We start from the raw sequence: 57,671 nt of genomic DNA, 5'->3' as shown, positions 1-57,671 counted from the left end.
GTACCACGCTTTTCAACACACAGCGTGATCACGTTACCTAGGTACTCTGAAGGTACCAGGATATTACAACGAGCGATCGGTTCACGAATTTCTTCAATATCATTGATCGCTGGTAGTTTGGCAGGGCTATCAACGTACAGCAGTTCACCATCGGTCTTTTCAACTTCGTAAACTACCGTTGGTGCCGTGGTGATAAGATCTAAGTCGTATTCACGCTCTAGACGCTCTTGGATAATTTCCATGTGCAGCATGCCAAGGAAACCACAACGGAAACCAAAGCCAAGTGCCGCTGAGTTTTCTGGCTCGTAGAATAGCGATGCGTCGTTTAGACTTAATTTGCCCAGCGCATCACGGAAGTTCTCGTAATCGTCAGAAGATACCGGGAACAGACCTGCGTAAACCTGAGGTTTTACTTTCTTAAAACCTGGTAGCGGTTTTTCACAGCCGTTCTTAGCCATAGTCAGCGTATCACCAACTGGTGCACCAAGGATGTCTTTAATACCACAAACCACCCAACCTACTTCACCAGTACGAAGGATATCGGTATCTACTTGTTTTGGCGTAAAAATACCAAGACGGTCTACCCCCCAAACTTGGCCCGTACTCATCACTTTGATCTTATCGTTCTTCTTCAGTTCGCCGTTTTTAATACGTACTAGAGAAACAACGCCAAGATAGTTATCAAACCATGAGTCAATGATCAGCGCTTGTAATGGCGCATCTGGGTCACCTTCCGGTGCTGGAATCGCTGATACGATGTTCTCTAGAACGTCATCAACACCGATGCCTGTCTTCGCAGAACAGCGGGTTGCTTCCATTGCATCGATACCAACGATTTCTTCAATTTCTTCCGCTACACGCTCAGGATCGGCTGCTGGTAGGTCAATCTTGTTCAAGATTGGCACAACCTCTAGATCCATCTCAATCGCGGTGTAACAGTTAGCCAGTGTTTGAGCTTCAACACCTTGACCCGCATCTACAACCAATAGCGCACCTTCACAAGCCACTAGAGAACGTGATACTTCATATGCAAAGTCAACGTGCCCCGGAGTATCGATGAAGTTCAGCTGATACGTTTCACCGTCTTTAGCGGTGTAGTTTAGCGTCACACTCTGAGATTTAATGGTGATACCACGCTCACGTTCAAGATCCATAGAATCCAGAACCTGTGCGGCCATTTCACGATCGGTTAACCCGCCACAAACTTGGATTAGACGGTCTGATAGGGTCGACTTACCATGGTCGATGTGGGCGATAATCGAAAAGTTACGAATGTGCTTCATAGATTTAGGGTGACTAACTCTTTACAAATAGGGACAGTAAGAAACGCCATCTACTGACGGCATTTCAATCAAGTTGGCAGATTCTACCGAATTTCGTTAACGGGCGCACGTAATTTAAAGTACATACCCAAATAACCTTAAGTGGAGGGGGACAGCGCTTACTGGATTGGCTCTCCAAGTACCCTAACAAGGGTAACTTGGCGCTTGGATTCATCCTCTAACGGACGAGAAACACGTTTTGCGATCCACATTCCACCAGCTGCAAATAGTACTGATGCCAATATGATGATACCTTCTCCGCCCGCGGTCAGCGGCGCTAATAGGAAGTGACCAAACATCGCACCGATAATCAAACCAAACAACGGCAGTAAATAAACCGCCATTGCTGATTTTATCAGGCTCGACTCAGGAAAGCCTATCTCGACGACTTGACCTATCTTCACTGATTTATCCGTGCGCAGGTGCCAAGATAAACTCTTGTTACCAATGGCTTTAGTCACAACGCCCGTTCCACAGCTTTTCTGTGAAGAGCAACTACTGCAACTGGTCTGCTGTTCGCAGCTTAAATCAATTTCGTATTGTTTACCGCGACGATGTACGTCTGTCACAGTAGCCAACGCGGTCATCATTGTTGTTTACTCTTTGTTACATTAAATGTGACAGATTGAGCGATACGCTGTGCTGTGGTCGGCGGAATGTCTCCAACTACGGAGATTTCATGTTGACCGCTCACAAAACTATGCAGCGTTCTTCGGCCTTGGCGAACCAACTGACCTTTTAACGAATGCTCATCTTTGTTTGCTACGTAAACAGAGAAGCTAAATAGACCGTCAGAGTACAGCTGACTCTCCACCATTTGATTGGTAACAGCCATGCGGTAGCGGTTCAGCTCGTTCGGTTCGAAACCTTCAGGGATCCAACCTACCTGCCAATTGCTGGTTCCAATATCGCCTTTTGGCATGGTGAGAACAGCTGGTAATTGAACATCTTGTAGGCCACTCATTAACTCTGCGATTTTTGGATTCACCGTGTAAGAAATAGTGCGATATTGTTCAAGCATCTCACCATCACGGTCCACAAGGTCGGCACGTAAAGGCAATTTACTCTTTTCATCGATCCATAGTACGTATGAATAGCGCAGACCGTCTTTAGGGACGACACGCAGCACTTGTGTTGCTACACCTGCTTCACGAGCTCTACCCACTTTTACATAGTCGTAATACAAGTTTAGCTCATCGATATTGGTATTGAGCATAGGCATGGTCGGAGCGACCATTTTACCTGACTCGATGGTGAATGGTTCTAAACCCGTTTCGATATAGCTTACTTCTGTGCCGCGACGAATCACTTCGCGTACAGGGCCACTTAAATAGACAAGATGAGCATATTGATCGTCACCATGCGTCGCATGACGATACAGCAACGGCTCAATGCTGTTCTTTTTGATAAGGATATAAGAGAGTTCGTAACTTAAATTCTTACTCGCCTCGCTCATTTGATGCAATAAAGCCTCCGCTGGCTTATCACCAGCAAAGGCTTGAGAAGACATCATACTGAACAGAGCGCAAGCGCTGATCAGAAATTTTTTCATTCAATATCCGGATTCAGATTTGCATCTTGTTGAGATGCATCACTGTTAATTCGTAACTGCAATTCATAGTCTCGCAGCATAGCATGAACACGCTTACGTTGCTCTTGCATATTTGCTTCACCTACAGAACGCTCAACAGACTCACGAGTTAAACTCACAGGCTCTGCGCTGCCAGCAAACGGAACTGTCTGCAACACAGGCAATTGGTCTGTTTGCGGCGACATTGAATCGCTACCACCGTACTGCTGTACACCTAAAATAACGACAAGCGATACACATGCAGCAACAGCAACTTGACCAAACTGTGTCAACCAACCTGGCAACTGACGTTTTGCTTTTTGCGGTTCTGGTTGTGACTCTTTTGGCGTATCAGCAATTGAGATAACATTTGCACTGTGCGCATCAAACGCACGGTGTGCAGGTTCATCTTCTAACGCTAACGCCACGCTTTCAGCAATATTCCACTCAGGTTTTGCTGGCGCTTCGCCTCGCATCACATCACCAATCAGGTGATAGTTCTGCCAAGCATCACGGCTCTCTTGGTCTTGCTCTAACTCTTGAATTAAAGCCTTATCGACCAATTCTCCATCCATGAGAGCTGAAAGTTTTTCTTTGTCAGCCATTATTTTCACCATAGTTATTACTTGTACTAGCGTTGCAAAAGAGGTCTGATTTTCTTTTCCACCGCCTCACGAGCACGGAAGATACGCGATCGTACCGTTCCTACCGGGCAATCCATCACTTCTGCAATTTCTTCATAACTCAAGCCATCGAGCTCTCGTAATGTCATTGCGGTTTTTAAATCTTCAGGTAAAGCTTCGATTGCACTGAACACCACCCGTTGCAATTCTTTGGACAACGTTAAGTTCTCAGGGTTCGATATTTCTTTAAGTGCACTACCTGTTTCGTAAAATTCAGCATCTTCAGCATCGACATCTGTCGCTGGAGGTCTACGCCCTTGAGCAACAATGTGATTTTTCGCAGTATTCACTGCAATGCGATACAGCCACGTATAAAACGCACTTTCCCCACGAAAGCTGGGAATAGCTCGGTAAGCTTTAATAAACGCTTCTTGTGCTACATCTGGTACATCGCCAGGATTACTAACGTATCTGGAAATAAGATTACATACCTTGTTCTGATACTTCGTTACCAGCAGGTTGAATGCTTGCTTATCGCCATTCTGAACTCGCTCAATCAATACTTGATCGGTCAGCTGCTCGTTCATTCGAGCGGATACTCCTATTTGTTATGCCCCTACTCTTCTCAGATATGGGTACTAATTATGCAAAACGTAGTATTGACACCACTGCTTACTTGAGCACTATTGTGACCCTAACGTGAATGAGAAAGTTCCATGGTTTCTCAAGTTTTTTGTCATTGTTTTTTCACAGTGTGATGTCTATACCCAAATGACCACCGTTGCCTGACTTTAGTCTAAGTTTGACAAGCGAGCATCTTGAGGGGAAATGGGTATAATGAATGATCTCTGTCCCAGATTGTGCTGGGTCGAGCATGGAAAAGCAATGGCATTGACAAACTATTACTTTTCATTTGCATGGCTAATGGCTATCTGAACACCGCGTTACAAATATAACTTAGGAAGCATGCTCATGCTCTGCATGAAAAAGAAGAGTGGCTCAGTCACCGCAGTAACACGGATGTCGATAGGTCTCCCAACTTAGCCCTTAGCGACGGGTGTCGCGATAATGGAATGCACATGGTGTGCAAATAATACACAAGGTGACTTTGTTACCTTAGCTTGGGATTATAAAAGTTATATGAACACAAATCGTGAACATGAGTGTGATGTGTTAGTGGTAGGGAGTGGCGCGGCTGGTTTGTCGTTGGCTTTGCGCGTAGCTAACCACTGTAAAGTGATGGTGCTGAGTAAAGGGCCACGCAGCGAAGGGGCGACCTATTATGCCCAGGGTGGTATTGCTGCTGTATTTGATGAGTCAGACACCATTGATTCACACGTTGAAGATACACAAATCGCCGGCGATGGTATTTGTGATGAAGATACCGTGAGGTTCATTGCTGAACATTCAAAAGAGTGCGTACAGTGGTTGATCGACGGTGGTGTCCCATTTGATCGTGAAGAGGATGACTCTGACGATGAGCCTCGTTACCACTTAACTCGTGAAGGTGGCCATAGTCGTCGTCGTATTCTTCACGCGGCAGATGCAACAGGTATGGCGATGCAAACCTCTCTGCAAGATAACGCTCACAACCATCCAAATATTCATGTTCTCGAACGTCACAATGCGCTGGACTTAATCACCGAAGACAAAATTGGCGGTGATAAAAACAAAGTTATCGGTGCTTATATTTGGAACCGCAACGAAGAGCATGTCGAAACCGTGCGGGCCAAATTTGTGGTTCTCGCTACAGGTGGCGCTTCAAAAGTTTATCAATACACCTCTAACCCAGATGTTTCGTCTGGTGATGGTATTGCCATTGCTTGGCGTGCAGGGTGTCGTGTGGCAAATATGGAGTTTAACCAGTTCCACCCGACGTGTTTATATCACCCAGAAGCACGTAACTTCTTGTTGACCGAAGCGTTACGTGGCGAAGGTGCTTACCTGCGTCGTCCCGATGGTTCTCGCTTTATGCCAGATTTCGATGAGCGTAAAGAGCTTGCTCCGCGTGACGTCGTGGCTCGCGCTATCGACTTCGAAATGAAGCGTTTGGGTGCCGACTGTATGTACCTCGACATCAGTCACAAACCTGCGGACTTTATTACGAAACACTTCCCAACCATTTACTCACGCTTGATGGACTTGGGCATTGATATGACCAAAGAGCCAATCCCAATCGTACCTGCTGCGCACTACACTTGTGGCGGTGTCATGGTGGATAGAAATGGCTGCACCGATCTTAAAAACTTGTATGCGATTGGCGAAGTCAGCTATACAGGGCTGCATGGTGCTAACCGCATGGCATCAAATTCACTTCTCGAATGCGTGGTTTATGCTTGGTCTGCGGCGAAAGATATTCTAAAACATCACACTAACGTGGAGCTTCCTTCACAGGTGCCATGTTGGGATGAAAGTAAAGTGACCAACAGTGATGAAGAAGTGATCATTCAGCACAACTGGCACGAGCTTCGTCTGTTTATGTGGGACTACATGGGCATTGTACGAACTGACAAGCGTTTAGAACGCGCCTTGCGCCGTATCCAACTGTTGCAACAAGAAACGCATGAGTACTACAGCAATTTCCGTGTCTCGAACAACTTATTAGAACTGCGTAACCTTTTACAAGTAGCAGAGCTGATGGTTCGTTGTGCGATGCAGCGTAAAGAGAGTCGAGGTTTGCACTACACGCTTGATTATCCGAACCAACTGGAAAACAGCGGACCAACGATTTTGGTTCCAGCTAAACAGCTTTAATTCGACAAAATAAACTATTACATCAACAGGGAGCATTGGCTCCCTGTTTCATTTCCCACTGGCGTAATACCAAAGATAATTGACGGTAATGCTGATCGTCACAGCTATCACGCCAAATCGTGACGCTACGGCCAGACTGCAATCGACATGTTATCTTGAATGGCAATGTCGATGTATCGACTCGTTGTAACTGATCCTTTTCAGACTCAAGAGCCGCCGAACATTCACTATACTCAAGGGCCTCAAACCTAACCGAGCCATCGCAATGCACATACCAATAACCCTGACTTGTCGGTTTAACAAAGCCTTGGGTCAGTAGTGCCTTAACAATCATTAATAACAAATAAATCGATAATACGAGAGGGATGCTAGAGAGGGTAACGGCCCAAGTCATCAGTAAGAAAAGTATTACATTGAGAACTCGGGCAGTCAGAGAGGGAGAAGCGGTAAAATTAACGAACTTTGCTGAGGTTATGGGCGACAATTTTATCAACCATTGCAGCATGACCTAAGTTTTCGCTGCGGCCATGCCCCATTATCCAAGTAAACAGATCAGGATCATCGCATTCAAGTAAAGAAACAAAGTCACGCTGCTCTTGTTCACTCAGAGTATCAAAGCACTCTTCAAAAAACGGCATAATTACTACGTCAAGCTCAAGCATGCCTCGACGACAAGCCCATTTAATACGCGCTTTTTCTTCCGGAGTGTACATTCACTATTCCTTCATAGATGTCTTGTTGTTAGTGCGGAGTGTAACAAGGGATGTGCTACGTCACTAGTGTGCGGGTCACAATACGATAGTGAAAGCAGACAAATGTTGATTCGTAAATCGCTCCCCTAGTATCTCAAGGTTATTTGGGTATAACATAGCGGAAAAATATCTTCAAAAGGCATTGTAATTATGGAATGGCAAACTCGTTTTTCAGCACTACCTCTCTCAACTCAAGACGCACTTCCAGAGTTATCTATCTCGCTGCTGGACAATTTCGGCATGATCACCATGGTCGGTGACGATAAAAAATCATACTTACAAGGTCAGGTTACCTGCGATGTCGTTTCTTTAGAACAAGACCAATCAACATTAGGCGCACATTGTGATGCGAAAGGTAAAGTGTGGAGTGTGTTCCGCCTTTTCCATCACCACGATGGCTACGGCATGATCCAACCAAAATCGGCGATTGACGTAGAACTTAGCGAAATAAAAAAATACGCCATTTTCTCTAAAGTAACGATTGAAGCTTCTGATGAAGTTATCTTAGGTGTTGCAGGCGTCAAAGCCGACGAGCTTATTTCTTCAATGAGCAAAACGACTGGCAGCGTTCGCCCTGTTGAAGGCGGCACCGCGGTACAAGTTTCACAAAGCCGCTGGCTACTGATATTAAGTGCGTCAGCTGCGCAACAAGTCGTTGAAAATACAGATGCTGCCCTTACGACAAATGAGCTTTGGAATCGTTTCGACATTGAAGCTGGTTTACCATTTGTCTCTGCATCCGCGCAGAATGCTCACATTCCACAAGCACTCAACGTGCAAGCTTTAGGAGGCATTAGCTTCACAAAGGGCTGCTACACAGGACAAGAAACGGTAGCACGAGCTAAGTATCGCGGTACAAATAAACGTGCGATGTACATCGTAAAAGGGGCAACTTCTGCTCCATTTAGTGACGAGCCAATTGAGCTCGAGCGCAGCGTGGGTGAAAACTGGCGTTCAGTGGGTGCTTTATTAAACCACTACCAGTTCAGCGACAATCAAGCGATTGGCCTGATTGTACTGCCCAATAATCTCGATGAAGACACTCGTCTTCGTTTGGTTGCTCAACCAGAATGTGAATGGACAATCGAATCACTGCCTTACAGCCTTGATGATGAGTAATACAATCAATACTCCTTTGATGCAATTTCTCACAGACCAACACATTCCGTTTCGTCTGTTACCGCATCAAAGACCAGCAACCACTATTGAGGATGCCGCGCAACAACGCGGCATTAGCCCTTCTCAAATGGTAAAAGCGATCTTGCTACGAGACATGGGTAATCAATATGCTCTCGCCTGTGCGCCTGGTGATCGTAGTGTCGATCCCAAAAAAGTGCGCTCGTTACTGCAATGCCGCCGGATGACTTGCGTTGATCAAGCCGACGTTGAGGCCATCACGGGTTACAAAATTGGTACTGTCACTCCACTATTACTCAAACGACACATGCCGATCGTGTTCGATCCTAGCTTACTAGAAGAACAGGAAGTCACGATCAGCAGTGGCGATCGTATGGCTGGACTGGCGCTTTCTATCCAAGATCTTATCCAATTGTGTCAGCCGACCGTAGCTGAGATCTGTCGTTAGTCGTCTAAAAATAATGTAATAGCACGTAGTTTTTCTATCACCACGTGATCTCGCTCATATCTATAAAAATAGACGAGAGAATTTTTAATCACATATAAAACATAAATAGTCACAAAGATAAAACTCGTATATGCTGAATTTGTTGGTTAAGTTTCAAACAAGCACTTAACCAACATAAAGTGAATCAGCTGACTGAATGACAGTATTCATGCCGTCAGCTGTCCCACTTTTGTGTAATGCATCTGTGACTATTCGCCCGCTGAAGCGGGCTTTTTTTTGTGCGGAACTTTTTTCTCTTCCTCTTTCTCTAACCGTTAGGACGTAAAGTTTGTTCTGTTGGATACCACCTCAATAGAAACAATTAGCAAACAATCATTTTCGTTCTATTCTTAATTCTGTAACAAAACTATTGCTTAATGCGTCACGTAAAAAGGAGTGTATTGTTGTAAGGGTTCCTTGAACGGTGATTTTTTGGGGTAATCCTCACGCTATTTAAGAGATGACACTGTCAAATTGTCTAAGACAACACAAATCTCTGACGCAACACCCTACATCTGTATTTAATACTATGGCTGTCACAATAATTTTCGCGTCCAAAACGTAGAATACCTAGGCTAGGTTAGATAAAAGGAAAGTAAATATGAGACTGTTTAAGCGCTATACACCAAGTATGATTGCTAAACATATAAGTCGTCTTTTTAAAGGAAGAATTTATATTTACGGGGTCGGTAGATTCGAGTTTGATAACGGCAAGTTAATACTGCCGGAGAAAGCAGAGCAACGCCATTTCCGAGCGGTCAAAGAGATCAACCAAGAAATAATGAAACTCCGATGCGCATATGCTTAGCAAAACGTTGATAAAACAAAGGCTGGATTAACCAGCCTTTTGTGTATTTGAAGTTCGCTTTACACCTACTGACGTGCCAGATCAGGCAGATGACCTTTTAGACCAAGCGCACGCTTCATGATCTCATCTTTCGCTCCCGGCAATTGACCCGCTAAACTCAAACCAATGCCACGAACCAGCTTCTTAGCAGGATTCTCTCCAGAGAACAGGTCTCGGAACCCTTGCATTGCAGCGATCATCTTTGCTGCTTCCGCTTTGCGCCAACGCTCATAACCTCTTAGGTTGCGTTTGCTGCCAATATCTTGGCCTTGCTTCCATAGCGCTAACACCTCTTGAGCGAGGCTGGCTGCATCTAATAGACCTAAATTTACCCCCTGGCCCGCTAGAGGATGAATGGTATGGGCCGCATCACCAACCAATGCGACTCGCTCCACAACAAAATCTCGCGCATAACGCATTTTCAGAGGAAACGCGGCACGCTCTCCCACGACTTCACATAGACCAAGTCGTGTATCAAATTCGCTCGTCAATGCTTTGTTGAAATCATGCTCACTCATTGCCAATAGCTGCTCTGCACGATTTGGCTCAGTGGACCAAACAATAGAGCACATATCTGGTTGCGACATTGGCAAAAACGCCAATGGCCCTTGAGGAGTAAAAATCTGTCGTGCAATGCTATTATGCGGAGCAGCGGTTTTAACATTCGCGACCAGAGCATGATGCCCATAATCCCAATGCGTTAACGGAATATCCATTTGATGACGAAGCCACGAGTTTGCCCCATCGGCTCCGACCACTAACTTAGCCGTCATGGCTTGACCATTGTCGAGCGTCAACCAACTTTCTTGTTCGCCCACCGCTAAGGTCGCGCAACGTGCAGGCATAAACATAGTGACGTTATCGAGCTTTTGGACTTGTTCGAGCAGTGCGAGTTGAATCACTCGATTCTCAACAATATGCCCTAAATCAGGTTGTGCCATGCTTTGTGCATTGAACTCAATACTAGCAAAGCTATCTTGCTCCCACACTTCCATACCGTAGTATGGTGAAGCTCGGCGTTGCTCTATCCCCTGCCAAGCGCCAAGCTTACGCAAGATCGTCTCACTAGAACGGCTCAACGCAGACACACGCACATCAGGTAACTCTTTCAACGACTCATCTGGCACCTTGCCTTCTATTACGGCGACACGCAGATCGCTGTCCTTGAACGCGGCAGCAAGTGCCAACCCAACCATCCCTCCGCCGATGATGGCGATATCTACACTTTGCATCATTGCTTTTTATTACCTAATTCAGTGCGGCCGTTCATCGTTTTACCAAACCAAGCGTATGGCGCAGTAGCGGCTGCTTAAAAATAGAAAGGTTATCCATCGCTGCTAAGGCCGTATTTCGCCCAATTCGCATCGCGGGTAAATCATTTGAAAAAATATGCACTAAGGCACTGGTTAGCCAGATCGTTTCGCTTCGATCTGCCTCTCTACGCTGACTAAAGCGCATCAAGCCTTGATAAAGACCAACATCATCGCTTTGCTGCACGATTTCTTCTGCTAGCGAGACAACGTCGCGAATACCAAGATTAAAACCTTGTCCAGCTATCGGATGCAGCGTTTGCGCCGCATTCCCAACAATCGCAAAACGATGAGAGATATTTTGCTTTCGATGGCGAAGAAGCAATGGGTAACTCGCACGTCGTCCCACTTTTTTCATCGCGCCCAAACGCCAGCCAAAATCTTGTTGTAAACGTTGGAGAAATGCTTGGTCAGATAACTCAAGAACTGCTTGGGCTTCCTCAGGGTGCAGACACCAAACTAAAGACATTCTATTGTCACTCATTGGCAATAAAGCAACAGGGCCATTTTCAGTAAAACGTTCAAAGGCTCGACCTTGATGAGGTTCTTGAGTAACAATATTGGCAATGACAGCCACTTGTTCAAAATCTTGCTCAGAAAGCTCTAAACCAATTTTCTGACAACAAGTCGAAACAGCACCATCGGCTGCCACCAGCAGTTTTGCTTCAAGCTTCCCACCGCTTTTCAACGTAATATGGGTACAGTCTTGCTCGCGCTCGATATCGGTAACAGAGTCAGGGCAAAACAGCGTAATGGATGCGCTGCTATCTAATAATTCTTGATATACGCGACCAACATCGGCTAATTCGACAACATACCCTAGTGCTTCAACGCCAATCTCTTGCTTGGTAATTTCCGTCATCCCAACATGAGAGCGATCAGAAACGTGAATATGTTCAATGGGTGTGACAAACGGTTCTACTGAAGTCCAGAGCTGTAGTTGACGCAACAGATTGACAGTACCGTAAGACAATGCGATTGAGCGAGAGTCAAAACCAGGGTGCATATCTGACTGCGCTTTAAAAGGCTCAACGACGGCAATGCGGAGCTTTCCCTGGGACAAATGGTCAATCGCCAATGCTAACGTTGCCCCTGCCATGGCACCACCAGCAATGACTACATCATATTGCTTCATGCTAACCTCTGGACCATCTACGATTAATGAATAGTAGGCTTTTTATCGCTACTTTCAGGGCGAACACCAAACTCAGCATGAATCGTTAGTACGCAAGCTTTGATGTGTTCAATCACTTGTTCTAGCAATTGCGCTTGTTCACCGAGGTCATCATCTTCATCAATGCCTAATTTGGCAATCTCTTCTAGGTCAGCCAATGCTTCTTTAGCGTCATCTGACGCTTTATTTAGCGCAACACCTGCTAGACCTAACCCAGAAATAAAATGGTTTACGAAATCGGACACGCTGTCAGCCAACGCGAATAAGCCTTCTTCTCCCGGCTCATCTGGTAATAATAAAGACAGCTCCATCGACGTGCCCGTGAGTTCATTGACAGTAACGGTGAATACGCTTTGAGCAAACGCTAGCGCGGTAGAAGGCCACCCCATCCCATCATTGGTGTAGTCAAACAGAATAGGCTGCCAAGTTTGATCATTAATCGCCAATCCACCACTTAACATGCCGACAAATAAGCCATGTAATTCCGCAGGTGTTACTGCTAGGCTTGCAGATTGCAGTTCAGCAGCAATAGATTGGTATTCAGGAAGGGTGATTTCACTCATAACTTGGCTCATTCTTGCATAATAATGTATTGGTATATCCTACCATCAAGGTTAGTGGTCTGAAACGGCTATCAAATTCAATTTTGAACAGCATTTGCTCAATTTGCCCAATTCCTGTGTGATCTCGTCATCATTTCTCTTTCTGTGATGGGAAATGCTTGAATCTTAATAGCGGTTTTCCTATAGTTTGCTCCTCGGTAGTTGTATGAAGCAACACCTTAGATAGCGCGAATATAGAGTTTATTCATCATGAGCAATCAAGCGATCGACGTTGAAATATTAGGCAAAGTTACACGAGTGAATTGTCCGACAGGACAAGAAGAGTCTCTTGTTGCAGCGGCAAAAGATCTGGATCGCCGATTGAAAGAAATGAGCGAACGTACTAAGGTAACCAATGAAATCCAACTGCTGACCTTCGCTGCATTGAATATTTGTTATGAGTTGCACACCAAGTCATACGAATCAAACGGTCAACAGCAAGAAATTACTGAGCGAATGGAAAAGCTCACTGCGTCTCTTGAGAACGCACTAAGCAAAGTTACGCAAGGACAGCAGTAAATACAAAATTTACCCTGGGGTGTGCGTCAGCAGGATTTAAGTCCCTGAGCCGATAAGCAATACCTAAGGGTTAGTATTTGGTAACTATTGAGCAAGCTCGGCATGCACCGAGAAGCCTACGGTTGTCATTGCTGATCCGCCTTGAACCAGCTGGTTCAAGGGCCACAATCCTCAACGGCACCCTGGGGTATTCTCTCTATGTCAGACCTCTCTCGACAAGACTTCCGCAAACTGATTCGTGAAAAGCGCAACGCATTGTGTAGCGACACGCAATTCCAAGCGGGGATCGACCTTGTCACTCAGTTCTCTCAACTTCCTGAAATCCAGCAAGCACAGCATATTGCTATTTATCTTTCTGCTGACGGTGAACTTGATACCAAGCCGCTCATTGAGTGGTTGTGGCAACAGGGAAAATCGGTTTATCTACCTGTCATCCATCCGTTTGCCAAAGGTCAGTTACTGTTTCTTCTGTACGTAAGTGATGATCAATTGGTCTACAACAAATACGGCATCTTAGAGCCCAAACTGGACATCCGCCATCTCAAACCCGTTCGTCAACTTGATATCATTTGTACACCTTTGGTTGGATTCGACAGCATCGGCCACCGCTTAGGCATGGGCGGAGGGTATTATGACCGTACCCTGTCTCATTGGTTTATAACCGGAGAAGGTGCCAAGCCTGTTGGTATCGCTCACGACTGCCAACATGTAGAACGCTTACCAATTGAAAGCTGGGACATTCCATTACCTAAGATCGTGACCCCAAGCCGAATATGGCAATGGGAAAGTGGCAAGTAAGCCGCTATAATCACGCCCGCAAACGTTAACGAACATCTATTCAGGAGATTGGCATGACTCAAGATGAAATGAAAAAAGCGGCTGGTTGGGCAGCACTAAAATATGTTGAGAAAGGCAGCATTGTCGGTGTTGGTACTGGCTCTACCGTGAATCACTTCATCGATGCACTAGGCACTATCAAAGACGATATTAAAGGTGCAGTGTCTAGCTCTGTCGCTTCAACTGAGCGCCTTAAAGAGCTTGGTATTGAAGTATACGAGTGTAACGACGTAATGAAGCTGGATGTGTATGTTGATGGCGCAGACGAAATTAACCCAGCACGTGAAATGATCAAAGGCGGCGGCGCGGCTCTGACTCGTGAGAAAATTGTCGCAGCAATCTCTGATAAGTTTGTATGTATTGTTGACGGCACCAAAGCAGTTGACGTACTAGGTCAGTTCCCACTACCTGTAGAAGTGATCCCAATGGCACGCTCTTACGTTGCGCGCGAATTAGTAAAACTGGGTGGTGACCCGGCTTACCGTGAAGGCGTTGTGACTGACAACGGCAACGTAATTTTGGATGTACACAACATGCAGATTACTAACCCGAAAGAAATGGAAGACAAGATCAACGGTATCGCGGGTGTGGTGACTGTGGGTCTTTTTGCTCACCGTGGTGCTGACGTCGTAATCACAGGTACACCAGAAGGTGCAAAAATTGAAGAATAAATAACAGCTCAAATCGACCTATCTGGTTCACTTTTCTGTTATTTCATTACATACGGTGCTGCAAGGCACCGTTTTTTATTCCTTTCTCTAAGAAAATTATCTCTTATTCCGTAATTTTCTTACCCAAAGCAATTTTTTTTTGTTACTTTATTGAACAGAAGACGCACAAGGAAACGTTTGTCCTCCTACAAAACTATCAATTATCCCCTTTTTAATAGTTTTGCCCAATGTGCGCCACATTAGCCCACCTTTCCATTTTAAGGACGAGAAAAATGGCCAAAGTTTCACTGGAAAAAGAAAAGATTAAGATCCTCTTGTTAGAGGGACTCCACCCTTCTTCAGTTGAAGTTCTTCAAGCAGCTGGTTATACCAACATTGAGTACCATAAAGGTTCCCTTCCGGAAGAAGAATTGATTGAAGCGGTTAAAGACGTGCACTTCATCGGTATTCGCTCCCGTACGAACCTATCCGAAGAGGTAATCAATGCGGCGAATAAACTGGTTGCAATTGGCTGTTTTTGTATCGGTACTAACCAAGTAAACCTAGACGCAGCAGCAAAACGCGGCATTCCTGTGTTTAATGCACCGTTCTCTAACACACGCAGTGTGGCTGAGCTAGTGCTTGGTCAAATCCTACTACTTTTGCGTGGCATTCCTGAAAAGAATGCGCTTGCACATCGCGGTATTTGGAAGAAAAGTGCTGACAACTCTTACGAAGCACGTGGCAAACGTCTTGGCATTATCGGATACGGCCACATTGGTACGCAGCTAGGTATTATTGCCGAAAACTTAGGTATGCGCGTTTACTACTACGACATCGAGAACAAATTGTCCCTTGGTAATGCGACGCAAGTACATACCATGAGTGAACTACTAAACAAGTGTGACGTAATTTCTCTGCACGTTCCTGAAACGCCAGAAACAAAAAATATGATGGGTGAAGCTGAGTTTGCTCGCATGAAGCCAGGCTCAATCTTTATTAATGCAGCACGCGGCACTGTCGTGGATATTCCAGCACTTTGCCATAGTTTAGAAGCGGGTCACATTGCGGGCGCTGCGATTGATGTATTCCCGACAGAACCGAAAACGAATGCCGACCCGTTCGAATCTCCTTTGCAGAAGTTCGATAATGTCATTCTCACTCCACACGTTGGTGGTTCAACGCAAGAAGCACAAGAGAACATCGGTGTTGAAGTCGCAGGAAAACTGGCGAAGTACTCTGACAACGGCTCTACGCTTTCAAGCGTAAACTTCCCAGAGGTGTCACTGCCAGAGCACGGTGGTGAGTGCTCTCGCTTGCTTCACATCCATAAAAACCGTCCTGGTATTCTTACTCAGATCAACACCATCTTCGCGGAAGACGGCATTAACATTGCCGCACAGTACCTACAAACAGCCGCTGAAATCGGCTACGTAGTGATCGATGTTGAAACCGAGCGCTCAGAAGAAGCGCTAGCGAAACTGAAAAGTATTGAAGGCACTATCCGTGCTCGTATCCTTCACTAATTTGTGAAGCAGAAATAACAAAGGCAGGGAGTACCCTGCCTTTTCTTTTTGCACCCAGTATTACTTCAGCTTGTAAATCACGTCAACTTGATCGCGAATAATCATGGTAGAATCCTGGTAGCTGTTTGCCCCTTCTTTACTGTCCATCGCCATCGAGCGCATTAGAACTGGCTGAACGTGCATCTGTCTGTAATTGATCTGCCAGACATCACCCAACTTTTTCTCAAAGCCAGTAGCCAGTGACGCTGCTTTTTCTCGCGCATCTTGGATAGCCGCCATGCGTGCCTTTTGCTGATACTCAGCCTGGTTGCTTACCTTAAGTTGAATATTATCAACCTGATTAATCCCTGCTTCTAACGCCATATCTAGGTACTGGTTTAGGTTTTTTAGATCCGTAACCGTCACATCAATGCTACGAGAAGCGCGATAACCAACGAGCTCTGCTTTACCAGATTTAGGGTAGTGGTATTGAGGCGCAAGGTATAAATTCGAGCTGGTAACATTGTCTTTTGATAAGCCAGCATCGGACAGATTTTTCAGAAATTGCTCAACGGTTTTGTCTACTGACTGCTTGGCCTGTTCAGCAGTCATTGTCGTGTCTACCACTTTTACAGAAAACGTCGCCATATCTGGTGTAGCAATAACTTCACCATAACCTGTCGTCGTTACGTGAGCAAATTCAGGCGAGTTCGCCAACACTGAAGCACTGGTAAGGCTGAGTGCAGAAGCCAGCAAAAATGAATACAGTCTCATTCAATAAATCCATCCATACAAAAATAAAGTACTTACTCTCAGCAGAAAGGCTCAAGATTCAGACAAAACTATCACTACTGAGAAAGTGTATGGTTTCATAATAGAAACTTCTGTCGATTATCCAAGCACTCAGAATGACTTCTAACACAACTTTGACTATGTAACATTGGCGTAATTTTTCAACGAAACACTCTGTCGGCAATGAACCCATCGATGCGACAATGAACTTATTGAGGTAAGTGCCGCTGAGCATACCCGACTATCGCGTGTGAGATTTCTTGTAGAACCCCCGTTTCCAGTTGCCAATGATGCCAATAAATCCGATGGGACATTAAAAAACCGGGAGTAACATCAACCAACGCGCCACGCTCTAGCTCGTCGGTAATTTGCAAACGAGGGATTAAGCAATAGGCTACACCAGCTAACGCCACTTTTAGAAACGCTTCAGAGCTGCTGATGTTATGGTGAATGACGCTATCAGGGCTGACATTGAAATGCTCGGTAAGAAAGGTTTTATGTAGGTCATCATATTGATCATACGAAACGGCCGGCGCCTTGGCCAAAGTCTGGTTATTGACGCCTTGAGCAAAGTAACGCTGATAAAACTCCGGACTCGCGACACAAACGTAATCAACACGTCCCAAGTAATCCGCTCTACAGCCAGGTATCGGCTGGGATTCTAAGCTGATCGCCCCCGTCACTTCGCCACTTTTTAGCTTTTCGATGGAACGAGATTCACCATAGATAGTGAGTTTGAGTTCAACCTGACGCTGCTTCATGACATCTTGCAGTGCAGGCAGTAGCCAAGTAGCAAGGCTATCAGCATTGGTCGCCAAAGAGAGTTGTACAGGTCGAGTACTGGTATCATTCTTGAGTTCGGGCAGAATTTCATGCTCGAGTAAGCGCACTCGACGATAAAGGCCTAATAACTTTTTACCAATCGGCGTTGGCTTGGGTGGTTGACTACGAACCAAAACGGGTTGTGCGAGAAACTTCTCTAATTGTTTAATACGTTGAGAAATCGCTGATTGCGAGACAAATAAATGTTCGGCTGCACGCTCAAAGCTCCCCTGATAAACCACGGCATCTAATGCCTCAATCCATTTATAGTCCAACCCTCTCATCCTGATCTTCCTCTCCTGATAAAACATCAACCCTTAAATTAGCTTGGCTAATATAATATTAAAATCATTAATTATACTTATTTAGATAAACTCTTTATCTTTCACTCTTCTGAGCATTTATTGGTTATTTTGAAGTGAGGTGAAGTGTGAGCTTGTGGGTTCTATTGCAAGGATTTGGTTTAGGGGCATCAATGATCATTCCGATCGGCGCACAAAATGCGTATGTCTTAAATCAAGGCATAAAGCGCAATCATCACCTGACGACTGCCACTATTTGTAGCATCCTAGATATGATCTTCATTTCTCTAGGTATCTTTGGTGGTGGTGCGATTTTGTCTCAAAACGAAATCTTACTAACATCGGTGACGCTTGGTGGTATTGCCTTCCTGAGCTTTTATGGATTACTGTCACTTAAGAGTGCGTTTAAGTCAGACAGTGAGTCAGAATCAAAAGGTGAAGTCGTCGCTCGTGGTCGCCGAACGGTCATATTAGGTGCTTTAGCCGTCACAGTACTTAACCCACACTTGTACTTAGATACAGTCGTTATTCTGGGCTCTATTGGTGGGCAGTTTGAAGGCCATGACCGAATTGCTTTTGCACTAGGTACGATGATGGCTTCCTTTGTTTGGTTCTATACCTTGTCGATAGGAGCCGCAAAACTAGGCCCTACCCTGTCAAAGCCAAGAGTGAAAAAAGGCATCGACATCGCGGTCGCAGTAATGATGTTCACGATAGCGTATATTTTAGCTAGTGAACTTATTGAAAAGTACTGGTAATCAACAGGACAACAAAGACATGGAGTCACTAAAGCGTATCTATGATATCAATAGAGAGCGACTCAACGCGCTCTCTATTCCTTTTAGGGAATGGCAGCATGAAGCCATCTTAGACTTTGACACGGATATAAGAATTGCGTCCGAGCTTGGATGGACAGGCACGCACACCAAAAGCCTCTTCTTAAAACTTAAAGAACAAGGCTACGCAATTTATCTAACAGAAAAAGACTCTCGCCTCGATGCCAAACAAATAAAAGCCGTCACAGGCAAACGCCCCTCAATTTGTGACGACGATGAAATGGTCGAAGTGTTAGGTTGTTTGCCTGGAGCGGTATGTCCGATTGGCTTACCTGAATATGTCACACTCATTGTTGATACAACCCTCTATCAACACGAAGAGTTGCTCTACACGCCAGGATTGCCTGAATTCACCTTTGGCTTTGCAGGTAAACATCTAAAACGTCTATTGCTTGCCGGTAATCACATTCTTTATGAGATATAAAAAAGCGAGGCCAATTGGCCTCGCTTTCGAATATCTACCGCTTGTATTAAGCGTCGATTTTGTTCAGATGAACATCCATTTGCGGGAATGGAATTTCGATACCATTTTCATCCAATGCTTCTTTAATACCTTGCATTGCATCAAAGTATACGCCCCAGTAATCTGCAGTTTTCACCCATGGGCGAACCACAAAGTTTACTGAAGAGTCTGCCAGCGTAAGTACGCCGATTGTGATATCAGGATCTTTCAAGATACGCGGATCTTTTTCTAGCGTCTCGCGAATTACTTTCTTCGTTAGTTTAAGATCCGCTTTGTATGACACACCAATCACTAAGTCGACACGTCGCGTTGCATGACGAGAGTAGTTAGTAATTGCACCACCGATTACTGACGAGTTAGGCACAACAACCATCTTGTTGTCTGGTGTTTTTAGGACAGTTTGGAAGATTTGAATTGCTTCAACACTACCCGCTACACCGCCAATTTCTACGTAGTCGCCAGATTTGAATGGACGGAACGCAACAATGAGTACACCAGCTGCAAAGTTTGATAGTGAACCTTGTAGCGCAAGACCAACAGCAAGACCTGCCGCACCGATTACAGCCACGACTGAAGCGGTTTGAACGCCTAATCGACCAAGAGCTGCGATAAGTACGATTACAAATAGCAAGTAACGAACAAGACCGTGAATAAATTCAACGACAGCCTTATCCATGTTTTTCTTTTCTAGTACTTTAGAAACACTACCAGCGACTGCTTTAACGATAATATTACCGATAAACAGAATAAGCAGCGCAGAGATAATGTTCACACCGTACTGAACCAGTAGATCTGAGTTGTTTGTCAGCCAAGTTTCAGCCTGAGTTAGACCATCCGTTAAAGTGGTATCGATACCCACCGATTCACCTGCCATAATTCTTATCCTCAAAAATAAAGATATATAAATCCAATTGCCGTTAATTTATGAACCTTGTTTTTTAAAGGCTCTTTTCTAAAACAACATCCCTATTGCCCCACTGAACAGTGTCAGATTTTTGGCACAATATCCCAACTTTGACTTTTTTCAAAGTCAGAGTTTCGCAAAGATATGCAAAACAAGACTTTATCAGAGTTTTCTGATATTGGCTTGTTACAGGTTACGCAATGCACTCTTATTTCGCCACTCCTATGACTGATATTCCTATGTTTTTATTTAAAAACGTTAAAGGGGGAACATCCCACCAGAAAATACAACCTGACGCATAAAGATATCAATAGGAAAACAGGGAAAGAAACATAGGGGCAAAATGATAGACATAAAAAAACCCGCTCAAAAAGCGGGTTTTTAAGTAACTTAATCAGTAACGATTATAGTACGTCAACTGCGTTTAGGTCAGCAAATGCTTGCTCTAGACGAGCTACCATTGAAGCTTGACCAGCACGTAGCCATACGCGTGGATCGTAGTACTTCTTGTTTGGTGCATCTTCACCAGTTGGGTTACCGATTTGACCTTGTAGGTAATCGTGGTTTTCAGCTTCGAACTTACGGATACCATCCCAAGTTGCCCACTGTGTATCAGTATCGATGTTCATTTTGATAACACCGTAACCGATAGACTCACGGATTTCTTCTAGAGAAGAACCTGAACCACCGTGGAATACGAAGTTTAGAGAGTTCGCTGGAAGACCGAATTTCTCAGAAACGTGCGCTTGAGAATCACGTAGGATAGTTGGAGTTAGTACAACGTTACCTGGCTTGTATACGCCGTGTACGTTACCGAAAGATGCAGCGATAGTGAAACGGTGGCTGATTGCGCTTAGTTTCTCGTATGCGTATGCAACGTCTTCTGGAGAAGTGTATAGCTCAGACGCATCCATATCAGAGTTGTCAACGCCGTCTTCTTCACCACCAGTACAACCTAGTTCGATTTCTAGAGTCATGTTCATTTTAGCCATGCGCTCTAGGTACTTAGCAGAAATCTCGATGTTCTCTTCTAGAGACTCTTCAGAAAGGTCGATCATGTGAGAAGAGAATAGTGGCTTACCAGTTTGAGCGAAGTACTCTTCACCAGCGTCTAGTAGACCGTCGATCCAAGGAAGTAGTTTCTTAGCAGCGTGGTCAGTGTGTAGGATTACTGGAACACCGTAAGCTTCAGCTACAGCGTGAACGTATTTCGCACCAGCAACAGCACCTAGGATTTGAGCTTCTTGACCTTCAAGTTTTAGACCTTTACCAGCAAAGAAAGCAGCGCCACCGTTAGAGAATTGAACGATAACTGGAGCTTTAACTTTTGCAGCTGCTTCAAGTACTGCGTTTACAGAGTCAGTACCCACACAGTTTACTGCTGGAAGTGCAAAGCTGTTTTCTTTTGCAACTTCAAATACTTTCTGAACGTCATCGCCAGAGATAACACCTGGTTTTACGAAGTCGAAGATCTTAGACATGGATGTAATCCTATTTATCTGTCGTTTTTAAACAAAACTTGTTAAGTTGAAAATCTTGCAAACGTTTGCTCACAACTGAGGCTATTCTAGCAGAGTTCCTCACACGTTGCAGCAAACAAGAAAGCGGGAGAATCACTCCCCCGCTTTGCTTTAATTACTTAGCGCGTGCTTCTAGCATTTCTACTGCTGGAAGAACTTTACCTTCTACGAACTCAAGGAAAGCGCCGCCACCTGTAGAGATGTAAGAAACGTCAGCTTTGATACCGAACTTGTCGATAGCTGCTAGCGTGTCACCACCACCTGCAACAGAGAAGCCTTCAGATGCTGCGATAGCTTCTGAGATACCTTTAGTACCTGCTTCGAAGTTCTTGAATTCGAATACGCCTACTGGACCGTTCCATAGGATAGTCTTCGCGTTCTTAAGGATTTCTGCTAGTTCAGCTGTTGAATCTGGGCCAAGGTCGAAGATCATGTCGTCGTCTTGTACTTCAGAAACGTGTTTAATTTCTGCTTCTGCGTTTTCGTCGAATGCTTTCGCACATGCAACGTCAGTTGCTACTGGAATTGCACACTCATCCATTAGCTTCTTAGCAGTGTCTACTAGATCCGCTTCGTATAGAGACTTACCAACGTTGTAGCCAGCAGCTGCGATAAATGTGTTAGCAATACCACCACCAACAACTAGTTGGTCAGCGATTTTAGATAGAGACTCAAGTACAGTTAGCTTAGTAGAAACTTTTGAACCGCCTACGATTGCAACCATTGGACGAGCTGGGTTGTCCATTGCTTTACCTAGCGCTTCAAGCTCGTTTGCTAGAAGAGGGCCAGCACAAGCGATAGGTGCGTGCATACCAACACCATGAGTTGACGCTTGAGCGCGGTGAGCCGTACCGAATGCGTCCATTACGAATACGTCACATAGTGCTGCGTATTTCTTAGATAGCTCTTCGTCGTTTTTCTTTTCGCCTTTGTTAAAGCGAACGTTTTCTAGAACAACAAGTTCACCAGCGTTTAGCTCTAGGCCATCTAGGTAGTCTTTTGCTAGCTTCACTTCACAATCTAGTGCGTCGTTTAGGTAGTTAACAACTGGTTGTAGAGAGAACTCTTCAGCGTATTCACCTTCAGTTGGGCGACCTAGGTGAGACGTAACCATTACTTTAGCGCCTGCTTCTAGGCAGTGCTTAATAGTTGGAAGAGATGCGATGATACGTGCATCTGAAGTTACTTTACCGTCTTTTACTGGCACGTTTAGGTCAGCACGGATAAATACACGTTTACCTGCAAGATCCAGGTCAGTCATCTTGATTACAGACATGATGTGTCCTCTCAAATATTGATAATTAAAGTTTTTGAAAACTCGGCAACCCTGCCAAGCCTGTTAATTCTTCAAACTGGTTATAGATGATATGGAGATATCATGGATTTATTTCAAGGCTTGAAATAAAAATTCTCCATCACTTCTTCGTCATTACTGCTCCACTTGAGAAGAAGCTTGCATTGCTAAGGCAGTATCCAGCATCCGGTTAGCAAAGCCCCATTCGTTGTCGCACCAAACGAGCATTTTTACGAGTTGCCCGTTACTCACTCTAGTCTGGCTTCCATCTACAATCGCACTATGGGGGTCGTGGTTAAAGTCGATGGAAACGAGTGGCGATTCAGTATAGTCAACAATGTTACGTAATGTACACTGAGATGCGTTAACAATGGTTTGATTTACGTCATTAACTTTCACATTTGTATTAATTGTGACACTTAAATCCATTGCGGTGACGTTAACGGTTGGGACACGAACAGAAATTGCTTCGAATTTGTTGGAAAATTTCGGGAAGATTCTTTCAATCCCCTTATGCAACTTGGTGTCAACCGGAATAATAGATTGGCTCGCTGCGCGGGTACGGCGTAGATCGTTATGGTACGCATCGATTACTTGCTGATCGTTCATGGAAGAGTGAATCGTGGTTATGGTACCGGACTCAATACCGAAGGCTTCATCTAACACTTTAATGATGGGAACGATACAGTTGGTGGTGCAAGAGCCATTAGAGACAACACGGTGTTCATCTTTCAGAGTTTCGTGGTTCACACCATAGATAATCGTATTATCTATGTCGCTTGCGCCCGGGTGTGAAAACAGCACTTTCTTCGCGCCAGCTTCTATATGCGCTTGCCCATCGGCTTGTGAACCAAACACGCCAGTGCAATCCAAAACAATATCGACTTCTAAATCGCGCCAAGGAAGTAATTCGAGTTCAGAGAGGTGAAGAATGCGAATAGAATCATATTCGCCGCTGTCATGATGAACATGCAAGTGTTCTTGGTCGTGGGAGATTTTTTTGCCGAAGCGACCATGACTAGTGTCATATTGCAGTAGGTGCGCCATCGCTTCTGGCTGCGCTAATTCGTTAACCGCCACAACCTTGATCTGCTGATGTTTTCCGCTTTCATACACGGCTCGCAGAACATTACGACCTATACGTCCAAATCCATTGATCGCAACCTTTAGCATTTATCCTTCGCCCTACCAAAAATTTCGTGTCACAGATACTACCTGATCAGGCTGAAAAACGCACCTGTTGAATCATAGTAAAGCAGGATTAAAAAAGGCCGAGACAATGCTCGGCCTTATTACAACAATAATTAAAATGCGACGTCTAAACCTAACCAGTAGCGACGACCATCTTCGACATATCCGTATTCTTCGTAACTGATTTCCTCATCCAGCAAGTTATAGATCGCGCCTTTAATACGAGTATTATCGGTTAACTGGTATGTCACACCAGCGTCCACAAAGGTATAAGCAGGCTCTACGATACTGTTTCTTGATGGGCCAGTAACCGGATCCATTTCTTTACCTCGGTAAGTTACTTTAGCCCAACTTTCTAGATCTGTTGTTGTTTGCCAAGTTACATCCACATTAAACAGATGCTTTGGTAGCTGCTGCAGCGGCATGCCTTTGTATTCACCTGTTTTTTGCTCTGAGTCAGTAAATGTGTAGCTCGAGCTGAGGTAAATGGTTTCCGTTAATGGCGATGCTAAGGTCGCTTCAATACCTTGTGTGACCGCTTCGTCCACGTTAATGCGGTACGTTGGATCTGCACCCCATTGGTTTGGTCCATCTGTACAGATGGTATCTGGGCAAACAACACGTGTGATCTTGTCTTTGAACTCATTATGGAACGCAGTCAAAGAGACATCTAAACCAGAGTCACCTTGATACAAGACACTGATTTCTTTGTTTAGCGACGTTTCAGGGTCAAGGTCTGGGTTACCGTAGATATTACCGCCGCCACTGACTTGCGCCCAACCAGGAGTAATTTCACGTAATTGCGGAGAACGGAAACCTGTTGCCACACCGCCTTTCACAGTCCAAGACGGGTCAACTCGCCATACACCATAGACACGCGGACTAAAGTGCGCGCCATAGTTTTCGTCATGATCTAGACGACCACCAAGCGTAACGCTAAACGGATCGGCGATTCTCCATTCATCTTCAATGAAAACAGCCCACTGCGTATTCGATGTTTCGGTCTTCGATGACGCTTTGTTGGAGGTGAAATCCTCAAGCTCTGCATGAGTGGCGTCCACACCAGTCGTCAGCGTATGGTTTCCAATTCCAGTCACTAAGCTCGACTTGAATGTGGTGTTGGTGATCGTCATCTCACGAGATTTGTTTTCGCTCTCTTCACGTTGTAAGTAAGTATCTGAGATGCCAACCGAGTCCCAGTCGCCATTGTGACTTAGCGTTACATAATTACGACGATATTCGTTGAGTGAATCCTCACAACCTCTTCGGCAACCCGTCGTTGGTACGGAAAGGCCAACGTTACCGCGACGACTTTGTGCCGATGTGCCACCCTCTAGTTGCACAGAATGGCGGTCATTAATCTGGTAGGTCAGTTTTGAAGAGATACTTTGCATATCTTTATCTTCATAACCGTATTCAATATCGTCTTCTTCTCTTGCGGTATACTGACCGTATACTTGGAGAGATAGATTTTCGGCTAGCGGCCCATTGACGAAGAAATTCGCGCTCTGCTCTCCGCCCGAGCGACTGTTTTCTTGCAGAACCGTGCCTAGCTGAACATTACCTGTCCACTCCATCGCGTCTTTTCGCGTGATCACGTTAATTACACCACCAATCGCATCAGAGCCATAAAGCGTCGACATTGGACCACGGATAACTTCAATTCGCTCAATCGCTTGAAGAGGAGGCAACCAACCTTGTTCGATACCAGGGCCGTCACTATTTGGACGAGTTTCACGTGTGCTTTGACGTTTACCATCGACCAGTATCAAAGTGTATTTGGAGCCCATACCACGGATACTGATGTCGGTAGTGTCACCACCGCCTGTCACGACAACACCAGGCACACTTTTTAGTGCATCAGTCACATCGCGGTAATAACGAGAGTCCAACTCCTCACGTGAAATCACACTAATACTTGCAGGCGCGTCCGCTTGAGATTGCTCATAACTTGATGCAGTTACAACCACTGTTTCCATTTTAGAAACTGCATCATTGGCAAACACATGAGGGACACTGACGAAGGCTAAAATACCAGTTGCAGTAATAACTGGCAGTCTAAGAGTAGACATCTACATCTCCATAATTGATAATGATTATTATTTTCGAAAGTAAATTATTCACAAATAGAATGAGATGCATAGTGAGAGTTATGGAACGGTTCTTCCCATTTATGGAACCCGTGCATAACGCAGTAAGGAGTAAATGAAATATGCACGACTTAGCATCAATTCGAGCCTTTGATGCGCTCAATCAGCATAAGAGTTTGACCGCCGCTGCCAAGGCCCTTAACCAGCCTAAATCAACGCTGAGTCGTCGCTTGGCACAATTAGAAGAAGATTTCGGTCAGGCTCTAACCGCAAGACAAGGTAACCGATTAGTTCTGACAAGAGCGGGAGAAATTTTTGCCCACTACAGTCGCCAGATTCTTGAGCTAAGTGAAGAGAGTTATGACGCGCTTCAAGGTTTAACAAACCAAGTTTCAGGGCCGCTACATATTGTTTGTCACACAGCATTAGTTAGAAGTTGGCTAGGTGGTGTGCTCAACGGTTTTCTTGCCGATAATCCTGACGTTAGGGTCCAACTTACCAGTGACTTTTCTGAAGCGCACCATGACCCAGATTTGTTCATCTGGCTCGGTGAGCGTAAAGATCTCGATTGGCGCAAAGAGGTATTAGGCTCATTTCGTTACACGCCCTTTGCCTCTCCAGCTTATCTTGATAAGCACGGTTCGATCCTGCACCCCAAAGAGCTTGAAGCGCATCCGTGGATCGATTTTGGCTCGGTACAAGAAAATGGATTGATGCTCACACACCCCCAACACGGTGAGTTCTTTTTAGAACCATTTGTGAGTCGCTTATACAGCGACAACATCGCAATGCAGATCGACAGCATCGCGAATGGTCATGGTATAGGACTGCTGCCAACTTGGACAGCAAGCGGCTACGAGAAACATCATCCGGGTCGAATCACACCTTGCTTAGAAGGTTGGCTTTCAGAGCCCATCTCCATTAACTGCTATACGCCTGCAGGAAGACCGCCATTACGCTTATCCGTACTTTTAGACTGTATTCACCAAAGCATTCCACAAGGTTGGAAAACCTGACAAAAAACAAAAAAGGCCATCGCAATGATGGCCTTTCCAACTTTATTATCTAACAGTCGTCCTTTACGTTCGACTATTGAGACAATCTAGCAATTACGCTAGCAATTCTTTTGCTGTGTTCACTACGTTTTCAGTCGTGAAGCCAAACATCTCGAATAGCTGACCAGCAGGTGCAGATTCACCAAATGTCGTCATGCCGATGATGCGACCATCGAAACCAACGTACTTGTACCAGAAGTCTGCGATGCCCGCTTCGATAGCGATGCGTGCTGTTACGTCTGATGGCAATACTGCTTCACGGTAAGCGGCGTCTTGTTTGTCGAATGCATCCGTTGATGGCATTGAAACAACGCGTACTTTCTTACCTTCTGCCGTTAGTTGAGTCGCAGCTTCTACTGCTAGCTCAACTTCAGAACCTGTTGCGATAAGGATTAGCTCTGGCTTGCCTTCGCAATCTTTCAGGATGTATGCACCTTTCGCGATGTTCGCTACTTGCTCAGCTGTACGATCTTGTTGCGCTAAGTTTTGACGAGAGAAGATAAGTGCTGTTGGTGCATCTTTACGTTCAATCGCTAGTTTCCATGCTACGGCAGACTCAACCTGGTCACATGGACGCCATGTGCTCATGTTTGGCGTTACGCGTAGAGATGCCATTTGCTCAACAGGTTGGTGAGTTGGGCCATCTTCGCCAAGACCGATCGAATCGTGCGTGTACACTTGGATATTCTGAATTTTCATCAGCGCAGCCATACGCATTGCGTTACGCGCGTATTCCATGAACATTAGGAATGTCGCACCGTAAGGAACGAAACCACCGTGCAATGCGATACCGTTGATGATAGCAGTCATACCGAATTCACGTACACCGTAGTGAATGTAGTTGCCAGAGAAGTCATCCGTTTCTAGAGACTTAGAACCAGACCACATGGTCAGGTTAGAAGGCGCTAGGTCAGCAGAGCCGCCCATGAATTCAGGAAGCATTTGACCAAACGCTTCTAGTGCATTTTGCGATGCTTTACGTGATGCAATGTTCGCTGGATTTGCTTGAAGATCAGCAATGATTTGGTTCGCTTGTTCTTCCCATTCCGCTGGAAGTTCGCCGTTTAGACGACGTTTAAGCTCTGCTGCTTCTGCAGGGTAAGCTGCTGCGTATGCTTCGAACTTTTCATTCCAAGCCGCTTCTTTCGCTGCACCTGCTTCTTTTGCATCCCACTCAGCGTAAACATCTGCAGGGATTTCAAATGGACCGTACTCCCAACCTAGGTATTCGCGAGCCGCTTGAATCTCATCGTGACCTAATGGCGCACCGTGACAGTCGTGCGAACCAGACTTGTTAGGAGAACCGAAACCGATAATTGTTTTAGTACAGATTAGAGTCGGACGAGGATCCGCTTTAGCCGCTTCAATCGCTGCGTTGATTGCTTCAGGATCGTGACCGTCTACCGCTGGGATTACGTGCCAGCCGTAAGCTTCGAAACGCTTAGGTGTATCGTCAGAGAACCAACCTTCAACGTGACCGTCGATAGAGATACCGTTGTCATCCCAAAACGCGATCAGTTTGCCTAGACCTAATGTCCCAGCAAGAGAACATGCTTCATGCGAGATGCCTTCCATTAGACAGCCGTCACCCATGAACACATACGTAAAGTGGTCAACGATGTCGTGACCTTCTTTGTTGAACTGTGCCGCTAGTGCTTTCTCTGCGATAGCCATACCAACAGCATTAGTGATGCCTTGGCCAAGAGGACCCGTTGTTGTCTCGATACCAGGCGCGTAGCCGTACTCTGGGTGACCTGGGGTTTTTGAGTGCAATTGACGGAAGTTTTTCAGATCATCAATAGATAGCTCATAACCGCTTAAGTGCAGTAGAGAGTAAATAAGCATTGAGCCGTGACCGTTTGATAGCACGAAGCGGTCGCGGTCGGCCCACTCTGGGTTTGATGGGTTGTGGTTTAGGTGAGAGCGCCAAAGAACTTCAGCGATATCAGCCATACCCATTGGTGCGCCTGGGTGGCCTGAGTTAGCTTGTTGAACACCATCCATGCTTAGAGCACGAATTGCATTGGCAAGATGTTTACGAGACGACATGTCTGCTCCTGAGTACATTAAGCGAAACGAAAAGTAGGTCATAATTCTCTCAAAGCCCTGTTAGGTGTGCAAACGTTTTCCAGCCCAAAACCTCACAAATATTGCACCTTTCGCGCCAAATCGTTCGAAGTTCTTAAAATTATCAATAAATCAGGCAAACGTTTGGTTATAACAAAAACCAAAAAAGAGCTTGTAATTCGAGCAATCAAATTTAGAATAGACGTCTAGATGTAGATACACCTACAAAAATTAGTATTAATTTGCGCTGGAGAGTTTATCATTCCCCAGTTTTAAACCAGATATAGTGGAGCTAACATGGCTAAGCACCTGTTTACTTCTGAGTCAGTATCAGAAGGTCATCCAGATAAAATTGCAGACCAGATTTCTGATGCGGTTCTTGACGCGATTCTAGAGCAAGATCCAAAGGCTCGTGTTGCATGTGAGACTTACGTTAAAACCGGTATGGTAATGGTGGGTGGTGAAATCACGACTTCAGCATGGGTAGACATCGAAGAGTTAACTCGTGAAACCGTTCGTGAAATCGGCTACGTACATTCAGATATGGGCTTTGATGCAGATTCTTGTGCGGTACTAAACACAATAGGTAAACAGTCGCCAGATATCAACCAAGGTGTTGATAAAGCTGACCCTAAAGAACAAGGTGCAGGCGACCAAGGCATTATGTTTGGTTACGCTTGTAACGAAACTGAAGTACTAATGCCAGCGCCAATTACTTACTCTCACCGTCTTGTTCAAAAGCAAGCAGAAGTTCGTAAAAACGGCACACTACCTTGGTTGCGTCCTGATGCAAAATCTCAGGTAACGTTCCAATACGATCAAGGTAACATCGTTGGTATCGACGCGGTTGTTCTTTCAACTCAACACTGTGATTCAATCTCAACTTCAGACCTGCGTGAAGCGGTAATGGAAGAGATCATTAAGCCAGTGCTACCTTCTGAGTGGATCAACAAAGAAACAAACTTCTTCATCAACCCAACTGGTCGCTTTGTAATCGGTGGTCCTATGGGTGACTGTGGTCTAACTGGTCGTAAGATCATCGTAGATACCTACGGCGGCGCAGCTCGTCACGGTGGCGGTGCGTTTTCTGGTAAAGATCCATCAAAAGTTGACCGTAGTGCAGCATACGCAGCACGCTACGTAGCGAAAAACATCGTAGCGGCAGGCATGGCTGACCGTTGTGAGATCCAACTTTCTTACGCAATCGGTGTTGCTGATCCAACGTCTATCATGGTGGAAACGTTCGGTACTGAGAAAGTATCTCACGACATCATCATTGAAGCGGTTCGTCAATTCTTCGACCTACGTCCATACGGTCTACAAGAAATGCTTAACCTTCTTCAACCTATCTACAAGAAGACAGCGGCTTACGGTCACTTCGGTCGTGAAGAATTCCCGTGGGAAGCGACAGACAAAGCTGCACTTCTACGCGATTTCGCTGGCATCAAATAATCAAGCCAAGCAAGAATCAATCAAGCCCTCGCCTATGGCGGGGGCTTTTTATTTTCAGCAACTTTTATCCAGCCATTTCGGTTCATACCGCTCTGCCCCACAAAGCAGTCCTGTTTCTCCCTCATTTTTATACCGAATAAATTTTAAGCAATTATTTGTAAATTATCCCATCTCCGCCAATAGTTAAAATATTGTTAATTACAATTTAAATAGAGACGTCGGATGCTGGCGACTGTGGAAGCAACACTTAAGTAAAGACATGAGTCAGGCATCTTTATGGCCGATACCAAACTAAGCCAATGCTCAGATGTAAACTTGAAAAAGTCGCTTCAAGTTTGACTGAACAAAAACCGCTGTCAGTTGGTATAAGCGGATAATGTGGGAATAAATCAAGGAGGAGTTATGCCTCGAACTGTTAATCCATCGGACTTCCACAACAAGCGAAAGGAAGTGCCAGACAACGAATACGCCAGAACCATACCGTGCAATACGGTCAATCTTTCTGCACCTTTTCATTGGCTCGCATTAGGTCTGCATGATTTCGTGCGAATGCCACTTATTAGTGCTTTCTATGGCATCTGTTTTATGGCAGCTGCCATAGGCATTGTTTTGCTCGTACAGTGGCAAGGCACACACTTGGTCGTCATGCCCAGTTTGATTGTTTACATGTTAATCGGTCCGTTTCTCGCGCTTGGCTTGTATGATGCCAGTTGGGAGAGAGAGCGCGGACACAAAGCTAGCTTGTTCCATTCCATGAAAGCGATCGGTCGTAACTCAACATCTCAATGGGCATTCGCCGTGTTACTCGCAGTGTGTATGATATTTTGGATGCGCATTGCCGCTCTACTTCACGCACTCTACCCTTCTGTTCAAGGGGCACCTTTAAGTGAGTTCCTACCCTTCCTTGTCATCGGCTCTTTGGTTGGTTTTGTGTTGGCTTGTGTGGTGTTTAGCATTTCAGCCTTTTCTATTCCGCTCATGATGGAGCGTCGCGTAGATATGATGACCGCTGTATTTACTAGCTTTAATGCGGTGAAATCCAACATTCCAGCGATGATTGTTTGGGCGGCGATCATCTGCGGCGGTATTCTTATCGGCTTTGCGACCTACGGGATCGGAATGTTGTTTACCATGCCAATTCTAGGCTACGGTACATGGCACGCTTACCATGCCACCATCAAGAAAAAACACACTCCGTAATTAACTGATGCTATGATCTGGCCCTCGCAAATGCGGGGGCTTTTTTATTTGATTTATCGAGGTGAGTTGTGGATATAGAACTAAGCTATAAAGCCAAACAAGTGATGGCGGACTGCATCGCGATGGCAGAGCAAGCTTTCAAACGTTCTTTCCCTATTCCAACGATCACCTTCAACGTCCGCGGGAAAACGGCAGGAAAAGCCTACCTTCAATTGAATCAAGTGCGCCTGAATCCCATTTTATTTCGCGAAAACACCCAAGCATTCTTAGATGAAGTCATTCCTCACGAGGTCGCTCACCTAATTACCTATCAGGTTTACGGACGAGTTAGGCCTCACGGCAAAGAATGGCAAGGTGTCATGGAAGCCGTATTTAAAGTGCCAGCCAAAACCACTCACAGCTTTGAAGTAAAATCCGTTCAAGGTAAAACCTTTGAGTATCGTTGTGGCTGTATGACCTACCCTCTATCGATTCGCCGTCATAATAAAGTGCTGCGCAAAGAGGCGACGTACTCTTGTCAAAAATGCCGCCAACCACTTAACTTCACGGGCGTTCAGTTATCGTAATCTATATCTCATAGTGTTACTTGCGTTCCCAAAATAAAGATCGAGTTTATCAAAACCTTCCCTTCGCCACTTATTGTTAACTTACTCATCACTAAAGCCATTTTATGCGTGTTATCATGAGTAAAGTCATACTTTATAAAGACTTTAATCATGAAATACCTATTCTCTCTGTTACTTATCGCGCTTTCTAGCACTGCGGTTGCCGCGCCACCAAGTTCATTCTCTGCCGCCAAACGTGAGGCGGTAAAAATTTATCAAGACCATCCAACGAGCTTTTACTGTGGCTGCAACATTCAATGGCAAGGCAAAAAAGGCTCCCCAGATTTAGCCTCTTGCGGTTACCAAGTCCGTAAACAGGAAAAGCGGGCCGCACGAATCGAATGGGAGCACGTTGTACCTGCGTGGCAATTTGGCCACCAGCGTCAATGCTGGCAAGATGGCGGACGTAAAAACTGCAAGAAAAAAGACAAAACCTTTCGCTTGATGGAAGCAGACCTGCACAACCTAACCCCTGCTATTGGTGAAGTAAACGGTGACCGTTCGAACTACAACTTTAGCCAATGGAACGGCGTCGATGGCGTGAGTTATGGTCGCTGTGAGATGCAAGTGAACTTTAAGCAGCGTAAAGTCATGCCACCAGACCGTGCTCGAGGTTCGATTGCTCGTACCTACCTATACATGAGCAAAGAGTACGGCTTTAAATTATCAAAACAGCAAACACAGTTGATGAGTGCTTGGAACAAAACCTACCCAGTCGATAAATGGGAATGTGAGCGTGACGAGCGCATTGCCAAAGTACAAGGCAATCATAACCCATTTGTTCAAAAAGCCTGTCGCGCACTCTAGTGCTCCTCTACCTTGAAGCGTTTCAATAACTGATATTGAAACGCTTCTTGCCCCTTGTTTTTTCGGTTTAAAGCATCCATGTTATGGTTTAAGTTTATTCTCTTGCTGGAAATCTCATGCGTATCCCTCGAATTTATCATCCAGAAACCATTCATCAACTTGGCTCACTTGCTTTAAGTGACGACGCAGCAGGCCATATCGGCCGTGTTCTGCGCATGAAAGAAGGCCAAGACGTTCTCCTATTTGACGGCAGCGGCGCAGAATTCCCAGCGGTTATCAGTGAAGTCAGCAAAAAGACGGTTTTGGTTAACATTACCGAGCGTGTAGAAAACAGTATTGAATCCCCTTTAGACCTGCACCTTGGTCAAGTTATTTCACGTGGCGATAAGATGGAGTTCACTATCCAAAAGTCAGTGGAACTTGGCGTCAATACCATCACACCTCTGATTTCCGAACGTTGTGGCGTCAAGCTTGACCAAAAGCGCTTTGAGAAAAAACTCGCGCAATGGCAAAAAATCGCCATCAGTGCCTGTGAGCAGTGTGGACGCAATGTCGTTCCAGAAATTCGTCCAATTATGAGCTTGGAAGAGTGGTGTAAAGAAGAGTACGATGGCTTAAAGCTCAATCTTCATCCTCGTGCTAACTACTCAATCAACACACTGCCAACACCTGTTGAGAAAGTGCGCCTACTGATCGGCCCTGAAGGCGGTTTATCGTCTGAAGAGATAGGGATGACTCGAGAATATCAATTTGAAGAAACGCTACTCGGCCCTCGCGTTCTGCGCACCGAAACAGCGGCTCTGACAGCAATTACAGCCTTACAAGTTCGTTTCGGCGATCTTGGTTAAACGGAGAAAAATAATGATCAAACTCGGCATTGTGATGGACCCAATTTCGTCCATTAACATCAAAAAAGACTCTAGCTTTGCCATGATGCTTGAAGCGCAACGACGCGGCTATGAAATCCACTACATGGAAATGAATGATCTGCATCTCGATCAAGGCGTTGCTATTGCAGATACTAAAGTGGTGGAACTAAAAGAAGATCCAAACGGTTGGTACGAGTTCAAATCAGAGCAAACGATCAAACTGTCTGAGCTAGACGCTGTACTAATGCGTAAAGATCCTCCGTTTGACACAGAATACATCTACGCGACTTACATCCTTGAGCGTGCAGAAGAACAAGGTGCACTGATCGTTAACAAACCTCAAAGTCTACGTGATTGTAATGAAAAACTGTTTACAGCGTGGTTCCCTGAGCTGACACCAACGACAATCGTGACGCGAAAAGCAGAGAAAATTAAAGAGTTTCGTGAAAAACATGGTGATGTCATCCTAAAACCGCTTGATGGTATGGGCGGCGCATCTATCTTCCGCGTAAAAGAAAACGACCCTAACGTCTCTGTAATCATCGAGACACTGACCAACCACGGTCAAAACTACGCAATGGCGCAAACCTTCGTGCCAGATATCAGCAACGGTGACAAACGTATCTTAGTCGTAGATGGTGAACCAATGCCTTACTGTCTAGCTCGTATTCCTGCAAAAGGTGAAACGCGCGGCAACCTAGCCGCTGGTGGCACAGGTGAGGCTCGACCACTAAGCGAGACCGATATTAAGATTGCTCAAACTGTCGCTCCGACACTGAAAGAAAAAGGTCTTATTTTTGTTGGCCTTGACGTAATTGGCGACAAGCTAACAGAAATCAACGTCACCAGCCCAACCTGTATTCGCGAAATTGAAGCGGCTTTTGACATCTCAATCACTGGCAAACTGATGGATGCGATTGAGCGTCGAGTAAAAGGCGAATAACTCAAACTGTATTACAGTTAATAGAGAGCGTAGTACATTAACTTAAGCAAACTCATGCACATACCTAGATGGTAAACTGTATGATGTTTGCTTAGGGGCATTTAAGAGAGTTAAGGGTCAATATGAGTATGAATCTCACAAATCACTTTTTGGTTGCCATGCCTGGGATGAAAGATCCGTACTTTCAAAACAGCGTGATCTACGTTTGTGAGCACAACGAAGACGGCGCTATGGGGTTAATGATCAATGCTCCTGTTGATATCACCGTCGGCAACATGCTCAAGCAGGTGGAAGTTCAGCCAGTACACCCGCGCCTATTTGAAGCCAGCCTAGATAGACCAGTCTACAATGGCGGCCCAATCTCGGAAGATCGTGGTTTTATTCTGCATAAACCTAAAGATTACTACGAGTCCAGCGTCCAAATGACCGATGACCTCGCTGTAACCACTTCACGTGATATTCTTTCGGTGTTAGGAACAGAAGCAGAACCAAGTGATTACTTAGTGGCACTTGGCTACTCAGGTTGGAGTGCAGGCCAATTAGAAAATGAGCTGGTCGAAAACTCTTGGCTCACCATTGAAGCGACGCCTGAAATTATCTTTAATACACCAATCAACGAGCGTTGGAAGAAAGCGGTCGAAAAGCTGGGCATCGACCCCAGTCATCTTTCAGCAGACTCTGGGCATGCTTAGTCCGAAATACAGTTACATTAGATAGAGACACCTTATGTCACGCACAATTATGGCTTTTGACTTTGGAACCAAAAGCATTGGTAGCGCTATTGGCCAAGAAATTACTGGTACGGCTTCCCCATTAAAAGCCTTTAAAGCCAATGACGGTATTCCAAATTGGGACGATATCGAAAAGCAAATCAAAGAGTGGCAACCAGATTTGCTAGTGGTCGGTTTACCAACTGATCTTCATGGCAAAGACCTTGAGACCATAACCCCTCGTGCACGAAAATTTGCTAAGCGTCTGCAAGGCCGATACGGCTTACCTGTTGAACTGCATGATGAGCGTTTATCTACAGCAGAAGCTCGTGCGGAGTTGTTCAGCATGGGCGGCTACAAAGCCCTATCGAAAGGGAATGTGGACTGCCAGTCAGCGGTGGTGATTCTAGAAAGCTGGTTTGAAGCCCTCTGGGGTGAATAAAACACAATACTCAAAACAAGAAAAGGTTGGCAAGTGCCAACCTTTTTTCGTCTAAACACGCTTAATCCATATCGATCTTAACGTTAGCAAGACTGCCCGTAGAGAATGCTTCGCCACGCTGTGTTTTCAACATCAAGCGCAAATCATTCGCCGAATCGGCACTGTGCAGCGCATCTTCTTCGCTGATCTTACCTTGCATCACCAACTTATAAAGAGATTGATCGAACGTCAGCATACCAAACTCATTTGAGCGAGCCATGGTTGACTTCAACTCATGCAAATCTCCGCGACGGATCAAATCAGATACTCGTGGGCTATTTAGCAAGATCTCAAACACACCATGACGCCCCTGCCCATTCTTATCTCGGATCAGCTGCTGACCAACCACGCCTTTTAGGTTCATCGACAAGTCGAACAAGAATTGTTCTTTTTGATCTTTCGGTACCAAGTGAAGAATGCGCTCTAAAGCTTGGTTGGCATTATTGGCGTGCAACGTTGCCATACACAAATGGCCCGTTTCGGCGAACGTCATCGCGTATTCCATTGTTTCACGGCTACGGATCTCACCAATCAAAATCATATCTGGTGCTTGGCGCAGCGAGTTTTTAAGCGCAACTTCATAGCTTTCCGTATCTAACCCAACTTCGCGTTGAGTCACGATACAGCGCTTGTGCTCATGCACGAATTCGATCGGATCTTCGACCGTCAAAATGTGCCCCGTCTTGTTGCTGTTTCGATAGCCCGTCATTGCCGCCATTGTGGTGGACTTACCTGACCCAGTAGCACCAACCACCAACACCAAACCACGCTTGGCTATCGCTAAATCTTGCAACACTAACGGTAACTTTAATTGCTCAAAGGTGGGAATATTGGTTTCAATACGACGAATCACCGCACCCGGTAATTCTCGTTGAAAAAAGGCACTCACACGGAAGCGACCACAATCTCTCACAATGGCAAAATTCGACTCGCGACTTTTACGAAATTCCTGACGCCGATCTGGTTCCATAGCGCTGTCGAGTAATGCAGCCACATCACTCTCGGTGAGTTTTTCACCTTGTGGTCGCAATTCGCCATCCACGCGAAACAAAATTGGCGCACCAACCGTGATGTACAGATCCGACGCTTTCAGCGCCAGCATACCTTCGAGAAATTTATTTAGATCCATCTTCCGTGTTCACCTACGTATTACGAGAATTGCTGCACTTCTAACCCGATCTTACTATCGACCTCTTCACGAGCGACCATACCTTGTGCCATTAACTGACGAGCATTTTGCTCCATGGTTTGCATGCCGTGAGCCGCACCAGTTTGAATGATCGAATACATCTGCGCGACTTTGTCTTCGCGGATCAAGTTACGAATCGCAGGCGTTGCCATCATGATTTCATGGCATGCAATACGGCCACCACCATTACGTTTCAATAACTTTTGCGCGATAACCGAACGAAGGGATTCAGAAAGCATCGAGCGCACCATGTCTTTATCACTGCCAGGGAACACATCGATAATACGGTCAATGGTTTTTGCCGCCGAGCTGGTGTGTAACGTGCCGAACACTAAGTGCCCCGTTTCCGCCGCCGTTAATGCAAGGCTGATGGTTTCTTTGTCACGCATCTCACCAACCAGAATGACATCCGGGTCTTCACGTAATGCGCTGCGCAGTGCGTTTTGGAAACTGTGCGTATCACGGTGTACTTCACGCTGGTTGATCAAACATTTATTGTTGTTGTGAACAAATTCAATCGGATCTTCAATTGTGAGTACGTGCTTGTTGTGATTACGATTAATGTAGTCAACAATGGCTGCTAAGGTCGTCGATTTACCAGAACCTGTTGGGCCAGTAACCAGAACTAAGCCTTTTTCAGCGTTCGCAATTTTTTTGAAGATCTCGGGAGCTTCCAGCTCTTCCAAAGTTGGAATGCTACTTGGAATGGTACGGAATACTGCCGCACAGCCACGAGATTGGTTGAAAGCGTTGACACGGAAACGACCAACGTTATGCAACTCAAAAGAGAAGTCGACTTCGAGTTTTTCTTCGAACTCACTGCGTTGGGCATCGTTCATGATTTCGAAAACCAAACGATGCACTTCTTGGTGTGTAAACGCTGGAATGCCTAGTTTTCTCACATCCCCATCAATACGAACCATTGGTGGGACACCTGCAGAAAGATGTAGATCTGAGGCATTATGTTTTACACTAAAATCCAGTAACTCAGTGATATCCATTTAAAATCCTTAAGTCTAAAGTACAGCTATGAGTAGTATTCAACAAAATATTGAACATATCACCTCTCAAATTCGATATGACGAGCAAAAATGTGGTCGAACTCCAGAGTCAGTGCAACTTCTAGCGGTAAGCAAAACTAAACCTGTCGAGGCAATTCTCGAAGCCTACCAAGCGGGACAAACCGCCTTTGGTGAAAACTACGTCCAAGAGGGCGTCAGTAAAGTTCAGCACTTTGCCGAGCATTATCCAGATAATCGAATCGAATGGCACTTCATTGGCCCGATTCAGTCGAATAAATCGCGACTTGTTGCCGAACATTTCGATTGGGTTCACACCATAGATCGAACCAAGATTGCTCAACGCCTGAATGATCAGCGTCCAAGCGAACTTAAACCGCTACAAGTTCTGATTCAGGTTAACACCAGTGGTGAAGCATCTAAGTCTGGTGTCACCGAAGCGGAAGTATTCGAGCTGGCGGAGTTGATTTCTCGCCTACCCAACCTCACTTTAAGAGGGTTGATGTCGATTCCTGCCAACGTGTCTGATTACGAATCACAACTTCATGAATTTCAGAAGTTGGCTACATTGAAGCAAACACTCGAAGCTCAGTTCCCAGAAATCGATACATTATCAATGGGAATGAGTGGTGATATGACCGCTGCAATCGAAGCTGGTAGTACAATGGTTCGTATTGGAACCGCTATTTTCGGCGCGCGAGACTACAGCTAAATCAACAAAACGCTCACTGGCGACATAAATTCGTCGTTAAATTAAAGAGTAAATCGCGCAATCATCTTACTCGCCAATAGGAGCAGTAAGTAACAGCGGCGCCATTATACACCTGAGCGCACAACAAACTCTAAATATCATGATGGAAATCAGACAAATGGAACATAAAAATATCGCCTTCATTGGTGCTGGCAACATGGTGAGAGCCATTGTTTCTGGCTTGGTTGCTAACGGATACCCAGCGCAAAACATTACCGCGACAGCTCCTTCAGAGGCACGCCGTCTTCCGCTAGAACAAGATTTTGGCATCCGTACCACCAGCGATAACATCCAAGCGGCGACCGAGGCGGATGTGGTGGTATTGTCTGTGAAACCGCAAATGATGGCTGATGTTTGTAAACCACTGCAAGCGATCGATTTCACTAATAAACTGGTGATTTCTATTGCCGCTGGCATCAACTGTTCACGATTGGATGATATGCTAGCGACAAAATTGAACTTGGTTCGTGTTATGCCAAATACGCCATCACAACTTGGGTTGGGCATGAGTGGTTTATTCGCACCAGCTCATGTAACTGAGCAAGACAAGGCTTTTGCCGCAGAGTTAATGGAAGCGGTCGGTAAGGTATGCTGGGTTGAGCAAGAGTCTGGTATCAATAATGTGATTGCCGCAGCGGGCAGTGCTCCGGCATACTTCTTTCTGTTTATGGAAGCAATGCAAGCAGAAGCGATTGCTCAAGGTTTTGATAAAGACACCGCTCGACTATTGGTTCAGCAAGCTGCATTGGGCGCGGCCAGTATGGTGGTTAGCAACCCAGAAACTGAGCTATCGACCCTGCGTGAGAACGTGACATCGAAAGGTGGGACAACGGCAGAAGCACTGCGTACATTCAACGAACATCAACTTTCAGATATTGTTGCTAAAGCCATGCAAGCTGCTGTGGCTCGCGCGGAAGAAATGGAAAAACTGTTTTAATTATTTGGATGAACTCCGTTTAGTATCATCCATCACTTGTTAAGGGTACCTTATGAATTCAATGAGTTTTCTCATCTCAACCCTATTTGACCTGTACATCATGGTCGTAATTTTGCGAATTTGGTTGCAAGCTGCACGCGCAGACTTCTACAACCCATTCTCGCAATTCATAGTAAAAGCGACTCAGCCGGTCATTGGTCCACTGCGCCGCATTATTCCTTCCGTGGGGAATATTGACCTAGCAACCGTGTTGTTTGCCTACGTGTTGTGTGTGCTTAAATTTGTCGTTCTGATCCTGATAGCTTCGAACGGTTCCGTCTCTTTCAGCGCTGATTTCTTGTTCTTAGGCTTGTTATCATTAATCAAAGCCGCTGGAGGTCTGCTGTTCTGGGTACTATTGATCCGTGCAATTTTGAGCTGGGTAAGCCAAGGTCGCAGCCCTATCGAGTACGTATTCCATCAATTAACCGAGCCAATGTGCGCACCAATCCGTCGTATTATTCCGGCTATTGGTGGTCTTGATTTGAGCGTACTGGTGCTGTTTATCGGCTTGCAGTTCGCGAACTTCTTGATGGGTGATATCATTGGTCCAATTTGGTTCCAGTTATAATGTCAGCCGCAGTTTGGCAAGATGGCGAGGACATCATCCTAAAGCTCTATATTCAACCTAAAGCAAGCCGCGATAAAATTGTTGGCTTGCATGGTGAAGAGCTCAAAATCGCCATTACTGCTCCACCTGTCGATGGCAAAGCTAATGCGCACCTAACTAAGTTCTTAGCCAAGCAGTTTAAAATCGCTAAGGGTTTGGTTCACATAGAAAAAGGTGAATTAGGACGGCACAAACAAATTCGGATAGAATCACCTACCCAGATACCGACAGAAATTAAAGCCATCTTATGATGGCTTTTTATTTACAATTTTGTACCACACTTACTAGTACCAATGACTGAGTTCGCATTTTTACCCCGTGACCAAGGTAAAATAGCGAATATGGTTGTTTTATAACAAGTGCTTTGAGGAAGTAACAATGAGCAAATGGATTACCGCATTACTGATCAGCCTATTGTCGTTACCAAGCTTCGCCGATCAGTTTAAAAATATGAAAGATATCGAAGTACACTATGTCGCGTTTAACTCGACATTCTTAACACCGAAAGTCGCACGTAGCTACGATATCAAGCGTAATGGATACCTCGCTGTGGTTAATATTAGCGTGCTAGATAGAGCTTCATTGGGTAAGCCTGCATTAGAAGCAAAAATTGCTGGACGCGCGAAAAACCTCATCGGCCAAACTCAGACCTTGTCCTTTCGTGAAGTCAAAGAAGGCAATGCGATATACTATTTAGCCGAACTGCCAATTACCCACGAAGAAACTTTTACTTTCGATATTGACGTAAAAGCTGGAAACAAAGGCTCAGGTAAGCTTAAATTCACCCAGAAGTTTTATGTTGAAGAGTAATTCGGTTGTGATGATCCAAAAGCTTTTGGATCTAAGCAGGCTAAAAACCACTTATTAGTTAAAGAATATCTAGAGGAGAACGATTTGTTCTCCTCTATCACTATTAAAAGAGATTCCCATGAAAAAAATTGTGCTAGCAACTGGTAACCAAGGCAAAGTTCGTGAAATGGCAGATTTATTGTCTGACTTCGGTTTTGAAGTATTAGCGCAAAGTGAATTCAATGTATCGGAAGTAGCAGAAACGGGTACAACCTTCATTGAAAACGCGATCATCAAAGCTCGCCATGCCGCACAAGAAACAGGGCTTCCTGCGATTGCAGATGACTCTGGCTTAGAAGTCGATTTCTTAAAAGGCGCTCCGGGCATTTACTCTGCACGTTACGCAGGCGAGAACGCATCTGATCAAGAGAATCTAGAAAAATTGCTAGCGGCAATGGAAGGCGTACCAGAAGCAGAACGTACAGCACGTTTCCACTGCGTATTAGTCCTCATGCGCCACGAGAACGACCCAACGCCTATCGTCTGCCACGGAAAATGGGAAGGCCGCATTCTAACTGAAGCACACGGTGAAAATGGCTTTGGCTACGACCCAATCTTCTTTGTTCCTGAAAACAACTGTGCGTCAGCCGAACTTGAACCTGCACGTAAAAAACAACTGTCTCACCGCGGTAAAGCGCTCAAGTCGTTGTTTGCTCAACTGTCTGAGCAAGTGTCTCAGTAATCACGAGCGAATTAGACCATGTTAACGCCCCCAGCACTCAGCTTGTATGTACACATCCCTTGGTGTGTACAAAAGTGCCCGTATTGCGACTTTAACTCTCACGCGCTCAAAACCGAGATTCCAGAAGAAGAGTACATCAGTGCCCTTTTAGAAGATTTGGATACCGACATTGAGAAATACCGACTTAACGAAGCGCCACGTCCACTGCATTCAATCTTCATTGGTGGTGGTACGCCGAGTTTGATTTCGGCAGAAGGCATCGAGCATCTACTTAAGGGCATTGAAGCGCGTATTCCGTTTAAGCCAGAAATTGAGATCACCATGGAAGCTAACCCAGGCACCATCGAAGCAGAGCGTTTTGTTGGCTACCGCAAAGCTGGTGTAACGCGTATCTCTATCGGCGTGCAAAGCTTTGAGCAACAGAAGCTTGAGCGCTTGGGGCGCATTCACGGCCAAGACGAAGCCGTCAATGCTGCTAAATTAGCGCACCAAATCGGTTTGAACAGCTTTAACCTCGATCTCATGCACGGCTTACCTGATCAAAGCATCGAACAAGCCTTGGCAGATTTGGACAAAGCGATTGAGTTGGCACCGCCGCATCTTTCTTGGTATCAGCTGACCATCGAGCCAAACACCATGTTTTACTACAAGCCACCAACGCTACCTGATGATGATGATTTGTGGGATATTTTCGAGCTCGGACACCAAAAACTTGCAGCCGCGGGTTATGTGCAATATGAAATTTCGGGTTACAGCAAGCCGGGCTATCAGTGTCAGCACAACCTCAACTACTGGCGCTTTGGTGATTACCTTGGTATCGGTTGTGGCTCTCATGGCAAACTCAGTTTTACCGACGGACGTATTATTCGAACGACAAAGGTAAAACACCCGCGAGGCTATTTAGCGGCTTATCAAAATATGGTCAAACCTTATCTGCATACGGAACATGTCGTCGCGGATGAAGATCGTCCATTCGAGTTCTTTATGAACCGATTCCGCTTAATGGAAGCATGCCCGAAGCAAGATTACGTGGACACCACAGGCTTGCCGCTCAGTACGATTCAAGAAACTATTGATTGGGCGTTAGAAATGGGCTACTTGAGTGAAACCGCCACTCATTGGCAAATTACTGAAAAAGGGAAGCTCTTCCTTAATGACTTGCTCGAAGCCTTTATGGCCGAAGAAAGCGAAGAGTAACGCAGCCCAAAAACAAAAAAGCCTCTCAATTGAGAGGCTTTTTATATAGAACATTCAACATTAGAAAATCGAACGGCCAATTCGCTCCGATAGCAATTCAAGCGCCTTAGTACCAGCAAGGGAGTTACCTGAAGGGTCAAGCTCTGGAGACCATACTGCAATGGTCATTTCGCCAGGTACTACCGCGATAATGCCACCACCGACACCAGACTTACCAGGCATGCCAACACGATAAGCAAATTCGCCCGCGCCATCATACAGGCCACACGTTGCTAACAGTGCATTAAGTTGTTTGGTTTGCACGGGAGAAACAACGGGCTTACCCGTTTGTACCGATGTGCCCTTATTTGCCAAATAGCTAAACGTTTTAGCCAAGTCGACACAGCTCATCTTCAGTGCACAAGCGTGGAAGTAGTTTTGCAGCACTGGAATTACTTCATTTTCGAAGTTACCAAACGAGCGCATGAGATAAGCAATCGCCGCATTACGATCACCATGCATCATTTCGGATGCCGCGACGACTTTGTCATACACAATATGAGTATCACCAGAAAGCTGACGTACAAATTCCAATAGGCGCTGACGAGGTGCAGATAAGCGAGTTTGCAACAGATCCGCCACAACTATCGCTCCAGCATTAATAAAAGGATTGCGAGGAATACCTTGCTCCATTTCTAGCTGGATTAGCGAATTAAATGCCTGCCCCGAAGGCTCTTTTCCCACTCGAGACCAAATTTCTTCTTGCTTGTACAAGCACATCGCTAACGTCAAGCTCAATGCTTTTGAAATAGATTGGATAGAGAAAGGTTCATCGGCATCGCCCGCCTTAATAACCTCACCTTCGTTGGTGTATACCGCAATACCTAACTTGTTGCTGGGTACTTTTGCCAGAGCAGGAATGTAATCAGCCACTTTGCCTTGGCCGATTAAAGGGCGCACTTCCGCCAAAATATCTGTCAAAATTTCCACTGTCGGTTTCATTCTCTACCTTCTATTTACAAGAGAACTCGTTGAGCTCAGAGGTAAAAAAAGCCAACGTGTCGTTGGCTTTTCCATAGGGTTCGTTCGACTCAAGTCGATTATGGTTTTACTGCCACAATAATATTGCGGTTGATAGATTGATCAACACGGTGAAGATAACCGATGTAAGGCTCTTCTGAAAGTACCTTCCAACCTTGCTCTTCAAATAATGCCGCGACGTCTTTCCATTTCAACGTAAATTCATTAAAAGACAACACCACTGAACCTTGTTTTTTCAATACCACTTTCCATGCAGGCAGAGCCTCGTTTAAAAGCTCTAGTGGGCTGCGGTTCAGTTTGCTGTCCTTGGCATTTTTGCTGCCGTGCTGCACGCCGTAAGGCAAGTCAGACACCATCACATCAACTGAGTTCTTTTTCACGACTTGATCAGCGATACGTGTATCAGCCGAATACAGCTTCATAAACTGAAGGTTGCCTTGGTTGTAATCTTCTTTATTTGCTGCAGCTTCAACCACGAAACCATCCGCCACTTTCTTGCCACCCGCTGTGCGCTTTTCTTTGCTCACTTTGTGCTTAAAGCGGCCATTCTTCATGAACTTAACGATAAAGGTCTGGATCTCTTGCACCCACTTGGCATTGATCTCTACCCCTACCACGTTCAAACCGTGGATCAAGCCTTCAAATAAGGTTGTACCTTTACCACACATTGGATCCATTAAGGTCAGCTGCTCACTTCCCGTATTGGACGCACTAATGCCGATATTCACCATCAAGCGAGTAAACTGCTCGTTTGTTTTCCCGGTATAACGCAGAATCTGACTCATGCTTTCCGGGAAAGTATTGAACGCTGGCGCTTGAATTGGTCGAAGTAAACCATCTTCGCGCACTTCAAATAGTGCATAGTAAATCGAAGAGGCTGCGATTCTTCGCGTCTGCTCATCGCTTAGAGCTTCCTGACAAGAAAACACCAACGCTGCAGGTAAGCCAACCTCTTTACTACCAATTTCTGTCACATCCACGCCTTGTGAAGCTAAAATTGCTTTTAGCTCTGAACAGGCAATGGTCATTGCGCTATCAAAGTAAATTCGGTTATGACCCGGATTCGCTAATATCGCGTAATGGTACATCCCATGAACTCCTCTAGTTACGCGATACGCTTATATTTGATATCCCACACACCGTGACCAAGACGGTGACCACGAGCTTCAAACTTCGTTAAAGGACGGTCGTCTGGACGAGGAACGAAATCACCATCTTTAGCAATGTTTTCGAAGCCTGGCGCTTGGTTCATCACTTCAATCATGTGCTCTGCGTAGTTTTCCCAGTCTGTCGCCATGTGGAAAATACCTTCATTAGGGATCAGCTTCTCACGAACCATTTCAGCAAAACCTAATTGAACGATGCGACGCTTGTGGTGACGTTTCTTGTGCCAAGGGTCTGGGAAGAACAACTGCAGTGTCGATAGGCTGCCGTTTGGAATCATATGCTCAAACACTTCCACTGCGTCATGGCACATCACACGCAGGTTAGTAACTCCCGCCTCACGCGCATCCGCAAGACAAGCACCAACACCCGGGCTGTGTACTTCGATACCAATGAAGTTCTTCTCTGGTGCATTCTTTGCCATTTCAACCAATGAAGCACCCATACCAAAACCGATCTCTAGTACAACGGGGTTGTCGTTACCAAACACTTCTTTCCAATCGAGAAGTTCAGCTTTGAAGTCAATACCCATCGTTGGCCAGCATTCATTCATCGCGCTCTCTTGACCTTTAGTCAAACGCCCTTCACGGCGCACAAAGCTGCGGATTTTGCGGATCAGCTTTCCGTCTTCGTTGTATTCGTTAGTGGTTACTTCACTCATTGATTTTGCCTGCACATTGATTAATCAAAGCGGGGATTATCCAAAGAATTTACTGAGGTGCAAGTATTTGTTGAGCTCTTGGCCTATGGCAGCCCAAAAGCAATAGCACACCTCTTTATATCCCTACTGTTTATCCGTTGTACTTCTTGCCCATTATGTGGTGCAATTTTGCACCTAACCAATAATAGAATACAGAGCAAGTCGTGACACCTTTCGCCAATGCCATCCTAGAATGGTATGACGCATATGGAAGAAAAGATCTTCCGTGGCAACAAAATAAGACCGCATACAGTGTCTGGTTGTCTGAAATCATGCTTCAGCAAACTCAGGTCACTACGGTTATTCCGTATTACCAACGTTTCTTAGAGCGTTTTCCAACCGTGCTCGATCTTGCCAATGCTGAGCAAGATGAAGTCCTGCACCTTTGGACTGGCTTAGGGTATTACGCCCGAGCCCGTAACCTTCACAAAGCAGCACAAGAGGTCGCCTCTACATACAATGGTGAGTTTCCTCTTGATATAGAGAAAATGAACGCCTTACCGGGGATTGGCCGCTCTACCGCAGCCGCCGTTTTATCGTCTGTGTATAAACAACCACATGCGATTCTTGATGGCAACGTGAAGCGCACCCTATCCCGCTGTTTCGCAGTCGAAGGATGGCCAGGACAAAAAAAGGTTGAAAACCAGCTGTGGGAAATTGCCGAAACGCATACCCCACAAACGGACGTAGATAAGTATAACCAGGCAATGATGGACATGGGCGCAATGGTCTGCACACGCAGCAAACCCAAATGTAGCCTCTGCCCTGTTGCGGATCTGTGTGTGGCAAAACAACAAGGCAATGTGCTCGATTACCCGGGTAAAAAACCGAAAAAAGACAAGCCAATCAAGCAAACTCGTTTTGTAATGCTTCACCACAACACCGAAAATGGTCATGAAGTGTGGTTAGAACAAAGACCACAAACAGGCATTTGGGGTGGCTTATTTTGCTTCCCACAAACCGAACATGTGGATGTAGAAAGCGACATTGAATTGCTACTGGATCAACGTGGCATTCAAGCCAGCAATATCAAGCAGCAGCAAACACTGATTACCTTTCGCCATACCTTTAGCCATTACCACCTCGATATCACGCCAATTTTGATTGATTTATCAAAGCAACCGGACGTGATAATGGAAGGCAACAAAGGTCTTTGGTATAACTTATCTAAACCTGAAGAAGTCGGTTTAGCCGCGCCAGTAAAACTATTGCTGGAAGCGCTACCCCACGAACTTCGTTAATTGAATACAAGGAGTCATTATGAGCCGCACTGTATTTTGTGCTCGACTAAAAAAAGAAGGCGAAGGTCTAGACTTTCAACTTTACCCTGGTGAACTAGGTAAACGCATTTTCGACAACATCTCGAAAGAAGCGTGGGCTCAGTGGCAACACAAACAAACCATGTTGATCAACGAAAAGAAACTCAACATGATGGATCCAGAGCACCGAAAACTGATCGAAACAGAAATGGTAAACTTCCTCTTTGAAGGAAAAGACGTTCATATCGAAGGTTACACACCGCCGAGCGAATAAAGTCGCTTGAGTTAAAACAATGACATCACAACCACTTGTGGTGTCATTTTTCTATTACCTTCAATAGCCCTGATACTTATGAAAAAAATTGTCTTTATTGCTGCCGCACTTTTAATGGCTGGCTGTAGCCGTGAATTCGTCGAAAAGATTTATGACGTCAACTACGAGCCCACAAACCGTTTTGCCAATAACTTAGCTGAGCTACCTGGACAATTTGAAAAAGATACCGCCGCGTTGGATGCCCTGATCAATAGTTTCTCTGGTAATATTCAAAAGCGCTGGGGTAAAAAAGAAATTAAGTACGCAGGCAAAAGTAATTACGTCAAATATATCGATAACTACCTTAGCCGTGCCGAAGTCGACTTTCGCAAAGGCGTGATCACGATTGAAACCGTATCACCGACCGAGCCCCAAAAGCACCTCAAAGAGGCGATTGTCACTACCTTACTCACGCCAGACGATCCAGCTCACGTCGACTTGTTCTCCTCAAAAGGAATCACGTTAGAAGGGCAACCATTTCTGTACAAACAAGTTGTTGACCAAGACAATAAGCCAATTCAGTGGTCTTGGCGGGCAAACCGATTTGCGGAGTATCTCATCGCAAACAAAATCAAAACCAAAGACGTTGATTTCAAGAAAGCGTATTACGTCGAAATCCCCATGGTTGAAGACCATTTTTCAACACGCAGCTACCAATACGCCGACATCGTGCGCCGAGCTTCCAAGAAATACGATATTCCAGAAGATTTGATATACGCCATAATTAAAACCGAGAGCAGCTTCAACCCGTACGCGGTAAGTTGGGCAAATGCGTATGGCTTAATGCAAGTTGTACCTAAAACCGCCGGTCGAGACGTATTCAAGCTCGTGAAAAAGCGCTCAGGCCAACCAAGCCCGGAATATTTGTTTAATCCAGAAAACAACATCGATACCGGTACTGCGTATTTCTACATCTTAAAAAATCGTTATTTAAGAGAAGTCCATCACCCAACCTCTCTCGAGTACAGTATGATTTCCGCTTACAATGGTGGTACTGGAGGTGTTTTAAACACATTCCATCGCAGCGATCGCAAACGCGCAATGCAAGATCTTAATTCGTTGCAACCCAACCAAGTTTATTGGGCACTAACTAAGAAACATCCGAACGCAGAAGCACGTCGTTACCTAGAAAAAGTTACAAATTTCAAAAAGGAATTTAACTCAAAGCAAACTTTGTAGTGACAGTTGAATAAAAAGCGTTCGAACAAGCACTTTTTTGAAATTATTTAAAAAAAGTGGTTGACGCAAAGCGGGAAAATCCGTTTAATAGCGCTCCGTCGCCCGGATAGCTCAGTCGGTAGAGCAGAGGATTGAAAATCCTCGTGTCGGTGGTTCGATTCCGCCTCCGGGCACCACAATTTGATTTGTTGGTGTCTTAACGAAATGTTATAACACGGACAAAAGCACAAAGAATAAAGCGTGCCGACTTAGCTCAGTAGGTAGAGCAACTGACTTGTAATCAGTAGGTCACCAGTTCGATTCCGGTAGTCGGCACCATTCTTTTGCCTCGATAGCTCAGTCGGTAGAGCAGAGGATTGAAAATCCTCGTGTCGGTGGTTCGATTCCGCCTCGAGGCACCATATTTGGTGCGCTTGCTTAATTTAAACCATTGGCAAGACACAAAACAGAATAGTTCCTCCTTAGCTCAGTTGGTAGAGCGACGGACTGTTAATCCGCAGGTCACTGGTTCGAGTCCAGTAGGAGGAGCCAAATTCAAGAATTTCATAAAAATGAGATTCTTAAAACGAAGAGTTCATCTCTTCTAAAAAGAATAAAGTGTGCCGACTTAGCTCAGTAGGTAGAGCAACTGACTTGTAATCAGTAGGTCACCAGTTCGATTCCGGTAGTCGGCACCATTCTTTTGCCTCGATAGCTCAGTCGGTAGAGCAGAGGATTGAAAATCCTCGTGTCGGTGGTTCGATTCCGCCTCGAGGCACCATTATTTGGTGTCATTGCTAAACACGATACACGAATAATTCCTCCTTAGCTCAGTTGGTAGAGCGACGGACTGTTAATCCGCAGGTCACTGGTTCGAGTCCAGTAGGAGGAGCCATTTTTAAAAAGCCGCATCTTTTGATGCGGCTTTTTGGCATCTGCCCTACGCTCATTTCATTTTCTCTGTTTCTCTGTTTCTAGCATCGCAAAATATTAAGCCCAATCTCTAAAAAATACTTATTTTACGCTAAAAATTTAATCCTCATCATAATTTCAATACGCATTAGTATGCGCGAATATTCATCTTCACTAAGATGCCCGAGTTATTACATTTCTTCTTTTAGCTATGCCTTGCATAGTGATGACACTTTATTTGTGAGCCAAATATGAAACTAAAAACTCAAGCCTATTTATTATCTGCGATCATATTGCTAGCACTCCTAGCACTGACCGCAACGGGCTTATGGACACTTCGCGTCGCAAGTAACCTTGATAACAAAGCTCGGGTTACTGAGCTATTCAAAAGTGCGTACAGCATTCTTACCGAAGTAGAAAAAATGGCTATCGAAGGCAAAATGCCAGAGGACGAAGCGAAATCATTAGCCACTCGCCTACTCCGTAATAATATCTACAAAGACAACGAATACGTTTATGTCGCAGATGAGAACATGATTTTTGTTGCAGCTCCGCTTGACCCTCAATTACATGGCACAAGCTTTCACGACTTTCGTGATGGAGATGGCAACAGCGTCGGCCAACTTATCTTAGATGTTTTGGGGCGCAAAACCGGTCAAATCATCGAATATACTTGGAGTCAAAAGCAGGCCGACGGAAGCATTGAAGAAAAACACTCTATTGCCGAGAAAACACCACATTGGGGCTGGGTTGTAGGTACAGGGATCGGCTTTAATGAGGTGAATGCTCGCTTCTGGGCTACCGCTCAATGGCAGCTTGTACTGTGTTTAGTTATCGCGGGGAGTATTCTCGGTGGCCTGATAATCTCGATTCGCAAGATGCTCAATCTACTTGGTGGAGAGCCAAACGATGTGCGCAAAGCCGTTCAAGCTGTCGCACAAGGCGACATTCAGACCAGTTTTGATGCAGTGGCGCCGAGAGGAAGTATCTATCGTGCGGTGCAAGATATGAGTCAATCGCTAGCCAGCATGGTGACAAACCTTGAGAAATCCATGCACGCACTGCGCGCTGAGTTATCTGCCGTAGAATCTCGCTCAAATACGATTGCCGATCTCACCGTATCTCAGCAGCAGTCAACAGCAATGATTGCCACTGCGATGACTGAAATGGCATCTTCAGCCAACCATGTTGCCAACTCGGCAAGTGATACAGCAAACAACACAGACGAAGCCGATAAACAAAGTCAGCATACTCAGAAGCTGATTCACAGTACTGTTGAAAACATTCAAGGTTTGGCTTCTCAATTAAATACTGCAAGTAAAGCGGTCGCCGATCTAGATCAGGATGTAAATAGTATAGTGAAAGTGCTCGATGTAATTGGCGATATTGCAGAGCAAACAAACTTACTCGCACTCAATGCTGCCATTGAAGCAGCACGTGCCGGAGAGCAAGGTCGAGGCTTTGCCGTTGTTGCCGACGAGGTGCGTAACCTGGCAGGCCGAACACAAGATAGCACTAAAGAGATTCAGCATATGATCTCCAACCTGCAAGAAGGTTCCCGTAACGCTATTCACACAATGGAAGTGTGTGCAGAAACCAGTGAGGGCACAGTAACAGAGTCTAAGAATGCCTCTGAAGCTCTGCAGCAAATTGTAACGGCGTTAGAATCTATCACCGCAATGAGTCAGCAGATCGCGACTGCAGCAGCCGAACAAACTCAGGTTAGCGATGATATTGCGCTTCGCGTCAATCTTATCGAGGAAAGCGGAAGCCAGCTCAACTCCGTGGTAACGGAGAGCCAATCAAGCACTCAAAGTTTAGCTTCGCTGGCAGATGAGCTAGAAGGTTGGGTAAACAAGTTCTCTGTAAAGCACTAGGTTAAAGTCAATTGTTTAGTATAAAGCACGTTTTCAAGCGTGCTTTTTTTGTTTTTATCCATTTACTCTACTTTCAAACTCCTATCTCTCCATTAAAGAAAGCTTAGTTAATGGTGTATTTGTATCAAAAATGCATAAAAACAGCCCACTCCGAGCACATTTTCATCAAACGATATTTTATTTTAATTTTATGGTTGACCTAAGAGCCGAAAAACCGTTTAATACACCTCGTCGCCCGGATAGCTCAGTCGGTAGAGCAGAGGATTGAAAATCCTCGTGTCGGTGGTTCGATTCCGCCTCCGGGCACCACAATTTATTAATTGTTGGTGCTTAGCACGAACAATAGTTAAAGAATATAGTGTGCCGACTTAGCTCAGTAGGTAGAGCAACTGACTTGTAATCAGTAGGTCACCAGTTCGATTCCGGTAGTCGGCACCATTTATTCTTTTAAAAAGACAATTCCTCCTTAGCTCAGTTGGTAGAGCGACGGACTGTTAATCCGCAGGTCACTGGTTCGAGTCCAGTAGGAGGAGCCATTTTTCAGTTAGTAAGTCGATTACTTATTAACGAAAATGTGCCGACTTAGCTCAGTAGGTAGAGCAACTGACTTGTAATCAGTAGGTCACCAGTTCGATTCCGGTAGTCGGCACCACTTATTAAAATTTGTTCCTCCTTAGCTCAGTTGGTAGAGCGACGGACTGTTAATCCGCAGGTCACTGGTTCGAGTCCAGTAGGAGGAGCCATATTAGAAAAAGCCGTATCTCTTGATACGGCTTTTTTGCATTGGTTTAAAGTCAAACTCTTTTCTACTCATGTCACTCAGGAAAGAAAATCAGAGTTTAGATCATTACCTTGAAGGCATCTCTTAACTTAGAGTGGAATATCTGCTCACCAACAACTCTGCTTTCTATCGATAGTCCCTCCATAAGCAATGTTCACCAATAAATAATAATCATAGTGGGTGGCACACATCTCCCAGATCAAAAAAGCCAGGTAAAACCCAGCTTTTTGCTTAAATCAACCAACTCAGCTTAAACCACCGAGACAAATATACTTTGTCTCCAAATATTCATCGAGCCCTTGTTTCGCACCTTCTCGGCCAACTCCTGACTCTTTCACTCCACCAAACGGGGCCACCTCAGTAGAAATAATCCCCTCATTGACACCAACCATGCCGTATTCCAGACCTTCGCTGAAAGCAACAATACGCTTGAAGTTATTCGTGTAGAAGTAACAAGCCAAACCATACTCTGTGTCATTCGCCATTCCTAGAACTTGCTCATCATTCTCAAAAGTAATAATAGGTAATACAGGCCCGAATAGCTCTTGCTGAACAATCGACATATGTTGCTTGACGCTATCCAAAAGAACGGGCTCCATAAAGCGCCCAGGGCGTCTCTGCGGAGAGTTGGCAATAGAAGCCCCTTCTTGTACAGCTTGATCGATCACCGCCTCTAGGCGATGTTTAGAAGCCATCGTAATAACAGGGCCTAATGTGACACCTTTCTCTAAACCATTACCAAGCTGTAATTTGTTTAACTTCGACAATACTTTTTCAATAAAAACTTGTTTTACACCTTCATGAACATACAGCCGATTGGTACAAACACATGTTTGCCCTGCATTACGGAACTTCGAAGCGACAAGCCCTTCCGCAGCCGCATCTAAATCTGCATCTTCAAAAACAATAAAAGGTGCATTACCACCTAACTCCATCGAAACCGCTTTGACAGAGTCACTGGCTTGTTTCATCAAAATCTTCCCGACTCGCGTAGAGCCCGTAAAAGAAACTTTCTTAATCCTAGGATCAGTACTTAGTACTTGGCCAAACTCAGCTGCCTGCTCTGATACCACCACAGGAAGCAGTTCTTTTGGGATTCCTGCCTGATAAGCTAATTCAACAACAGCAATTGCAGTAAGAGGAGTAAGCTCAGAGGGTTTAATCAGCATACCACAACCTGCCGCCAGGGCTGGTGCTGCTTTTCTTGTAATCATCGCAATAGGGAAGTTCCACGGCGTAATTGCAGCGCATACCCCTACAGGCTGGCGAATAGCAGACAGACGTCGATCTGTCGTGGGGGCTGGTATAACTTCGCCATAAGCACGTTTGGCTTCTTCTGAAAACCACTCGACAAAAGAGGCGCCATACATCACCTCCCCTTTACTCTCGGTTAATGGTTTTCCCTGCTCTAAGGTAATAATTGTGGAAATGTCTTCTGCATTATCAAGGAGTAATTGATACCACTTTTTCAAGCGACGAGAGCGCTCTTTAGCACTTAACTTTGCCCAGCGAATTTGCTCGGTTTTACACTTACCAATAATGTCATCTAATTCCTCAAGAGCACTGGGCTTTAGTCGAACTAACTCTTGCTCAGTTGCAGGGTTGATGACCACAATTCCCTCTTCGGAAGACCATTGTTTAAATACGGATTTCAAGGTTTCATTTTTTATTTGTTGCATCATCAAACTTACTCCTACGAGAACTCCTCTTAGGTTAATCTTTACTAGCAAGATCAGCAAAGAAAACAAAGTTTTCTAAAAGACATGAATGTTCGAATGACTTTATTCTCTTAACAGTCTAGACGCTCATTCTCTTCCAATGACTAAATCAGACTAGCGGTAACAAACTCCAGCAATCCATTCTCCTAGGGACTATCCAGAACACTAGAACGATGAATATTTGCGAAGTAGCAGTAGAAAACTCTTATTAGAGAGGAGCGTTAACGAAATACGCAGTGACAAGAATGCAGAATACGAGCTAGCTTATGCGAATTCTCTGGTCTAATGACCGGCATAACCCATCAGTCCCCAGCATTTACTATAGGCTCGAATCTGTAGAGAAATGGGCAAGATTACATTCAACTAGAATTGTGCAACTTGGTTACAGAGAAAGCTGGTCCTACAGATACCAAAAATCTTAGTCTTTCAAGTGAAGCTTAATATAAGTGGCAGCGGTTCCGGACTACTAATAGGCCTTTCCGCAGGACTCATTCGATTGAAGGGAAAAATATACTCGCATTAACGAAAAAGCCCCAGTCTTTCGACTGAGGCTTAATATAAGTGGCGGAGTGGACGGGACTCGAACCCGCGACCCCCGGCGTGACAGGCCGGTATTCTAACCAACTGAACTACCACTCCGCAGTGGTATCACTCGCTTGTAATCAGCAAGTGTCCAAAATTTAAAGCCTGGCGATGTCCTACTCTCACATGGGGAAGCCCCACACTACCATCGGCGCTATTTCGTTTCACTTCTGAGTTCGGCATGGAAATCAGGTGGGTCCAAAACGCTATGGTCACCAAGCAAATTCTTTACGTTTTGTTTTAGGCTTTAATTTAAAGTCTAAAACAAACAATAAATGGTGCTGATACCCAGAATCGAACTGGGGACCTCATCCTTACCAAGGATGCGCTCTACCGACTGAGCCATATCAGCACATTATTTGTGTCCGTAAGGACTAAAAAAGCCCGCTTTTACAAACGGGCTCTCTTAACTTTTGTCTTCACCTTTTAAAAAAGGAGAACACTAAATTTAAAGCCTGGCGATGTCCTACTCTCACATGGGGAAACCCCACACTACCATCGGCGCTATTTCGTTTCACTTCTGAGTTCGGCATGGAAATCAGGTGGGTCCAAAACGCTATGGTCGCCAAGCAAATTCTTTAATCTGGAAAGCTGTTTCTTAATTCTCGTTACTACACATTCAATGTTCTTTCATTGAGTCCATCAAAACCCCTTGGGTGTTGTATGGTTAAGCCTCACGGGCAATTAGTACAGGTTAGCTCAACGCCTCACAACGCTTACACACCCTGCCTATCAACGTCGTAGTCTACGACAACCCTTTAGGATACTTAAAGTATCAGGGAGAACTCATCTCAAGGCTCGCTTCCCGCTTAGATGCTTTCAGCGGTTATCGATCCCGAACTTAGCTACCGGGCAATGCGTCTGGCGACACAACCCGAACACCAGAGGTTCGTCCACTCCGGTCCTCTCGTACTAGGAGCAGCCCCTTTCAATTCTCCAACGCCCACGGCAGATAGGGACCGAACTGTCTCACGACGTTCTAAACCCAGCTCGCGTACCACTTTAAATGGCGAACAGCCATACCCTTGGGACCGACTTCAGCCCCAGGATGTGATGAGCCGACATCGAGGTGCCAAACACCGCCGTCGATATGAACTCTTGGGCGGTATCAGCCTGTTATCCCCGGAGTACCTTTTATCCGTTGAGCGATGGCCCTTCCATTCAGAACCACCGGATCACTATGACCTGCTTTCGCACCTGCTCGAATTGTCATTCTCGCAGTCAAGCGGGCTTATGCCATTGCACTAACCTCACGATGTCCAACCGTGATTAGCCCACCTTCGTGCTCCTCCGTTACGCTTTGGGAGGAGACCGCCCCAGTCAAACTACCCACCAGGCACTGTCCGCAACCCCGATAAGGGGTCGACGTTAGAACATCAACACTACAAGGGTGGTATTTCAAGGACGGCTCCACGCAATCTAGCGACTGCGCTTCAAAGCCTCCCACCTATCCTACACATGTAGGGTCAATGTTCAGTGCCAAGCTGTAGTAAAGGTTCACGGGGTCTTTCCGTCTAGCCGCGGGTACACTGCATCTTCACAGCGATTTCAATTTCACTGAGTCTCGGGTGGAGACAGCGTGGCCATCATTACGCCATTCGTGCAGGTCGGAACTTACCCGACAAGGAATTTCGCTACCTTAGGACCGTTATAGTTACGGCCGCCGTTTACCGGGGCTTCGATCAAGAGCTTCGACCGAAGTCTAACCCCATCAATTAACCTTCCGGCACCGGGCAGGCGTCACACCGTATACGTCATCTTGCGATTTTGCACAGTGCTGTGTTTTTAATAAACAGTTGCAGCCACCTGGTATCTGCGACTCTCAATAGCTCCATCCGCGAGGGACTTCACCGTCGAGAGCGTACCTTCTCCCGAAGTTACGGTACCATTTTGCCTAGTTCCTTCACCCGAGTTCTCTCAAGCGCCTTGGTATTCTCTACCCGACCACCTGTGTCGGTTTGGGGTACGATTCCTTACAATCTGAAGCTTAGAGGCTTTTCCTGGAAGCATGGCATCAATGACTTCACATCCGTAGATGCTCGACGTCGTGTCTCAGCCTTAAAGAGAGCCGGATTTACCTAACTCTCAAGCCTACGCACTTGAACCTGGACAACCGTCGCCAGGCCCACCTAGCCTTCTCCGTCCCCCCATCGCAATTGTAAGAAGTACGGGAATATTAACCCGTTTCCCATCGACTACGCCTTTCGGCCTCGCCTTAGGGGTCGACTTACCCTGCCCCGATTAACGTTGGACAGGAACCCTTGGTCTTCCGGCGAGGAGGTTTTTCACCCCCTTTATCGTTACTCATGTCAGCATTCGCACTTCTGATACGTCCAGCATGCGTTACCACACACCTTCAACCGCTTACAGAACGCTCCCCTACCCAATGCACTAAAGTGCATTGCCGCAGCTTCGGTTTACT

Annotated in this window: 54 protein-coding genes, 14 tRNA genes, 3 rRNA genes and 1 other RNA gene (2 of these 72 running past the window's edge); 43 read left to right on the top strand and 29 right to left on the bottom strand. The window is 45.4% G+C overall.

Annotation, left to right across the window (positions count from 1 at the left end):
• From lepA to rpoE, 5 genes are all read right to left on the bottom strand, one after another.
• Nucleotides 1–1,283 carry the 5' portion of a translation elongation factor 4 gene (lepA, locus tag FR741_RS02830; protein ID WP_167426237.1) on the bottom strand. 511 nt of this gene lie to the left of the window's left edge, so 1,283 of the gene's 1,794 nt are visible here — the first part of the coding sequence; the start codon lies at nt 1,281–1,283; its stop codon lies beyond the left edge, outside the window.
• 158 nt (nt 1,284–1,441) lie between these two features.
• Nucleotides 1,442–1,912: a SoxR reducing system RseC family protein gene (locus FR741_RS02825; RefSeq protein ID WP_005384575.1), complete on the bottom strand. Its 471-nt coding sequence runs from the start codon at nt 1,910–1,912 to the stop codon at nt 1,442–1,444.
• The gene (rseB, locus tag FR741_RS02820) at nt 1,909–2,874 is read right to left on the bottom strand and encodes a sigma-E factor regulatory protein RseB (RefSeq protein ID WP_005393918.1); all 966 of its coding nucleotides are present in this window, start codon (nt 2,872–2,874) and stop codon (nt 1,909–1,911) included. The genes FR741_RS02825 and rseB overlap by 4 nt, the downstream gene beginning before the upstream one ends.
• Entirely contained in the window at nt 2,871–3,497 is a 627-nt protein-coding gene (locus tag FR741_RS02815) for a sigma-E factor negative regulatory protein (RefSeq protein WP_012841405.1), read from the bottom strand. Before FR741_RS02815 ends, rseB begins: the two co-directional genes overlap by 4 nt.
• A 26-nt stretch (nt 3,498–3,523) precedes the next feature.
• Nucleotides 3,524–4,102, bottom strand: coding sequence for an RNA polymerase sigma factor RpoE (gene rpoE, locus FR741_RS02810; RefSeq protein ID WP_005380946.1), 579 nt, complete (start codon nt 4,100–4,102; stop codon nt 3,524–3,526).
• Nucleotides 4,103–4,655: 553 nt separating this feature from the next.
• Here rpoE and nadB point away from each other — a divergent pair.
• Nucleotides 4,656–6,269, top strand: a complete 1,614-nt coding sequence (nadB, locus tag FR741_RS02805) for an L-aspartate oxidase (RefSeq protein WP_031780368.1) — start codon at nt 4,656–4,658, stop codon at nt 6,267–6,269.
• Nucleotides 6,270–6,291: 22 nt separating this feature from the next.
• Here the strand turns inward: nadB and FR741_RS23740 are convergent, their stop codons facing one another.
• Both FR741_RS23740 and FR741_RS02800 read right to left on the bottom strand, forming a co-directional pair.
• On the bottom strand, nt 6,292–6,774 hold the full coding sequence (locus FR741_RS23740) for a protein YgfX (RefSeq protein WP_332871187.1): 483 nt from the start codon (nt 6,772–6,774) through the stop codon (nt 6,292–6,294).
• Nucleotides 6,722–6,982: an FAD assembly factor SdhE gene (locus tag FR741_RS02800; protein ID WP_005393925.1), complete on the bottom strand. Its 261-nt coding sequence runs from the start codon at nt 6,980–6,982 to the stop codon at nt 6,722–6,724. Before FR741_RS02800 ends, FR741_RS23740 begins: the two co-directional genes overlap by 53 nt.
• Before the next feature lie 189 nt (nt 6,983–7,171).
• On the opposite strand from FR741_RS02800, the gene ygfZ reads away from it, so the two are divergent.
• The 3 genes from ygfZ (at nt 7,172) to FR741_RS02785 (ending at nt 9,453) form a co-directional block, all read left to right on the top strand.
• Entirely contained in the window at nt 7,172–8,140 is a 969-nt protein-coding gene (ygfZ, locus tag FR741_RS02795; RefSeq protein ID WP_104974800.1) for a tRNA-modifying protein YgfZ, read from the top strand.
• A complete protein-coding gene (locus FR741_RS02790; RefSeq protein ID WP_167427060.1) occupies nt 8,133–8,606 on the top strand; it encodes an aminoacyl-tRNA deacylase in 474 nt (157 codons plus the stop codon). Before ygfZ ends, FR741_RS02790 begins: the two co-directional genes overlap by 8 nt.
• A gap of 640 nt (nt 8,607–9,246) precedes the next feature.
• Nucleotides 9,247–9,453, top strand: a complete 207-nt coding sequence (locus FR741_RS02785; RefSeq protein WP_005380970.1) for a DUF1107 domain-containing protein — start codon at nt 9,247–9,249, stop codon at nt 9,451–9,453.
• A gap of 65 nt (nt 9,454–9,518) precedes the next feature.
• On the opposite strand, the gene FR741_RS02780 is transcribed toward FR741_RS02785, so the two are convergent.
• From FR741_RS02780 to FR741_RS02770, 3 genes are read right to left on the bottom strand one after another with little or no spacing between them, the layout of a single operon-like run.
• Nucleotides 9,519–10,727, bottom strand: coding sequence for an FAD-dependent 2-octaprenylphenol hydroxylase (locus FR741_RS02780; RefSeq protein ID WP_005393929.1), 1,209 nt, complete (start codon nt 10,725–10,727; stop codon nt 9,519–9,521).
• 31 nt (nt 10,728–10,758) lie between these two features.
• Nucleotides 10,759–11,937, bottom strand: a complete 1,179-nt coding sequence (gene ubiH / locus FR741_RS02775; RefSeq protein WP_012841403.1) for a 2-octaprenyl-6-methoxyphenyl hydroxylase — start codon at nt 11,935–11,937, stop codon at nt 10,759–10,761.
• A 23-nt stretch (nt 11,938–11,960) separates the two neighbouring features.
• Entirely contained in the window at nt 11,961–12,539 is a 579-nt protein-coding gene (locus FR741_RS02770) for a YecA/YgfB family protein (protein ID WP_033907447.1), read from the bottom strand.
• A gap of 249 nt (nt 12,540–12,788) precedes the next feature.
• Between FR741_RS02770 and FR741_RS02765 the strand changes: the two genes are divergently transcribed.
• The 5 genes from FR741_RS02765 (at nt 12,789) to serA (ending at nt 16,110) form a co-directional block, all read left to right on the top strand.
• Complete coding sequence (locus tag FR741_RS02765; RefSeq protein ID WP_005393932.1) at nt 12,789–13,097, top strand: cell division protein ZapA; 309 nt, start codon at nt 12,789–12,791, stop codon at nt 13,095–13,097.
• An 8-nt stretch (nt 13,098–13,105) separates the two neighbouring features.
• Nucleotides 13,106–13,290: non-coding RNA, 6S RNA (ssrS, locus tag FR741_RS02760), on the top strand.
• A 5-nt stretch (nt 13,291–13,295) separates the two neighbouring features.
• Complete coding sequence (locus FR741_RS02755; RefSeq protein WP_047008829.1) at nt 13,296–13,895, top strand: 5-formyltetrahydrofolate cyclo-ligase; 600 nt, start codon at nt 13,296–13,298, stop codon at nt 13,893–13,895.
• A gap of 53 nt (nt 13,896–13,948) precedes the next feature.
• Nucleotides 13,949–14,605, top strand: a complete 657-nt coding sequence (gene rpiA, locus FR741_RS02750; RefSeq protein WP_005380982.1) for a ribose-5-phosphate isomerase RpiA — start codon at nt 13,949–13,951, stop codon at nt 14,603–14,605.
• A gap of 272 nt (nt 14,606–14,877) precedes the next feature.
• Nucleotides 14,878–16,110 (top strand): phosphoglycerate dehydrogenase, encoded by a 1,233-nt coding sequence (serA, locus tag FR741_RS02745; protein WP_005393937.1) that lies wholly within the window; start codon nt 14,878–14,880, stop codon nt 16,108–16,110.
• 60 nt (nt 16,111–16,170) lie between these two features.
• Here the strand turns inward: serA and FR741_RS02740 are convergent, their stop codons facing one another.
• Entirely contained in the window at nt 16,171–16,863 is a 693-nt protein-coding gene (locus tag FR741_RS02740) for an oxidative stress defense protein (RefSeq protein WP_005393939.1), read from the bottom strand.
• A gap of 227 nt (nt 16,864–17,090) precedes the next feature.
• Nucleotides 17,091–17,987: a LysR family transcriptional regulator ArgP gene (locus FR741_RS02735; protein ID WP_046875104.1), complete on the bottom strand. Its 897-nt coding sequence runs from the start codon at nt 17,985–17,987 to the stop codon at nt 17,091–17,093.
• A 146-nt stretch (nt 17,988–18,133) separates the two neighbouring features.
• Here FR741_RS02735 and FR741_RS02730 point away from each other — a divergent pair, with 146 nt between their 5' ends.
• On the top strand, nt 18,134–18,763 hold the full coding sequence (locus tag FR741_RS02730; RefSeq protein ID WP_012841398.1) for a LysE/ArgO family amino acid transporter: 630 nt from the start codon (nt 18,134–18,136) through the stop codon (nt 18,761–18,763).
• 19 nt (nt 18,764–18,782) lie between these two features.
• On the top strand, nt 18,783–19,265 hold the full coding sequence (locus tag FR741_RS02725) for a YbaK/EbsC family protein (protein WP_167426236.1): 483 nt from the start codon (nt 18,783–18,785) through the stop codon (nt 19,263–19,265).
• A 46-nt stretch (nt 19,266–19,311) separates the two neighbouring features.
• On the opposite strand, the gene mscS is transcribed toward FR741_RS02725, so the two are convergent.
• The 5 genes from mscS to FR741_RS02700 all read right to left on the bottom strand — a co-directional run bounded on the left by mscS (nt 19,312) and on the right by FR741_RS02700 (nt 26,285).
• Nucleotides 19,312–20,178 (bottom strand): small-conductance mechanosensitive channel MscS, encoded by an 867-nt coding sequence (mscS, locus tag FR741_RS02720; protein ID WP_005393946.1) that lies wholly within the window; start codon nt 20,176–20,178, stop codon nt 19,312–19,314.
• A gap of 434 nt (nt 20,179–20,612) precedes the next feature.
• Entirely contained in the window at nt 20,613–21,689 is a 1,077-nt protein-coding gene (gene fbaA / locus FR741_RS02715; protein ID WP_005393947.1) for a class II fructose-bisphosphate aldolase, read from the bottom strand.
• 154 nt (nt 21,690–21,843) lie between these two features.
• Nucleotides 21,844–23,004: a phosphoglycerate kinase gene (locus tag FR741_RS02710; protein WP_167426235.1), complete on the bottom strand. Its 1,161-nt coding sequence runs from the start codon at nt 23,002–23,004 to the stop codon at nt 21,844–21,846.
• A gap of 153 nt (nt 23,005–23,157) precedes the next feature.
• Nucleotides 23,158–24,195, bottom strand: coding sequence for an erythrose-4-phosphate dehydrogenase (epd, locus tag FR741_RS02705; RefSeq protein ID WP_046875106.1), 1,038 nt, complete (start codon nt 24,193–24,195; stop codon nt 23,158–23,160).
• Between the two features lie 131 nt (nt 24,196–24,326).
• Nucleotides 24,327–26,285 (bottom strand): ligand-gated channel protein, encoded by a 1,959-nt coding sequence (locus FR741_RS02700; protein ID WP_005393952.1) that lies wholly within the window; start codon nt 26,283–26,285, stop codon nt 24,327–24,329.
• Between the two features lie 140 nt (nt 26,286–26,425).
• On the opposite strand from FR741_RS02700, the gene FR741_RS02695 reads away from it, so the two are divergent.
• A complete protein-coding gene (locus FR741_RS02695; RefSeq protein WP_104969806.1) occupies nt 26,426–27,319 on the top strand; it encodes a LysR family transcriptional regulator in 894 nt (297 codons plus the stop codon).
• 93 nt (nt 27,320–27,412) lie between these two features.
• Here the strand turns inward: FR741_RS02695 and tkt are convergent, their stop codons facing one another.
• Nucleotides 27,413–29,407, bottom strand: coding sequence for a transketolase (gene tkt / locus FR741_RS02690; protein WP_167426234.1), 1,995 nt, complete (start codon nt 29,405–29,407; stop codon nt 27,413–27,415).
• A 315-nt stretch (nt 29,408–29,722) separates the two neighbouring features.
• Between tkt and metK the strand changes: the two genes are divergently transcribed.
• The 8 genes from metK to ruvX all read left to right on the top strand — a co-directional run bounded on the left by metK (nt 29,723) and on the right by ruvX (nt 36,453).
• Complete coding sequence (metK, locus tag FR741_RS02685; protein ID WP_005381027.1) at nt 29,723–30,877, top strand: methionine adenosyltransferase; 1,155 nt, start codon at nt 29,723–29,725, stop codon at nt 30,875–30,877.
• Between the two features lie 402 nt (nt 30,878–31,279).
• Nucleotides 31,280–32,077: a DUF2189 domain-containing protein gene (locus FR741_RS02680; RefSeq protein ID WP_005381026.1), complete on the top strand. Its 798-nt coding sequence runs from the start codon at nt 31,280–31,282 to the stop codon at nt 32,075–32,077.
• Between the two features lie 68 nt (nt 32,078–32,145).
• Complete coding sequence (locus FR741_RS02675; protein ID WP_046875108.1) at nt 32,146–32,643, top strand: SprT family zinc-dependent metalloprotease; 498 nt, start codon at nt 32,146–32,148, stop codon at nt 32,641–32,643.
• Between the two features lie 150 nt (nt 32,644–32,793).
• Nucleotides 32,794–33,489 carry a deoxyribonuclease I gene (endA, locus tag FR741_RS02670; RefSeq protein ID WP_005393967.1) on the top strand — a complete coding sequence of 232 codons (696 nt, stop codon included), beginning with the start codon at nt 32,794–32,796 and terminating at the stop codon, nt 33,487–33,489.
• A gap of 116 nt (nt 33,490–33,605) precedes the next feature.
• Nucleotides 33,606–34,337 carry a 16S rRNA (uracil(1498)-N(3))-methyltransferase gene (gene rsmE, locus FR741_RS02665; RefSeq protein WP_167426233.1) on the top strand — a complete coding sequence of 244 codons (732 nt, stop codon included), beginning with the start codon at nt 33,606–33,608 and terminating at the stop codon, nt 34,335–34,337.
• Nucleotides 34,338–34,350: 13 nt separating this feature from the next.
• Nucleotides 34,351–35,301 carry a glutathione synthase gene (gene gshB, locus FR741_RS02660; protein WP_005393972.1) on the top strand — a complete coding sequence of 317 codons (951 nt, stop codon included), beginning with the start codon at nt 34,351–34,353 and terminating at the stop codon, nt 35,299–35,301.
• Between the two features lie 128 nt (nt 35,302–35,429).
• Nucleotides 35,430–35,993, top strand: coding sequence for a YqgE/AlgH family protein (locus FR741_RS02655; RefSeq protein WP_005393973.1), 564 nt, complete (start codon nt 35,430–35,432; stop codon nt 35,991–35,993).
• A gap of 34 nt (nt 35,994–36,027) precedes the next feature.
• Entirely contained in the window at nt 36,028–36,453 is a 426-nt protein-coding gene (ruvX, locus tag FR741_RS02650; protein ID WP_005381017.1) for a Holliday junction resolvase RuvX, read from the top strand.
• A gap of 61 nt (nt 36,454–36,514) precedes the next feature.
• Here the strand turns inward: ruvX and FR741_RS02645 are convergent, their stop codons facing one another.
• Nucleotides 36,515–37,621, bottom strand: coding sequence for a PilT/PilU family type 4a pilus ATPase (locus FR741_RS02645; protein ID WP_006743091.1), 1,107 nt, complete (start codon nt 37,619–37,621; stop codon nt 36,515–36,517).
• A 20-nt stretch (nt 37,622–37,641) separates the two neighbouring features.
• Nucleotides 37,642–38,682, bottom strand: a complete 1,041-nt coding sequence (locus FR741_RS02640) for a type IV pilus twitching motility protein PilT (protein WP_005381015.1) — start codon at nt 38,680–38,682, stop codon at nt 37,642–37,644.
• A 28-nt stretch (nt 38,683–38,710) separates the two neighbouring features.
• Between FR741_RS02640 and FR741_RS02635 the strand changes: the two genes are divergently transcribed.
• The 7 genes from FR741_RS02635 (at nt 38,711) to hemW (ending at nt 43,765) form a co-directional block, all read left to right on the top strand.
• On the top strand, nt 38,711–39,412 hold the full coding sequence (locus tag FR741_RS02635) for a YggS family pyridoxal phosphate-dependent enzyme (RefSeq protein ID WP_054575409.1): 702 nt from the start codon (nt 38,711–38,713) through the stop codon (nt 39,410–39,412).
• A 157-nt stretch (nt 39,413–39,569) separates the two neighbouring features.
• Nucleotides 39,570–40,388 (top strand): pyrroline-5-carboxylate reductase, encoded by an 819-nt coding sequence (gene proC / locus FR741_RS02630; protein ID WP_167426232.1) that lies wholly within the window; start codon nt 39,570–39,572, stop codon nt 40,386–40,388.
• 52 nt (nt 40,389–40,440) lie between these two features.
• Nucleotides 40,441–40,998 carry a YggT family protein gene (locus FR741_RS02625; protein ID WP_012841393.1) on the top strand — a complete coding sequence of 186 codons (558 nt, stop codon included), beginning with the start codon at nt 40,441–40,443 and terminating at the stop codon, nt 40,996–40,998.
• Nucleotides 40,998–41,288, top strand: coding sequence for a DUF167 family protein YggU (gene yggU, locus FR741_RS02620; RefSeq protein ID WP_005393980.1), 291 nt, complete (start codon nt 40,998–41,000; stop codon nt 41,286–41,288). Before FR741_RS02625 ends, yggU begins: the two co-directional genes overlap by 1 nt.
• Before the next feature lie 127 nt (nt 41,289–41,415).
• Nucleotides 41,416–41,847 carry a DUF4426 domain-containing protein gene (locus FR741_RS02615; protein WP_005393982.1) on the top strand — a complete coding sequence of 144 codons (432 nt, stop codon included), beginning with the start codon at nt 41,416–41,418 and terminating at the stop codon, nt 41,845–41,847.
• A 118-nt stretch (nt 41,848–41,965) separates the two neighbouring features.
• Nucleotides 41,966–42,568, top strand: coding sequence for an XTP/dITP diphosphatase (locus tag FR741_RS02610; RefSeq protein WP_074191809.1), 603 nt, complete (start codon nt 41,966–41,968; stop codon nt 42,566–42,568).
• Nucleotides 42,569–42,586: 18 nt separating this feature from the next.
• Entirely contained in the window at nt 42,587–43,765 is a 1,179-nt protein-coding gene (hemW, locus tag FR741_RS02605) for a radical SAM family heme chaperone HemW (RefSeq protein ID WP_167426231.1), read from the top strand.
• Between the two features lie 60 nt (nt 43,766–43,825).
• Here the strand turns inward: hemW and glsB are convergent, their stop codons facing one another.
• The 3 genes from glsB to trmB form a co-directional block, all read right to left on the bottom strand.
• A complete protein-coding gene (glsB, locus tag FR741_RS02600) occupies nt 43,826–44,746 on the bottom strand; it encodes a glutaminase B (RefSeq protein ID WP_005393987.1) in 921 nt (306 codons plus the stop codon).
• A gap of 98 nt (nt 44,747–44,844) precedes the next feature.
• Nucleotides 44,845–45,873 (bottom strand): TRM11 family SAM-dependent methyltransferase, encoded by a 1,029-nt coding sequence (locus FR741_RS02595; protein WP_104974790.1) that lies wholly within the window; start codon nt 45,871–45,873, stop codon nt 44,845–44,847.
• A gap of 17 nt (nt 45,874–45,890) precedes the next feature.
• Nucleotides 45,891–46,610, bottom strand: coding sequence for a tRNA (guanosine(46)-N7)-methyltransferase TrmB (gene trmB / locus FR741_RS02590; protein ID WP_006743099.1), 720 nt, complete (start codon nt 46,608–46,610; stop codon nt 45,891–45,893).
• Between the two features lie 203 nt (nt 46,611–46,813).
• Between trmB and mutY the strand changes: the two genes are divergently transcribed.
• The 16 genes from mutY to FR741_RS02510 all read left to right on the top strand — a co-directional run bounded on the left by mutY (nt 46,814) and on the right by FR741_RS02510 (nt 52,911).
• On the top strand, nt 46,814–47,890 hold the full coding sequence (gene mutY / locus FR741_RS02585) for an A/G-specific adenine glycosylase (protein WP_114323654.1): 1,077 nt from the start codon (nt 46,814–46,816) through the stop codon (nt 47,888–47,890).
• 19 nt (nt 47,891–47,909) lie between these two features.
• Complete coding sequence (locus FR741_RS02580; RefSeq protein ID WP_005381002.1) at nt 47,910–48,182, top strand: oxidative damage protection protein; 273 nt, start codon at nt 47,910–47,912, stop codon at nt 48,180–48,182.
• Nucleotides 48,183–48,260: 78 nt separating this feature from the next.
• Nucleotides 48,261–49,400, top strand: a complete 1,140-nt coding sequence (mltC, locus tag FR741_RS02575; RefSeq protein ID WP_005393998.1) for a membrane-bound lytic murein transglycosylase MltC — start codon at nt 48,261–48,263, stop codon at nt 49,398–49,400.
• 100 nt (nt 49,401–49,500) lie between these two features.
• Nucleotides 49,501–49,576, top strand: a tRNA-Phe gene (locus tag FR741_RS02570).
• A 66-nt stretch (nt 49,577–49,642) separates the two neighbouring features.
• Nucleotides 49,643–49,718: transfer RNA gene (locus tag FR741_RS02565), tRNA-Thr, on the top strand.
• A 7-nt stretch (nt 49,719–49,725) separates the two neighbouring features.
• A tRNA-Phe gene (locus FR741_RS02560) sits at nt 49,726–49,801 on the top strand.
• Nucleotides 49,802–49,855: 54 nt separating this feature from the next.
• Nucleotides 49,856–49,931 (top strand) — tRNA-Asn (locus FR741_RS02555).
• Between the two features lie 70 nt (nt 49,932–50,001).
• A tRNA-Thr gene (locus FR741_RS02550) sits at nt 50,002–50,077 on the top strand.
• Nucleotides 50,078–50,084: 7 nt separating this feature from the next.
• A tRNA-Phe gene (locus FR741_RS02545) sits at nt 50,085–50,160 on the top strand.
• 38 nt (nt 50,161–50,198) lie between these two features.
• Nucleotides 50,199–50,274 (top strand) — tRNA-Asn (locus FR741_RS02540).
• Between the two features lie 268 nt (nt 50,275–50,542).
• Entirely contained in the window at nt 50,543–52,168 is a 1,626-nt protein-coding gene (locus FR741_RS02535) for a methyl-accepting chemotaxis protein (RefSeq protein WP_047008839.1), read from the top strand.
• Nucleotides 52,169–52,401: 233 nt separating this feature from the next.
• Nucleotides 52,402–52,477, top strand: a tRNA-Phe gene (locus FR741_RS02530).
• A 53-nt stretch (nt 52,478–52,530) separates the two neighbouring features.
• Nucleotides 52,531–52,606: transfer RNA gene (locus tag FR741_RS02525), tRNA-Thr, on the top strand.
• A 22-nt stretch (nt 52,607–52,628) separates the two neighbouring features.
• Nucleotides 52,629–52,704: transfer RNA gene (locus FR741_RS02520), tRNA-Asn, on the top strand.
• 40 nt (nt 52,705–52,744) lie between these two features.
• Nucleotides 52,745–52,820, top strand: a tRNA-Thr gene (locus tag FR741_RS02515).
• A 15-nt stretch (nt 52,821–52,835) separates the two neighbouring features.
• A tRNA-Asn gene (locus FR741_RS02510) sits at nt 52,836–52,911 on the top strand.
• Between the two features lie 283 nt (nt 52,912–53,194).
• Here FR741_RS02510 and FR741_RS02505 read toward each other — a convergent pair.
• The 6 genes from FR741_RS02505 to FR741_RS02480 form a co-directional block, all read right to left on the bottom strand.
• On the bottom strand, nt 53,195–54,631 hold the full coding sequence (locus FR741_RS02505) for an NAD-dependent succinate-semialdehyde dehydrogenase (protein ID WP_174856087.1): 1,437 nt from the start codon (nt 54,629–54,631) through the stop codon (nt 53,195–53,197).
• Nucleotides 54,632–55,229: 598 nt separating this feature from the next.
• Nucleotides 55,230–55,306: transfer RNA gene (locus FR741_RS02500), tRNA-Asp, on the bottom strand.
• 46 nt (nt 55,307–55,352) lie between these two features.
• Nucleotides 55,353–55,469: ribosomal RNA gene (rrf, locus tag FR741_RS02495) — 5S ribosomal RNA — on the bottom strand.
• A 56-nt stretch (nt 55,470–55,525) separates the two neighbouring features.
• Nucleotides 55,526–55,601: transfer RNA gene (locus tag FR741_RS02490), tRNA-Thr, on the bottom strand.
• Between the two features lie 101 nt (nt 55,602–55,702).
• Nucleotides 55,703–55,819: ribosomal RNA gene (gene rrf / locus FR741_RS02485) — 5S ribosomal RNA — on the bottom strand.
• A 93-nt stretch (nt 55,820–55,912) separates the two neighbouring features.
• Nucleotides 55,913–57,671 (bottom strand): 23S ribosomal RNA (locus tag FR741_RS02480); it runs 1,132 nt beyond the window's last position.

It is taken from the genome of Vibrio diabolicus, assembly GCF_011801455.1.
Classification (GTDB): Bacteria; Pseudomonadota; Gammaproteobacteria; order Enterobacterales; family Vibrionaceae; genus Vibrio; species Vibrio diabolicus.
This window is presented reverse-complemented; position numbering and strand designations above follow the sequence as displayed.

Coding starts and splice junctions, on each gene's coding strand:
- FR741_RS02825 (WP_005384575.1), bottom strand. CDS start 1,912: ATGATGACCGCGTTGGCTACTGTGACAGACGTACATCGTCGCGGTAAA.
- rseB (WP_005393918.1), bottom strand. CDS start 2,874: ATGAAAAAATTTCTGATCAGCGCTTGCGCTCTGTTCAGTATGATGTCT.
- FR741_RS02815 (WP_012841405.1), bottom strand. CDS start 3,497: ATGGCTGACAAAGAAAAACTTTCAGCTCTCATGGATGGAGAATTGGTC.
- rpoE (WP_005380946.1), bottom strand. CDS start 4,102: ATGAACGAGCAGCTGACCGATCAAGTATTGATTGAGCGAGTTCAGAAT.
- nadB (WP_031780368.1), top strand. CDS start 4,656: ATGAACACAAATCGTGAACATGAGTGTGATGTGTTAGTGGTAGGGAGT.
- FR741_RS23740 (WP_332871187.1), bottom strand. CDS start 6,774: ATGCTGCAATGGTTGATAAAATTGTCGCCCATAACCTCAGCAAAGTTC.
- FR741_RS02800 (WP_005393925.1), bottom strand. CDS start 6,982: ATGTACACTCCGGAAGAAAAAGCGCGTATTAAATGGGCTTGTCGTCGA.
- ygfZ (WP_104974800.1), top strand. CDS start 7,172: ATGGAATGGCAAACTCGTTTTTCAGCACTACCTCTCTCAACTCAAGAC.
- FR741_RS02790 (WP_167427060.1), top strand. CDS start 8,133: ATGAGTAATACAATCAATACTCCTTTGATGCAATTTCTCACAGACCAA.
- FR741_RS02785 (WP_005380970.1), top strand. CDS start 9,247: ATGAGACTGTTTAAGCGCTATACACCAAGTATGATTGCTAAACATATA.
- FR741_RS02780 (WP_005393929.1), bottom strand. CDS start 10,727: ATGATGCAAAGTGTAGATATCGCCATCATCGGCGGAGGGATGGTTGGG.
- ubiH (WP_012841403.1), bottom strand. CDS start 11,937: ATGAAGCAATATGATGTAGTCATTGCTGGTGGTGCCATGGCAGGGGCA.
- FR741_RS02770 (WP_033907447.1), bottom strand. CDS start 12,539: ATGAGTGAAATCACCCTTCCTGAATACCAATCTATTGCTGCTGAACTG.
- FR741_RS02765 (WP_005393932.1), top strand. CDS start 12,789: ATGAGCAATCAAGCGATCGACGTTGAAATATTAGGCAAAGTTACACGA.
- FR741_RS02755 (WP_047008829.1), top strand. CDS start 13,296: ATGTCAGACCTCTCTCGACAAGACTTCCGCAAACTGATTCGTGAAAAG.
- rpiA (WP_005380982.1), top strand. CDS start 13,949: ATGACTCAAGATGAAATGAAAAAAGCGGCTGGTTGGGCAGCACTAAAA.
- serA (WP_005393937.1), top strand. CDS start 14,878: ATGGCCAAAGTTTCACTGGAAAAAGAAAAGATTAAGATCCTCTTGTTA.
- FR741_RS02740 (WP_005393939.1), bottom strand. CDS start 16,863: ATGAGACTGTATTCATTTTTGCTGGCTTCTGCACTCAGCCTTACCAGT.
- FR741_RS02735 (WP_046875104.1), bottom strand. CDS start 17,987: ATGAGAGGGTTGGACTATAAATGGATTGAGGCATTAGATGCCGTGGTT.
- FR741_RS02725 (WP_167426236.1), top strand. CDS start 18,783: ATGGAGTCACTAAAGCGTATCTATGATATCAATAGAGAGCGACTCAAC.
- mscS (WP_005393946.1), bottom strand. CDS start 20,178: ATGGCAGGTGAATCGGTGGGTATCGATACCACTTTAACGGATGGTCTA.
- fbaA (WP_005393947.1), bottom strand. CDS start 21,689: ATGTCTAAGATCTTCGACTTCGTAAAACCAGGTGTTATCTCTGGCGAT.
- FR741_RS02710 (WP_167426235.1), bottom strand. CDS start 23,004: ATGTCTGTAATCAAGATGACTGACCTGGATCTTGCAGGTAAACGTGTA.
- epd (WP_046875106.1), bottom strand. CDS start 24,195: ATGCTAAAGGTTGCGATCAATGGATTTGGACGTATAGGTCGTAATGTT.
- FR741_RS02700 (WP_005393952.1), bottom strand. CDS start 26,285: ATGTCTACTCTTAGACTGCCAGTTATTACTGCAACTGGTATTTTAGCC.
- FR741_RS02695 (WP_104969806.1), top strand. CDS start 26,426: ATGCACGACTTAGCATCAATTCGAGCCTTTGATGCGCTCAATCAGCAT.
- tkt (WP_167426234.1), bottom strand. CDS start 29,407: ATGTCGTCTCGTAAACATCTTGCCAATGCAATTCGTGCTCTAAGCATG.
- metK (WP_005381027.1), top strand. CDS start 29,723: ATGGCTAAGCACCTGTTTACTTCTGAGTCAGTATCAGAAGGTCATCCA.
- FR741_RS02680 (WP_005381026.1), top strand. CDS start 31,280: ATGCCTCGAACTGTTAATCCATCGGACTTCCACAACAAGCGAAAGGAA.
- endA (WP_005393967.1), top strand. CDS start 32,794: ATGAAATACCTATTCTCTCTGTTACTTATCGCGCTTTCTAGCACTGCG.
- rsmE (WP_167426233.1), top strand. CDS start 33,606: ATGCGTATCCCTCGAATTTATCATCCAGAAACCATTCATCAACTTGGC.
- gshB (WP_005393972.1), top strand. CDS start 34,351: ATGATCAAACTCGGCATTGTGATGGACCCAATTTCGTCCATTAACATC.
- FR741_RS02655 (WP_005393973.1), top strand. CDS start 35,430: ATGAATCTCACAAATCACTTTTTGGTTGCCATGCCTGGGATGAAAGAT.
- ruvX (WP_005381017.1), top strand. CDS start 36,028: ATGTCACGCACAATTATGGCTTTTGACTTTGGAACCAAAAGCATTGGT.
- FR741_RS02645 (WP_006743091.1), bottom strand. CDS start 37,621: ATGGATCTAAATAAATTTCTCGAAGGTATGCTGGCGCTGAAAGCGTCG.
- FR741_RS02640 (WP_005381015.1), bottom strand. CDS start 38,682: ATGGATATCACTGAGTTACTGGATTTTAGTGTAAAACATAATGCCTCA.
- FR741_RS02635 (WP_054575409.1), top strand. CDS start 38,711: ATGAGTAGTATTCAACAAAATATTGAACATATCACCTCTCAAATTCGA.
- proC (WP_167426232.1), top strand. CDS start 39,570: ATGGAACATAAAAATATCGCCTTCATTGGTGCTGGCAACATGGTGAGA.
- FR741_RS02625 (WP_012841393.1), top strand. CDS start 40,441: ATGAATTCAATGAGTTTTCTCATCTCAACCCTATTTGACCTGTACATC.
- yggU (WP_005393980.1), top strand. CDS start 40,998: ATGTCAGCCGCAGTTTGGCAAGATGGCGAGGACATCATCCTAAAGCTC.
- FR741_RS02615 (WP_005393982.1), top strand. CDS start 41,416: ATGAGCAAATGGATTACCGCATTACTGATCAGCCTATTGTCGTTACCA.
- FR741_RS02610 (WP_074191809.1), top strand. CDS start 41,966: ATGAAAAAAATTGTGCTAGCAACTGGTAACCAAGGCAAAGTTCGTGAA.
- hemW (WP_167426231.1), top strand. CDS start 42,587: ATGTTAACGCCCCCAGCACTCAGCTTGTATGTACACATCCCTTGGTGT.
- glsB (WP_005393987.1), bottom strand. CDS start 44,746: ATGAAACCGACAGTGGAAATTTTGACAGATATTTTGGCGGAAGTGCGC.
- FR741_RS02595 (WP_104974790.1), bottom strand. CDS start 45,873: ATGTACCATTACGCGATATTAGCGAATCCGGGTCATAACCGAATTTAC.
- trmB (WP_006743099.1), bottom strand. CDS start 46,610: ATGAGTGAAGTAACCACTAACGAATACAACGAAGACGGAAAGCTGATC.
- FR741_RS02580 (WP_005381002.1), top strand. CDS start 47,910: ATGAGCCGCACTGTATTTTGTGCTCGACTAAAAAAAGAAGGCGAAGGT.
- mltC (WP_005393998.1), top strand. CDS start 48,261: ATGAAAAAAATTGTCTTTATTGCTGCCGCACTTTTAATGGCTGGCTGT.
- FR741_RS02535 (WP_047008839.1), top strand. CDS start 50,543: ATGAAACTAAAAACTCAAGCCTATTTATTATCTGCGATCATATTGCTA.
- FR741_RS02505 (WP_174856087.1), bottom strand. CDS start 54,631: ATGATGCAACAAATAAAAAATGAAACCTTGAAATCCGTATTTAAACAA.